The organism is Streptomyces sp. YKOK-I1 (genome assembly GCF_054660435.1).
Map to the genome: position 1 here is coordinate 4,587,375 of NZ_BAAGDR010000001.1, position 55,277 is coordinate 4,642,651.

Below are 55,277 nucleotides of genomic sequence, written 5' to 3' on the forward strand. Positions count from 1 at the left end.
GCCGCGTCCCTCGGCGAGGAGATCCCCTCCGCCTGCTCGTCCACGCCCTCGCCGCCCTTCTCGTCTCCCGGTGGTCCCGTGCACCCGCACCCGCACCGATCAGGCTCATTGTGCCGGAGCGTCCCGAGGCGGCCATGGGCCCGCGCTCGCGCGGCAGGGTCCGGACCTGCTTCACCGCGTCGCGGGCTGGGGGGGTGTGTTCCGCGCCGTCGACATCGAACTCCCGGAGCTCCTGAGGTGGTTCGCGGTGATACGGGTCCTGAGGCGGGTGGCCTTGGGCGGTGGGGTGGGTGGTGCGCGGCGTAGCCTGTGCGCCATGGTGCGCGGCTTACTGGGTCAGCCATGGGTGCGGCCGGCGTACGACGTCGCGCTCGCGGTGCTGGTGGTCTACACGACCGCCTCCTCCGACGACGACCTCCACCAGGTCGTCGGCTGGGCGATGGCGCTGGCGCTGCTGTGGCGTCGGCGCCGGCCGACGGCGGTGATGGGGGTGGTCACGGGGCTCGTGCTGCTCCAGTTCGCGCTGGGGTCCGGCCCCACCCCGTACGACGGCGCGCTGCTCATCGCGATGGTGTCCGTGGTCACGCACGCCCGCTCGATGCGGCACGTCTACGCGGCGGGCGCGATCGTGCTGGTGGGCGTGGTCGTGACGTTCGGCGGGCTGCTGCCGTTCGGCGAGGGGCAGGACGAGGGCCTCGGTGACATCGTCGCCATCGCCGGTGTCTGCGCGGCCGTGTGGCTGACCGCCCTGGTGCTGCGGACCCGGCGGCTGTACGTCGCGAGCCTGGAGGCCCGGGCCGCCACCGCCGAGCGGGAGCGGGAGCATCTCGTGCGGCTCGCGGCGGCCGAGGAGCGCGCGGAGATCGCCCGGGAGCTGCACGACGTGGTGGCCCACAGCCTGGCGGTGATGATCCTCCAGGCCGACGGCGCCGGGTACGCCCTCACGTCCGACCCCGACCGGGCCGGTACGGCGCTCAAGGCGATCGCCGACACGGGGCGGGACGCGCTGGAGGACATGCACCGGATCGTGCGGGTGCTGCGGGCCGGGCGCGCCTCCTCCGGCCCGGGCGGCGAGTCCGTCGACGCCGACGCCGGCCGTCGGCGCGTCTCCCTGGACGACCTGGAGACGGTCGCCGAACGCGCCCGCACGGCGGGGCTGAAGGTGGACCTGGACATCGAGGGCGACCGGGACAGGCTGTCCACGGCGGACGGGCTGACCGTGCTGCGGGTCGTCCAGGAGAGCCTCACCAATGTGCTGCGGCACGCCGGGCCGGGGGCCGAGGTGGCGATCTCGCTGCGGTGCGGCCGGGACGCCGTACGGATCGGCGTGGTCGACGACGGGGCCGGGCGGCTGGCCGGGGCGCGGGAGGCCGTGGGCCGGGGCAGCGGCGGGAACGGGCTCGTCGGCATGCGCGAGCGGGTGGAGGTGTCCGGCGGCACCTTCAGCGCGGGGCCGCGCCTCGGCACGGGATGGCGGGTGGACGCGGAACTTCCCCTGACGGGGCGCGTCGACAGGGCCGCGGAATGAGCGGAACGAACGGAACGAACAGAACGAAGGGAACGAACGAGATGAGCGGACGGGCGGGACGGGTGCGATGAGCGGTGCGATACGGGTGGTCGTCGTGGACGACCAGCCGCTGATCCGGGCGGGGTTCGCGATGGTGCTGGCCGCGCAGGACGACATCGAGGTCGTCGGCGAGGCGGAGAACGGCGCGGACGCGGTGGCGCTGCTGGCCCGCACCGAGGCCGATGTCGTCATCATGGACATCCGGATGCCGGTCATGGACGGCGTCGAGGCCACCGAGCGGCTGAGCCGGCTGCCCGGCGGGCCCCGGGTGCTGGTGCTCACCACCTTCGACACCGACGAGGACGCGTTCGCGGCGCTCCAGGCCGGGGCGAGCGGCTTCCTGCTGAAGAACACACCACCCGAGGAGGTCGTGTCGGCGATCCGGGTCGTGGCGGCCGGGGAGTCGGTGGTGGCGCCGCGCGTCACCCGTCAGCTCCTGGACCGGTTCGCGGGCCGGCTGGCGCCCTCGCCCCGGCACGACGAGCGGCTGGACCTGCTGACCGCCCGTGAGCGCGAGGTGCTCCGGCTGGTCGCGGAGGGGCTGTCCAACAGCGAGATCGCCGGGCGGCTGTTCATCGCGGAGGCGACCGTGAAAACCCATCTGGGCAAGATCGTGACCAAGCTGGACCTGCGGGACCGGGTGCAGGCCGTCATCTTCGCCTACGACGCCGGCCTGGTCAGCCCCGCCGGCTGACCCCGCGTCACCGCACGTCGACCCGCCGGTCTGCGACCGCAGTCGTAGTCCCGTCCTCTGACCGCGGTTGCATGTGCGCCGTCCGGACATCGCATCGGCGGCTGATGTGCCGGGACGCCGTTCCTTCGAGACTTTCCGCATGTTCTCCGGACTCCCCGGAGGACTTCCCGGACATCTCCCGGAGGTCGTCGTGTCCGCTGTCACCCCTGCCCGTCCCCGTCCCCGCCGTCGCACCAGGGCGATCGTCCTCGGTTCCGTCGCCCTCGCGTTCACCGCCGTACTGGCGGCCGGGGCCGGGCTCTGGTGGCAGGAGCACAACCGGCCCAGCCAGGCCTCCAAGGCCGACTGCGCGCTGGCGCAGCGGATCGTGGACGACGCCCAGCACCTCCCCACCGACAGGGCCGCCGTCGAGCGGTGGGAGCAGGACACCATGCGGATGCGCCGGGCGCAGATGAAGGACGGGTACCTCGGCTTCCGCGTCGCCCAGTACGAGGTGTGGGCGGCGGACAAGGCGAAGGGCGAGGGGACTCCCCCGTCGGACCGGAAGGTGCTGACGCTGTCGGACAAGGCCAATGAGCACTGCGCGGACGCCAAGGTCGCGATCTCCTTCCCGCCGCTGGCCTCCTGACACCGGGCCGGGAAGAGGAGAAGGGAGTGCGGCTCATGGTCATGGCGCGGGAAACGGGGGCGCCCCTCCCCGACGACCGGGACATCGCCGCCGCCGTGGATCTCGTGAAGACCTACCGGCAGGGCGAGACGGAGGTCCGGGCGCTGGACCGGGTGACCGTCGGTTTCGCCCGGGCCCGGTTCACGGCGATCACGGGGCCGTCCGGGTCGGGCAAGTCGACGCTGATGCACTGCCTCGCCGGTCTCGACACGGCCACCTCGGGCCGGGTGGTGCTGGACGGCACGGCCCTCACCGGGCTGTCCGAGCGGGCCCGGACGCGGGTGCGGCGGGAGAAGGCCGGCTTCGTCTTCCAGTCGTTCAACCTGCTGCCCCAGCTGACGGCGCTGGAGAACATCGCGCTGCCGGTCACCCTCACGGGCCGGCGCCCGGACCGGGACCTCCTCGACCATCTCGTCGGGGTGCTCGGCATCGGCGACCGGATGTCCCACCGGCCCGCCGAACTCTCCGGCGGGCAGCAGCAGCGGGTGGCGCTGGCGCGGGCCCTGGTGGCCCGGCCCGCCGTGGTCTTCGCCGACGAACCGACCGGCAATCTGGACTCGCGCTCGGGCACGGAGGTCCTGGAGTTCCTGCGCCGTTCCGTGCGCGACCTCGGGCAGACCGTCCTCATGGTGACGCACGACCCACGCGCCGCCGCCCACGCCGACCGGGTCCTCACCCTCACCGACGGCCGCCTCACCGACGACCGCCCCGCACCCGACCGCCTTGTAGAGCGCGGCAACTCCTCCTCAAGGAGGAGCGCATGACGTCGCCGTCCTGGCGGGCGACCGTCCTGGGGTCGCAGCTCGCCGAGCTGCTGCGCCGCCCCGGCCGTCTGTTCACCACCGGGCTGTCGGTCCTCGTCGCCGCCTTCGTCGTCTTCGCCGCCGTCATGGCCCAGCAGATCACGGTGCGCACCACCCTCGACCGCTTCCGCGGCACCCCGGAGGCCGTCACCCTGGTCGTGGCCCCCGGCGAGGACGCGGCGACCGGCTTCTCCACCGCCGCGCTGCGGCGGATCCGCGCGCTGCCCGGGGTCGCCGAGGCGGTCGGACGGGTGGACGCGGGCGCGCCGATCGCCGGTGGCTTCGACCGCTATCTGCCGCTGTACGCCGACCCCGGCACCGGACCGCTGTCACAGGTCCGGCTCGTCGAGGGCCGCTATCCCGACGCCGCCGGCGAGATCGCGGTCAACCGGCAGGCCGCCGAGGAACTCCTGCTCACCCCCGGCAGCCGGACCGCCCTGCTCCTCCCCGACCCCGCGCACCCGGAGCGGACCCGCGAGGTCGCCCTCACCGTCACCGCAGTGGTGCGGAGCTCCACGACGGCCGAGCAGCGGGCCGGCGGGTACGCCACCGACGCGCGCCTGCTGCCGTACGCCCAGTCGCCGGGATATCCGCGCATCGACATCCGGGCCGAGGAGGGGGTCGTACGGGGCGAGGTGGCCCGGCGGGTGCGGGCCCTGCTCGAGCGGGACGCGCCGGGCGCGTCCGTCACGACCGGGGCCGCCGTGCGGGCCCAGGAGGAACGGGACGCCGTGGGCGGGGATCTGCGGGAGATGTTCCGGCTGATCTCCGTGTTCCTGGCCGTCGCGGTGGGGGCGGCGGCCCTGGTGGCGACCTCGACGTTCCGGATCGTCTTCGCGCAGCGGCTGCGGCAGCTGGCGCTGCTGCGGGCCGTCGGCGCCGGGCGGCGCCGGCTGGTGACCGCGCTCGCCGTGGAGGGCGCGCTGGTGGGGGCGGTCGCGGGGGCGGCCGGGGTGCTCCTCGCGCTGGGCGCCGGACACCTCGCCCCGGCGGCCGCGCGGCTGCTCGCCGGCCGGGAGCTGTCGGCGCCGGGGTTCCCGGTGGCGTACGGCGCGCTGGTGGTCGTGGGGGCGGTGCTGGTGACCGTCGGCGCGGTGCTCGCACCGGCGCTGGCGGCGGCCGGTGTGTCACCGCTCCAGGCGCTGCGGACGGCCGGGACGGTCACCGGGGAACGGCGGATCGGTCCCGTCCGGCTGACCGCCGGGACCGTCCTCGCCGCCCTGGCCGTGGGGCTCGCCGCGCTGGTGGTGAACGAGCTGCCCGGGCCGGGGCAGCAGGACTACGACCGTGACCTCGGCATGCTGGGCACCGTCGGCTCGGCGGGTCTGGCCTTCCTGGCGCTGGTCGCGCTGGGGCCGCTGCTGGTGCGGCCGGTACTGGCCGTGGCCGGGTGGCCGCTGCGCCGGCTGGGCGCGACGGGGCGGCTGGCGGTCAGCGGGGTCGGCGGCACCCCGCGGCGGGCCGCGGCCGTCTCCGTGGTCGTCGCCCTCGGTGTCGCGCTGGTGTCGGGAGCCCTCGTCGCCGTGGCCTGTCTCGGGGGCTATCTGGACCGGGACGCGGCCGTCACCGCCCCCGCCGACTTCGAGGTCACGGCCGGTGCCGGGGGCTGGGACGCGGGCGCGGTCCGGGCGTTCGCGGCGGCGCCCGAGCTGGCCCGGGCCACCGCCTACCGCGTCCTGCCGGTGACCCTCGACGGCCAGGAGATCGAGGTGAGCGACCTGGATCCGGGCGCGCTGCCGACCGGAGCGGACCTCGGGACCGTCACCGGCTCCCTCGACGGCCTGGGTCCCGGCCGTGCGCTCGTCGCCGCCGGCCTGGCCAGGTCGCTCGGGGTGCGGGCGGGCGACCGCTTCACCCTGCCGTCCCGGCACGGGCGGATCCGGCTGACCGTCGCCGCCACCCTGCCCGGGCCGGGCCCGCTGAGGGCGGACGTGGTCGTCGCACCCGGCGACCTCGACCGGCTGGGCGCCCCCGCGCACGCGAGCGGCGTCCTCGCCGACGCCGCGCACCGGGGAGCGGCGGCGCGCGGGGAGGCGTACCGGGCGCTGGGGACCCTGGTCCGGGCGCACGCCGCCGACCCGGACGAGGCGGGCCTGCGCGTCCTGGCGGAGGTCCGGGACGACAACCGGGGCACCCTCGACGTGCTGCTGACCACCGCGCTGGGGCTCGTCGCCCTGACCGTCCTCATGGCGGTCGTCGGGGTCACCACGACCACCGGTCTGACGGCGGTCGAACGCACCCGGGAGTTCGGGCTGCTGCGCGCGCTGGGCCTGGGCGGCGGGGCCCTGCGCCGGACGATCGCCCTGGAGGCGGGGCTCTACGGCGTCCTGGGCGGTGTGCTCGGTCTGGCGCTCGGCGTCCCCTACGCCTGGCTGCTCGTCCGCAGCGCCGTCGGCACGGCCCCCCTGCTGCTGCCGCTGGGCCGGCTGGTGCTGGTGCTCACGGGTCTGACGCTCCTCACCGCCCTGGCGGGGCTCCTCCCGGCCCACCGCACGACGCGGGTCAGCCCGATGACGGCGCTGGGGGACGCCGAGTGAGGGCGGGTCGGGCGCCCGCGCACCAGCCGGGCCTCAGGCCCCCACGTACGCCGCCAGATGCTCCCCGGTGAGGGTCGGGCGGGCCGCGACCAGGTCGGCCGGGGTGCCCTCGTAGACGACGCGGCCGCCGTCGTGGCCCGCGCCGGGGCCGAGGTCGATGATCCAGTCGGCGTGGGCCATGACCGCCGGGTGGTGTTCGACGACGATGACGGACTTGCCGGCGTCGACCAGGCGGTCCAGCAGGCCGAGGAGTTGTTCGACGTCGGCGAGGTGGAGGCCCGCGGTGGGCTCGTCGAGGACGTAGACGCCGCCCTTGTCGGCCATGTGCGTGGCGAGCTTGAGGCGCTGGCGTTCGCCGCCGGAGAGGGTGGTGAGGGGCTGGCCGAGGGTGAGGTAGCCGAGGCCGACGTCGGCGAGCCGGCCGAGGATGCGCTGGGCGGCCGGGGTGTGCGCCTCGCCGCCGCCGAAGAACTCCTCGGCCTCGGCGACCGGCATCGCCAGCACCTCGGTGATGTCCCGGCCGCCGAGGTGGTGGTCGAGGACCGCCGCCTGGAAGCGCCGCCCCTCGCACTCCTCGCAGGTGGTGGCGACGCCGGCCATCATCGCGAGGTCGGTGTAGACGACCCCGGCGCCGTTGCAGGTGGGGCAGGCGCCCTCGGAGTTGGCGCTGAACAGCGCGGGCTTGACGCCGTTGGCCTTGGCGAAGGCCTTGCGGATCGGGTCGAGGAGTCCGGTGTACGTGGCCGGGTTGCTGCGGCGCGAGCCGCGGATCGGCGCCTGGTCGACCGAGATCACGCCCTCGCCGGCCGGGATGGAGCCGTGGATCAGCGAGCTCTTGCCGGAGCCGGCGACCCCGGTGACGACGGTCAGCACCCCGAGCGGGACGTCGACGTCGACCTCGCGCAGGTTGTGCGTGGTCGCGCCGCGGATCTCCAGCTTCCCGGTGGGGGTGCGCACGGTGTCCTTGACGGCGGCCCGGTCGTCGAGGTGCCGGCCGGTGACGGTGTCGCTGCCCCGCAGCCCGGCCACCCCGCCCTGGAAGCAGACGGCGCCGCCGGCGGTGCCCGCGCCGGGGCCGAGGTCGACGACATGGTCGGCGATCGCGATGACCTGCGGCTTGTGCTCCACGACGAGGACCGTGTTGCCCTTGTCCCGCAGGCGCAGCAGCAGGTCGTTCATGCGCTGGATGTCGTGCGGGTGCAGTCCGGTGGTGGGCTCGTCGAAGACGTAGGTGACGTCGGTGAGCGAGGAGCCGAGGTGGCGGATCATCTTCACCCGCTGGGCTTCGCCGCCCGAGAGGGTGCCGGCGGGCCGGTCGAGGGCGAGATAGCCGAGGCCGATCTCCGTGAAGGAGTCCAGGGTGTGCCGCAGCGCGTCGAGCAGGGGCGCCACCGTCGGCTCGGACAGTCCGCGCACCCAGTCGGCGAGGTCGCTGATCTGCATCGCGCAGACGTCGGCGATGCTCAGCCCCTCGATCTTCGAGGACCGGGCGCCCTCGCTGAGCCGGGTGCCGTCGCACTCGGGGCAGACGCTGAAGGTCATCGCCCGCTCCACGAAGGCCCGTACATGCGGCTGGAGCGCGTCGACGTCCTTGCTGAGCATCGACTTCTGGATCTTCGGGATCAGTCCCTCGTAGGTGAGGTTGATGCCCTCGACCTTGATCTTGGTGGGTTCCTTGTGGAGGAGGTCGTGCAGCTCGCGCTTGGTGTAGCGGCGGATCGGCTTGTCGGGGTCGAAGAAGCCGCAGCCGCGGAAGATCCGGCCGTACCAGCCGTCCATGCTGTAGCCGGGGATCGTGAGCGCGCCCTCGTTGAGGGACTTGGTGTCGTCGTAGAGCTGGGTCAGGTCCATCTCGGTGACCGAGCCGCGGCCCTCGCAGCGCGGGCACATCCCTCCGGTGCGGGTGTACGTCGCCTTCACGGCCCGCTGGGCGCCGCGCTCCACGGTGATCGCGCCGCTCGCGCGGACCGAGGCGGTGTTGAAGGAGTAGGCGCTGGGCGGGCCGATGTGCGGGGTGCCGAGCCGGCTGAAGAGGATGCGGAGCATCGCGTGGGCGTCGGTGGCGGTGCCGACGGTGGAGCGGGGGTCGGCGCCCATCCGCTGCTGGTCGACGATGATCGCGGTGGTCAGCCCGTCGAGCACGTCGACCTCGGGCCGGGCGAGGGTCGGCATGAAGCCCTGGACGAAGGCGCTGTACGTCTCGTTGATCAGCCGCTGCGACTCGGCGGCGATCGTCCCGAAGACGAGGGAGCTCTTGCCGGAGCCGGAGATGCCCGTGAACACCGTCAGCCGACGCTTGGGGATCTCGACGCTGACGTCCTTGAGGTTGTTCACGCGTGCTCCGTGCACACGGATCAGGTCGTGGCTGTCGGCGAGGTGCGGTGCGACGGTGTGGGCCATGCGGCTCACGCTACGGGCGGGGGCCCGCTTTCGCTTCTCCATTCCTGACCGGCTCCTGACCGGCCTTCCTGACCGGCCTGGTGTGGATCTTGGCGTAGCAGGCGGGGACGGCGGCGCCCTCGTCGTGCGCGCGGGCCCGGTAGGCGCTCGGGGTCTCACCGACGATCTCGGTGAACCGGGAGCTGAACGAGCCGAGCGAGGTGCAGCCGACCTCGAAGCAGACCTCGGTGACGCTGAGGTCGCCCCGCCGCAGCAGCGCCTTGGCGCGCTCGATCCTGCGGGTCATGAGGTAGCTGTACGGCGTCTCGCCGAAGGCCGCGCGGAAACTGCGGGAGAAGTGGCCGGGGGACATCAGGGCGACGCGCGCGAGGGCCGGGACGTCGAGCGGCTCGGCGTAGTGGCGGTCCATCGCGTCACGGGCCCGGCGCAGCCGGACGAGGTCCTCCAGGGTCACGGGACCACCATCCCACAGGGGTGGGGCGCCATGGGGGGGCTACGGCGTGGCAGCGGGCATCGCCGGACGATATGGATAACTTTGTCATGTTATGAGCGAAGACAAGAGCGGACGTCCGACGGGAAACCAGCCCTTGGAAGCCGATGTGCTGCGGACCATGCTGAACCGGCCGGAATACCGCAAGGCGCTGGTGTTCTGCGGGCTGATCGGCATCCCGGTGGCGCTGATCGCGTTCTGGTTCCTCGCGGCGGTCAACAAGCTGGAGCGCCTGATCTGGCAGGAGTGGCCGCAGGACCTGGGCTGGAAGCAGGCCCCCTGGTGGTGGGGGCTGCCGCTGCTGACGGTGGCGGGGCTCGTGGTCGGTCTGGTGGTGGCGCGGCTGCCCGGCCGCGGCGGACATCTGCCGGCCGGCGGCCTGCACGCGGGCGGGATCACCAAGGCGGCGCTGCCGGGCGTCGTGGTGGCCGCGATGGTCGGTCTGCCGCTCGGGGTCGTGCTGGGCCCCGAGGCGCCGCTGATCGCGCTGGGCGGCAGCCTCGCGCTGCTCTTCGCGAGCCTGGTGCGGGCGCCGCAGACCGAGGCGAGCACCGGGCTGCTGGCGGCGGCCGGGTCCGCGGCGTCCATCTCGACGCTGTTCGGGAACCCGGTGGTGGGCGCGGTGCTGCTGATGGAGGTGGCCGGGGTGGGCGGGCCGCAGCTGTTCGCGGTGATGCTGCCGGCCCTGCTGGCCAGCGGCGTCGGGGACATGATCTTCACCGGGTTCGTGCACTGGACGGGCTTCCAGACGGGCAGCCTGGACATCGGTCTTCCCGAGCCGCCGCCGCTGGACTGGCCGGATGTGCTGTGGGTGCTGGTGCTGGCGCCGGCCATCGCGTTCGTCGTCCACTGGATCTTCGTGGGCGGACGGTTCACCGCCGGGTTCGTGACGACCCACACGGTGCGCAACACCACGCTGTGCGGTGTCGGCGTCGCGGTCTGCGTCACCCTGTACGCCGTCTCCACCGGACGTTCGCCGGCCGAGGCCGCGCTGTCCGGGGAGGCGGCCCTGTCGGGGCTGGCGAAGGACCCGCACGCCTGGCCGGCGGGCGCCCTGGTCGCCGTCCTCGCGTTCAAGGGGCTCGCCTACGCGCTGTGTCTGGGCAGCATGCGCGGTGGCCCGATCTTCCCCTCGCTGTTCCTGGGCGGGGCGGCCGGCGCCCTGGTCGCGCCGCTGCCCGGGCTGGGCCTGGTGCCGGCGATGGCGGTCGGCATGGCGGCCTCCGTGACCGCGGCGCTCAAGGTGCCGGTGAGCAGTGTGGTGCTGGTCGTGCTGCTGCTGGGCAATGTGGACACGGTGGCGCTGGTGGTGCTGGCCGCCGTGCTCTCCTTCGTCGTGGTCGAGATGCTGCCGCAGGGTCCGGCGATCCCCCCGTTCAGCGCACCGGCATCCGGTCGAGCGCGTCGTCCAGGGCGTCGTCCAGGGTCGTCGCGGCCATGATCAGCGAGAGATGGGTGAAGGCCTGCGGGAAGTTGCCGAGCTGCTCCCCGCTCGGGCCGATCTCCTCGGCGAACAGGCCGACGTGGTTGGCGTACGTATGCATCTTCTCGAAGGTGTAGCGGGCCTGCGGGAGCCGGCCGGCACGGGCGAGGGCGTCGACGTACAGGAAGGTGCACAGGCTGAACGTGCCCTCCGAGCCGCGCAGTCCGTCGGGTGAGGCCGCCGGGTCGTAGCGGTAGACCAGGCTGTCGGAGACCAGCCGCTGGTCGATGGCGTCGAGGGTGGACAGCCAGCCGGGACTGCGCGGGGCGATGAAGCCGACGCGCGGGGCGAGCAGCAGCGAGGCGTCGAGGACGTCACCGCCGTAGTGCTGGACCAGCGCCTGTTCCTTCTGGCTCCAGCCGCGCTCCATGACCTGTTCCAGGATCTCGTCGCGGGCCCGGGTCCAGCGCTGGGTGTCGGCGGGCCGCCGGAACTCCTCGGCCATGCGCAGGCAGTTGTCGAAGGCGGCCCAGCACATCACCCGGCTGTAGGTGAAGTCCTTGCGGCCGCCGCGGGTCTCCCAGACGCCTTCGTCGGGCCGGTCCCAGTGGTCGCTCAGCCAGTCCATCAGCCGGGTCAGGCCCTTCCAGCCGTGGTAGCCGACCTGCTGGCCGATCTCGTCGATGCCCTCGGACATCGCGTAGAACAGCTCCCCGTAGATGTCGAGCTGGAGCTGGTCGGCGGCGGCGTTCCCGGCGCGTACGGGGCGGGAGCCGCGGTAGCCCTCGAAGTGGTCGAGGGTCTCCTCGGTCAGGACGGGGTCGCCGTCGACCCGGTACATGATCTGCAGGGGTTCGGTGCCGGAGCCGTCGCGGTCCCTCAGCCGGTCGCCGAGCCAGCGCACGAACTGGGCGGCCTCCTCGACGAAGCCCAGGTCGAGCAGGGCCCGCACGGACAGCGAACCGTCGCGCACCCAGGTGTAGCGGTAGTCCCAGTTGCGTTCCCCGCCGACCTGCTCGGGCAGTCCCGTGGTGGCGGCGGCGACGGGGGCGCCGCTCGGGCCGTAGGTGAGGAGTTTGAGGGTGATGGCCGAGCGGTTGACCATGTCCGGCCAGCGGCCCCGGTAGCGGGAGCTGCGCAGCCAGCGCTGCCAGAAGTCGATGACGTCCCACATGTCCGCCTCGGCCGAGTCGACGGTCGGCGGCGGCGGGGCCTCGCCGTCCGGGCCGCACACGGTGAACACGGCCGCCGCCGACTGGCCGGCGTTCAGCGTGACGGAGCCGCGGACGTCGGTCCCGTGCGGCTGCAGCGGGAACGTGGTCTGCAGATGTCCGGTCGCCCCGCGGGTGCGGAAGGCGGCGGACCCGTCGGCCAGGTCGAGGGTGTGGCTGGCCCGGCCGTAGTCGAAGCGGGGCCGGCAGTCCAGGTCGAAGCGCACGGTGCCGCGCACGGTCCGCACCACCCGCACCACGGAGTGCCGGTCGGACGGGGTGCGGTCGGCGATGACGGGCATGTGGTCGATGACCTCGCCGACCCCGTCCGGCGACAGGAACCGGGTCACCACGACGGCGCTGTCCGGGTAGTACAGCTGGCGGCGTGTCACCTCGGGGGTGGTGGGCGCGAACAGGAAGTGTCCGCCGCGGTCGTGGTCCAGCAGGGACGCGAAGACGCTGGGCGAGTCGAAGCGGGGCGCCGCGAGCCAGTCGACGACCCCCTCGGAGGTGACCAGCGCGGCGGTCTGGAGGTCCCCGATCAGTCCGTGATCGGCGATGGGCGGATAGCGGTCCATGACGGTCTCACCCCGCTCCTCAGGCCGACTCGGCGAGGACCCGGCCCGCCTTCACCGCGTCGAGGAGGGACTGGTGGTCCTTCTCGTTCTGGTCGGCGTACAGCTCGGCGAAGGTCGCCAGCGCACGGTCGAAGACATCGCCGCCGCCCAGGTAGGAGGCGATCGCGATACGGTCGCCCGAGCGGGCGTGGGCGCGGGCCAGCGTGGCGCCGCAGAGCTGCCCGAACAGCCGCATCCGCTTCGGCGACATGTTCTCGGCCACCGCGATGCCCTTCCAGTCCCGGAGCTGACGGACGTAGAAGTCGCGGCGGCGGCCGTCGATGCCGGTGGTGCGTTCCCAGCCGAGGAAGATGTCGCTGGTGGCCTGCATCAGCCGCTGTCCGGCGACGACCCGCTCGCCCTGGGTGCGGAACCCGGCGGAGCCGGCGTACGGCGCGAGGACCGAGTCGTCGGCCTCCTTCGCCTGGAGGAACAGCGGGTCCTCGTCGTCCTTGCCGAGCAGCAGCACGATCCAGCAGCGGGTGCCGACGCTGCCCACCCCGACGACCTTGCGGGCCACGTCGGCGACCCGGTAGCTCTCCAGCAGGAACCGGCGGTCGGACTGCACGGTCTGCCCGTACCGCTCGACGAGGCGGCCGATCTCCGTCTCCAGCGAGCGGCCCTCGTCGGACGGCAGCAGGTCCTGCAGCCGGACCACGAGCGGCGGGTCGTTGGCGATCAGCCGCTTTCCGTCGACGACCTGCGTGAGCTTGTCGAAGACCTGCAGCGTGTCGTGCCCCCGGGCGCGCTCCCGGGTCTGCGCCCAGCGGCTGCGGGTCTTGGCGCCGAGGTCCGGCGCGAACTGCTGCTGCAGCTCGTCGGCCTCGAAGCGGGTGTACCAGACCTCGAGGTTGCCCATGCCCGCGAACTCCCGCATCCGCAGCCGGTACGACTCCACGGCGCCCCGCACCACGGCCGCCCGTTCCTTGGCGCTGAAGCCGTTCGCGCGGCCCGCGATGACCAGGCTGGCCGACAGCCGTTTGACGTCCCACTCCCAGGGGCCCGGCAGGGTCTCGTCGAAGTCGTTGATGTCGAACATCAGCCGGCGCTCCGGCGAGGCCAGCAGCCGGAAGTTCAGCATGTGGGCGTCCCCGCAGAGCTGCACCCGGATACCCGTGCGGGGTGTCTCGGCGAGGTCGGCGGCCATGATGGCGGCGGCGCCCCGGTAGAAGCGGAAGGGCGACTCGCTCATCCTGCCGTAGCGGATCGGCACGAGTTCGGCGACCCGTCGCGCCGACTGCCCCTCGATGATGTCCACCGGGTCGGTGCGCTTGGGCGGCGGGGTGAACTCGGCGTGCACGGACCTCGGTACGGCGCTGCGGGCGGCCTTGCCGCGCTCGGCGCGCTCCTTCGGGGTGCGGTGGCGGATCTCGTGAACAGTGGGGTTGCTCTCGCTCATTGCAGACGCTCCACGATGTGGTCGCCGACGCGCAGGGCGTTGGCGATGGCCGTCAGCGACGGATTGACCGCGCCGATGCTCGGGAAGAAGCTCGTGTCGACGACGTAGAGGTTGTCGAGGTCATGGGCCTTGCAGGTGACGTCGAGCGCGGAACTCGCCGGGTCGTCGCCGAAGCGGACCGTGCCGGCCTGGTGGGCGGTGGCGCCGATGGGCATGCCCTTGTGCAGGTAGATGCTGTGCGGCAGCAGCCGGTGGTCGTGCATCCCGAGGTGTCCGAGCAGGTGCTGGAGCTTGTGCCGCAGCCGGTCGAGCCCGGCGGTGTTGTTCTTCTCGTCCAGGGCCAGATGGACGGCTCCGTCATGGTCGAGGGTGACCCGGTTGCCCGGGGCGGGCAGGTCCTCGCCGCACAGCCAGAAGTCGACGGCGTGGTGGGCGAGCACCTCGAAGGGCATGTCCGGGGAGACGGCGCCCGCCCAGCGCGGCGCCTCCCCGTGGATCTGGTCGGCGTCCGACTTGCCGAGCATCTGGATGCCGCCGAGGGGGAAGTCCCAGTCGTCGGCGCCCAGGTACCAGTCGTGCAGGGCGAGCGTCTTCTGGAACCGGGTGTCGTTCGGCTCCTTGGAGACGGCCATCAGCGCGAGGTTGTTGTGCCGCATGTAGTACCGGCCGACCACGCCCGAGCTGTTGGCCAGCCCGTCGGGGTGCCGGTCACTGGCCGACCGCAGCAGCAGGACGGCGGAGTTGACCGCGCCGCAGGCCACGACGACGACATCGGCGCCGAACCGCTCGGTCGAACCGTCCGGCAGCACCGCCTCGACCGCGGTGACGGCACGCCCCGCCGGGTCGGTGACCAGCCGGCGGACCTCGGCGCCGGTGAGCAGCTCCACGTTGTCGTGGCGCAGCGCCGGGTCGACGCACACGACCTGGGCGTCGGACTTGGCGCCCAGCAGACAGGGGAAGCCGTCGACGCGGTCGCAGCGGATGCACACGCTGTCGTGGGTGGCCCGGCCCCGCTCGTCCTGGGTGAGGTCGACGCCGATCGGCAGATGGAAGGGATGCAGTCCCTGCTTCTCCAGGTCGTCGCTCAACTGCTGGATGCGCGGCTCGTGCTGGACCGGCTCATGGGCGTACTGCGCGCTGGTGGGCCCCTCCGTGGGGTCCTCGCCGTGCCGGCCGTGCACCCGGTAGAGGTGCTCGGCCTGGGTGTAGTACGGCTCCAGGTCCTCGTACGACAGCGGCCAGGCCGGGGAGAGCCCGTCGTGGTGGCGCAGCTCGCCGAAGTCCTCGGGGCGCAGCCGGAACAGGGCGGCACCGTAGAACTTGGTGTTCCCGCCGACGTAGTAGTTGACCTCGGGCGGGAAGGCGTGGCCGTGTTTGTCGTACCAGAACTCGGGGGCGCGGTACTTGCCGCGGACGAAGACCGCCGTGGAGTCCCAGTTGTCGCGTTCACGGGGGAGGTAGTCACCCCGTTCGAGCATCAGGACGCGCTTCCCGCTGGGCGCGAGCCGGTGGGCGAGGGTGCCGCCGCCCGCACCGGTGCCGATGACGATGACGTCGTAGTGCCGCGCTTCGGACATACGGACCGCCGTCCTCGGAAGGAGCAGGGATGGTTCTCATGGTGAGGAGGTGAAGGTGGTGAAGGTGGTGAATCGTTCGGCCGCGGTCCGTCTTCCAACGTATCCCCGGACGGGGGGCCCGGCGAGTCGGCCGGCCGGGTGTCGGGGTGCGGGGGCGGGGGTGGGCGGTGACCATGGGGCCATGGGTGAGAGCGGTCGGGTGGTGGGGGCCGTGCAGGGGGCGCGATGGTGCTCGACCTGGTGCTGATCGGTGTGGCGATCGCCGTGTTCCCGTTGTCGGTGACGGCGTTCGTGCTGGTGCTGTCGGCGCGCGGCGGCACCTGGAAGGGCGTCGCCTTCATCGCCTCCTGGCTCGCCTGCTTCGTGGCCGTCCTGGCCGCCGTCCTGCTCACCACCGGCGGGGAGCCCCCGGCGCCCCGGTCGCCGCCGTCCACCGCCGCCTCCGCCGTCAAGCTCGCCATCGGCGTGGGGCTGCTCTGGTACGGCCGCCACCGGCACCGGCGCGGGCCGCGGCACCGCACGTCCTCCGGTGGCGGCATGATGGCCCGGCTCGACCGGATCTCCGGATGGACGGCGGCGGGGCTGGCGCCGTTGCTCCAGCCGTGGGGGCTCGTGGCGGCCGGGGCGGCGACCGTGGTGGGCGCCGATCTGTCCCACACCTCGTCCTCTGTGGCCCTCGTCGCGTACTGCGTCATCGCCACCAGCAGCCTGCTGGCGATGGAGATCTACACGATGCTCGCCCCCGACTCGGCCCGCACCCGCCTGGGCGGGCTGCGCACCTGGCTGGAGGGCCACCAGGAACGGGCACTGGTCGCCGTGTCGCTGGTGGCGGGGCTGTTCCTGGTGGGCCGGAGCATCCACCAGCTCACGTCCTGAGCCCCGCCTCAGAGCACCGCGATCGGGTTGACCGGCGCCCCGGTCGCCGCCGGCAGCCGCAGCGGCGCGATCACGCACAGGAACGAGAAGCGCCCCTCGGCCGCGCACAGCGGCAGCACCTCCTCCAGCCGCAGATAGTCCAGCAGATGCAGCCCCATGGCGTGTACGGCGAGGACGTGCACGGGGAAGTCCACCCCGCGCACCGGGCTGGGCGCGGTGTCGTTGTTGCCGTCACCGCCGAGCACCGCCACCTGCCGCTCGGCCAGGAACTCCAGCGCCGCAGGATCCAGTCCGGCCCGCGCGGCGGAGGCGTCCCAGGGCCCGAGTTCCGCACGGCGGCGCCGGTGGCCCACCCGGACCAGCAGCAGGTCGCCGGGGCCGGTCCGCACACCCTGGCGGACCTCCGCGGCCTCCAGGTCCTCGGCGGTGACGCTCGTCCCGGGTTCGAGCCAGGGCAGTCCGTGCAGCCCCGGGATGTCCAGCAGCACGGCACGCCCCACGACACCGTCGCGGACGAGGTCGACGGAGAGGGTCCGCGCCCCCTCGGGGGTGAGGGCGTCGGCGGCCGGGAGCCCGCCGTGCACGGTGTCGTCGTAGAGGACGTGGCACAGGGCGTCGAGGTGGGTGTTGACGTCACCGTGGACGTCCATGGCGAACCGGTCCCGGGCGAACTCCAGTCCCCCGCCGGGTGCCGGGACCCCGCCCGGCGGTGCGGTGAGCCGGTGCTCGGCGGGCCGCGGGTCGTCCGGCGCGGCGACGGTGTTGACCGGGGAGGCCAGCGACACCGTACGGCCCGAACGCACCTCGCGTACGGCGGCCAGCACCCGGTCGGGGGTGAGGGTCTCCAGGGCGCCGCGCGGGGAGGCGGCGCCGGGTGCCGTGCTCAGCAGCCGCCGGTACAGCGACCGGAAGCCCGACTCGCCGAGCGGGTGGGAGGTCAGCATGCTCCCACCATGGGCCGCCGGCCGGCCGCGCGCACCCAGAGCCGTACGGTCACGTCAGGCCGTCCTCGGTTCGCCCTCCGGGCCGCCGCCCCCGGAGTCTCCGGTCCTGCCCGTGTCTCCGGTCTCCCCGGCGTCCCCGGTGTCGAGGAACTCGCGGATGCCGAACGCGGCCAGCACGATCACGGCCGTCCAGATCACCACCGCCGTGGTCGGATAGCTCCAGGTGAACAGGACGATCGCGGCCACCGCGAGGATCACCACCCCGATCCACATCTTGAAGCGGTGCACGAACCGGCCCACCGGGCCGAGCCGCAGCCCCGCCGAGACGGCCACGTCCCGGCCCGCGCCGATGCCCTTGGTGAAGAAGTGCCGGGTGAAGACGGCCGGCCGGGACGGGCCGACGAAGAACGCGCCGATGGCCGTGACCAGGGCCAGCGCCCCGACCGCCCGCACGCTGGAGCGCAGGAACCGCACCAGCGCGTCGTAGATCGCGCCCGCCGCGCCCTCGTTCGTGCCCGCCGGCAGATGGTCGAGGTACACCGCGCGGAAGACGGTGAGGGCGACGCCGAGCAGCACCATGGCGAGGAAGAAGCCGATCGCGGCCCCGATCAGCGCCCGTCGCCGGTGGGCGGCCACGAACACGCCCGCGGCGGCGACCAGCACCGCGATGATCGGCAGCCAGTTGCCGACGACCTCCAGGATCCGCATGTACGTCTTGATCTTGCCGATGTCCTTGCCCTGGACCACCACGAAGTCCGTGTGGACGGCCGGGATCTTCGACGCCACGGTCAGTCCCGACTCGACCAGCCGGTCCTTCACCTGGGCGACGATGGGACCGACGTCGATGGCGACCTGATCGTCCTTCAGCTGGACGACGCTGTCGGAGCTGCCCGTGAGCGCCTTGTCGACGGCGGAGTGGGCCCGGCGGTTGGCGTTCGTCCAGGCCGTCTCGAAGGCGGAGCTGGAGACCACCCGCATCACGGTGGTGCTGATCAGCTGCTTCAGTCCGTTGGTGATGGGTCCGTCGAGGTTGTTGACGAGATCGGCGACCTTGGGCGGCACGCCCTGCTCCGCCGCCGCGTCGCTGAGCTGCTTGACCAGCCCGTCCACGTCGATCTGCTGGATCACGGCGTCGGTGACGCGGGTGGTGACGGCCTTCTGGATGTCCGGGTTCGAGGCGAGCGGCGCCACCGTCGCGACATAGCGGTCGGTGTCGCGCACGATGCTGTTCGCCCAGACCGCGACCACGGCGAGCAGGGCCAGCAGGGACGCCAGGATGATCAGCAGGGTGGAGCCGAGCGCGCGCAGCCGGTGCTTCGGCTCGTGGCGGGCGCTCTCCAGCTCCCGCACCCGGCGGTGCAGTTCCTCGAGCTCACGCTCCTGAGCGCGGTCCGGCTGCCGCTCCGGCGGCGGTGTGTCGCTGCCTGTCATGCCTCCGAGGAGATCCCGGCGGGGTCCGGCGGGCGAGCCGGGAGGGGCCGGTGGGGTGAGGGGCGGGCCGGGAGGCGGCCGGCCGGGTGACCCGGGCAGCGGGTGCGACGGTCCGGGTCCGGTGTTGCAATGGCTGTCGGGGGACCCCCGAGCACCAGAGGTGACCGCCGTGAGCGAGCAAATCGAGGAGATGGGACCCATCGACTACCTGGTCGTGGAGTTCCCCGGCAACCGTATGACGGGTGAGGCCTTCCCGCTGCTGGTCGATCTGGTGGACCGCGGCGTCGTCCGCATCCTGGACCTGATGTTCATCAGGAAGGACGAGGACGGCTCGGTGACCGCCCTGGAGATCGCGGATCTCACCGGTGACGGGGAACTGGACCTCACCGTCTTCGAGGGCGTCCACTCCGGTGTGCTGGGCCAGGACGACCTGGAGGAGGCGGCCGCGGCGGTGGAGCCGGGCAACTCCGCCGGGCTGCTGGTCTACGAGAACCTGTGGGCGGCGCCGTTCGCCTCGGCCCTCAGGCGCGGCGGCGCCCAACTGGTCGCCTCCGGACGTCTGAACGTCCAGGCCGTCCTCGCGTCCCTCGAAGCCGCCGAGGCCACGACCTGATTCCGGGTGCGCCGGCTCAGCCGCCCCCGCCGACCACGGAGTAGCTCAGCCACGGGGACTGGCCGGGCGTGTACTCGACGGACATCTGGGTGCCGAGGTAGAAGGCGTCGCCGCCGATCCGGCCGCTCTGGTCGTTCCCGGCCGTGGTCAGCACACAGTCCGTGTTGGCGTACAGCCGGATGTCGTCGTCCGTGTGGTTGGCGACGTGGTGGGCGCCGCCGGGCAGCGGGTGACAGCCGTCGCGGGAGGGGCTCTGGATCTGCACCACCCGCTTCTCGGGGGTCGTGTACTCGATCGTGCCCACGGCCGAGTGCCCCGTGCAGCCCGCGACGGCGAGCAGGAGGACGACGGCTGCGGCCCGCCGGCCGGCGCGGCTGTGACAGATCATGGCGACGGGTCCTCGTCTGTGCGGGAAGCCCTGCGGAAGGTCGTCGGGCTCTCTTCCGCCCAGGCTGCATCGACCCGCGGTCCGCGTCATCCGGGACAGACCCAGTCGTATGAATCCCGGCGCCGGCGGCGCCGCTCACGCGGGCCCCTCCGGGCCGTCGCCGCCCGGGGCCGCCCGGCGCAGGTCGGCGTCGGTGAGGGGCTGGAGGGCGCCCTTGGTGTCGAGGCGGTAGAGCAGCACCAGGGGCGGCCCGACGAGCACCACCGCGATCAGCGTGACCAGGGCGAGCCAGTGCAGGGTGGTCGAGACGCCGGCCCCCTCGGAGACGGTCAGCGAGGTGGGGATGAGGTACGGCCGCTGGGCGGTCCCCCAGGCGAAGACGACGAGGGCGACCGAGGCGGCGGCGGTGAGCCGGGCCCAGCCGGTGGCCGTGACGTACAGCAGTACGGCGGTGGCGAGCGCGCAGCAGGCCGCGAGGACCACCAGGAGCAGCCCCGTCCCGCTGGTGAGCCCGTCGTACACGTACCGGGCGTCGTCGTGGGTGATGCCGAGGCCGACGCACGCCAGGACGGCGATCACGCCGAGGCTCGCCCAGGCCCGCAGCCGGAAGTAGCGGACCAGCGGGGTCTGTCCGAAGCGGCGGGCGTCGGCGGTGAGGTTGACCGCGCCGAGGTACGCGGTCGCGGCGACGGTGAGCAGGCCCGCGATCACGGACGTCTTGTTGGACCAGGCGTCGGCCGAGGCCGGGGTCCCCGGGGCGACCCGGCCGGTGGCGAGGCCGCCGACGACCGCGCCGAGGAAGAACGGCGTGAGCAGGGAGGCGACGGCGAACACGGCGCCGTAGACCCGGCGTCCGGCGAGCCGCCGGGTCGGTTTGCGCAGGGCGAACCCGGCGCCGCGCAGGACCAGGCCCACCGCGGCGAGGGCCAGCGGGAGCCACATCGCGGAGAAGACGGTCTGGAACAGGACCGGGAAGCCGGTCCACATGACGACCAGGATGAAGATCAGCCAGACGTTGTTGGCCTCCCAGACCGGCGCCATCGCATGGTCGACGAGCCACCGGGGCCGTCTCCCGCGCTCGGCGCCCCCGGCCGTCAGGTCCCAGAACCCGGCGCCGTAGTCGGTGCCCCCGGCGCAGGCGTAGGCGGCGACCAGGACCAGCAGCACCCAGGCGATGACACTCGCGATGCTCATGTCCGGTCCCCGTCCCCGTGCGCGGCACCCGCTGCGCTCTCCCCGGCGCCCGACATCGCCCGCGGCCCGTAGGGGATCTCGCTCTCCGGTCCCTCCGGTACGGCCTCCCCGGCCGCGTCGGCCGCCTGCCAGCGGGCGCTCATCCGGCGGACGACGGTCAGGAACGCGGCGAAGGCGCAGACGTAGACGACGACCACGATCCCGAACATCGTCCACAGCCCGTAGGCGTGCGTGCCGGTGACCGCCTCCGACACCCGCATGTGCTCGTACACGATCCACGGCTGGCGGCCCACCTCCGTGGTGATCCAGCCGCACTCCACGCACACCAGGCAGGCCGCGCCGGCGACGGCCGCGCACCGGAAGAACCAGCGCGAGCGGGGCAGGTCGCGGCGGCGCAGCCAGATCCAGCCGTACCAGAGGGCGAGCAGGACCAGCAGGCTGCCGAGGGTCACCATGATGTCGAACGTCCAGTGCACGAGGGTGGCCTGAGCGGTCGTCGGGCGGGTGTCGGCGGCGACCGCGGTGAGACCCTGCACCTCGGTGGAGGGGCTGAAACCGGCCAGGATCGAGTCCAGTTGGGGGATCTTGATACCGCCGGAGACGGTCCCGTCGGAGTGCAGGATCCCGAACATGTACTCGGGCACATGGGTGCCGGTCGTCCAGACGATCTCCATGGCGGAGAACTTCACCGGCTGCTGGTGGAAGACCGCCCGGGCCAGCGAGTCGCCCAGCATGAACTGGACCGGGGTGAGGATCGCGGCGACCGTGAACGGCACGGTGAAACCGAGGCGGTGGTAGCGGTCCCGGCGGCCGCGCAGCCAGCCGGCCGCGTAGACTCCGGCCACGCAGTAGGAGGCGGTCATGTAGGCGGCGCCCAGGAAGTGCCAGTACTCGGGGCCGAAGATGGGGGTGAAGATCGCCTGCCGTACGTCGACGGAGACGGGGTCGCCGGACGCGCCGAGGGTGAAGCCGCGGGGGGTGTTCATCCAGGAGTTCGCGGCGATGATCCCGAACGCCCCGAGCAGGGCGGACGCGCACAGCGGGACCCCGACCCAGAAGTGCGGCCAGGGGCGCAGCGTGCGCCAGCCGTACAGGTAGACGGCGATCAGGATGGCCTCCAGGAAGAAGGCCCAGCCCTCGATGCCGAAGGCCAGCCCGAAGACGTCTCCCCAGCGGCCCATCATGCCGGGCCACAGCAGCCCGAACTCGAAGGACAGCACGGTGCCGGTGACGATGCCGATGGCGAACTGCACGGCCATCACCGCCGACCAGCGGCGGGCCAGGCGCAGCGCGGCCTCGTCGCCCCTGCGCAGCCCGCGGTGGTGCATGAGCAGGGTGAGGAAGGGCAGAGCGACGCCGAAGGGCACGAGCAGGATGTGGGTGGCCAGGGTGAAGGCCATCAGCTCGCGCGCGGGCAGCAGCTGCGGCGGGGTCGCGGCGAGGACCCCGGCGGCGTGGACGGCGTCGATGTCAGCCGCCGGTGGCGAAGCCGGGGAACAGCGTCATGCCGCCATCGACGTAGATCGTGGTGCCGACGACGTAGTCGAGCAGGTCGGAGGCGAGGACGGCGACCGTGTTGGCGATGTCGTCGGGGTCGCCGACCCGCCGGTAGGGGATGAGCCGCAGCAGGGCCTCCTCGGCCTCCGGGGTGTCCCAGGCGCTGCGGTTGATGGGGGTGCGGATCGCGCCGGGGGCGACGGCGTTGACCCGGATCCGGTAGGGGGCGAGTTCCTGCGAGAGGGTCGCCATCAGCATCAGCACCCCGCCCTTGGACGAGGCGTAGTTCACATGCCCGGCCCAGGGGATGAGCTGGTGCACCGAACTCATGCAGATGATCTTCCCGGCGGAGCGGGAGACCTCCGGGACGACACCGCGCCGCAGGAACTCCTTGGTGGCCTCGCGGGCGCACAGGAACTGGCCGGTGAGGTTGACGTCCAGCACCTTGTGCCACTGGTCCAGGGTCATGTCGGTGACGGGGGCGTCCCGTTGCAGGCCCGCGTTGGCCACCATGACGTCGATGGTCCCGAACTCCCTGACCATCGCGGCGACCATGTCGACGACCTGGTCCTCCTGGGAGACGTCCGCCTCGTGCGCGTACGCGCGGACCCCGAAGCCCTCGATCTCGCGGACGACCTCCTCGGCGGCGTCCCGGCCGGAGACGTAGTTCACGACGACGTCGGCGCCCACCCGCCCGAGCGCCACGGCGGTCGCCCGGCCGATCCCGGAATTCGCACCCGTGACGAGTGCTTTCTGGCCTTTCAGCAAGGGAAAGGCGATCGGCTGAATTCCCGGGCTGCCGCTGCTGGTCTCCACTGATGTCTCCCTACGGGTGCGCCCCCGTGGCCGGGGAATTCCACACCCCACGAAAACACCGGCGCGCTCTCGGGGCCCGGTGACGCGGGCCCCGGCGGCACGTGTGGGTGACCGCCGGGGCCGAACGGCGCAATGCCGTGTGGGGACGGGGAGAGGGGGATCGGCGGCTCAGGTCGTCCGGGTGTCCCTGGTGGGCCCGACGCACAGCGCCCACAGCACGAAGCCGTCGATGACGATCAGCATGATCGCCCAGAACGGGTACCAGGGCAGCCAGGCGAAGTTGGCGATCATGGACAGGCCCGCCAGCACGATACCGACGAAGCGGGCCCACGTGGCTCCGCTGAACAGGGCGATGCCCGCCAGCGTGACCACGATGCCGAGCACGAGGTGCATCCAGCCCCACCCGGTGAGGCTCCATTGGAAGGTGTAGTTCCGCGTCGAGACGAACACGTCGTCCTCGGCTATGGCGGCTATTCCCTCGAATATCGCCATGACGCCGCCGAACACCATCATGATCGCGGCGAACAGAATCCAGCCGGACACGGCCATTCCCCCGCGAGCCGTGGTGTCCGTCATTCCCCTGCCTTGCGTGGCCATGTCGAGCTCCTTCGCTTCGGCGAACACACAGACTCAGGCTGCCACGGATTGCGGCACCCGGCAGATCAAGGGGAAGCGTGCTGCAATGGAGGGACCGTCCCGGACGAGAAGAGGATCGCCATGCCTGGTCTTCTGCGCGGAGTCGCCCGCACCGCGGTGGTGGCGGGAACGGCGACCGCGGTCTCCAACCGAGTGTCACGCCGTCAGCAGGGCCGCTGGGCCGCCCAGGCCGAGGAGCAGCAGCCCCAGAGCTACCAGCAGCCCCCGCCGCCCCCCGCGCCCGCGCCCGCGGCTCCCCCTTCCACGGACGACGAGATGACCAACAAGATCGACCAGCTCAAGCAGCTCGGCGATCTGAAGACCCAGGGCATCCTCAGCGAGGCCGAGTTCGAGGAGCAGAAGCGCCGGCTGCTCGCCTGAGGGCACGGCGTACGATCGCCCGATGCCACCCCTCCCGGTCGTCCTCCGCGCCGCCGCCCTCACCCTGCGCCCCTGGCGCCCGACGGACGCCCCCGCACTGGTCGAGGCGCTGCGGGACCCCGTGCTGCGCCGCTGGACCAGCCACCGGGTGGACGACGAGACCGAAGCGGCGCGCTGGATCGCCGTCCAACAGGAGAGCTGGCAGTCCGGCACCCGCTTCTGCTTCGCCGTGACCGAGCAGAGCACCGGCCCGGAGGATGACGGCCATGCGGGTGAGCTGGTGGTTGGGCAGGTGGTCCTGAAGACGGCCGGGTCCGGTGCTCCCACCGCCGAGGTGGGCTACTGGACCGCCGCCGCCGCGCGCGGCCGGGGCGTGGCGCCCCGCGCGCTGCGCGTCCTCTCCGACTGGGCCTGCGCCACCTTCGCGCCGACCGGCCTGCGCCGCCTCGAACTCCTCCATCAGGTGGACAACGACGCGTCCTGCCGGGTCGCCGAGAAGACGGGGTACGTCCTCGACGGCATCCTGCCCGCCGGACCGCCCGCCTTCCCGCTGGAGGGCCATCGCCACGTACGGATCGTCACCGAAGGGTCACGGTTCGTCACATCGCCGAACCCCGCGCCCCGCCCCGCCGTCTGAGTTCCGTGCGGGCCGGTACGGACCGGCCCCGGAGCGACGGGCACAGGGGGACGGTATGCGCTACGGCATGCGCGGGACGGCGTGGGCGGTGATCGCGGCCTCGGCCGCACTACTGGCGGTGAGCGGGTGCCGGACCGGCGAGGAGGACGCGGAGAACGCCCCGCTCACCACGGCCCCGCTCACCACGGCTCCCGGGACGGGCACCGTGGGCGCCTGTCCCGCCGAGAGCCTGGAGGTGACCGCCCGGCAGGCCGCCGAACGCCCGGCCGGCACCGGGACCGGCGCGGCGGTCGTCGCGTTCACCAACGTCTCCACAGCCCCCTGCGCCCTCCAGGGCCACCCGACGGTCGCGGGCGCGGGCAACGGCTCCCCCGACCGCAACCGCCCGCTGAAGGCGACCCCGAGCGGCAGCGCCCGGCCGGTGACCGTGGGGCCGGGCGGCACGGCATGGGTGAAGCTGACCTTCGTCCAGGTGCAGGGCGAGGCCGACGGCTTCTGCACGTCCGGCGCGGACCCGGTGACGTACCCGACGCTGGTCGTCGGTCTGCCGGGCTCGGGCAGGCACCAGGTCGCGCTGGACGACGGGATGTTCGCCGAGTGCGACGACACGGTGACCGTCACCCCCGTGTCACGGACCGAGCCCGCCTGACCGGGTTCCCGGCCCCCTCGGCCCGGCCGCCCGCCAGGGCCAGCCCCACCGTCACCGCCAGCGACATCAGCGCCGTCACCGTCATCGCGGTGGCCGCGGAGGTGAGCTGGGCGACCGTCCCCGCCACCGCCGCGCCGACCCCCTGCATGGTCCCCATCCCGGCGGAGTGCAGCCCCAGCGCCTGCCCGCCGAGCTCGGCCGGGGTGAGGGCCATCAGTCGCTCCTGCTGGACCAGGCTCGCCCCGAAGCCGGCCGAGGCGAGGGCCGCGCAGACGGCGGCGACGGGCAGGGCGGGCCGCAGGACGAAGAAGAGATAGGGGGTGGCCAGCAGGAGCAGCAGAGGCGTGGCGAGCCGGGCCCGCACCGCCGCAGGGACGAACCGGCCGATCGTCACATCGCCCACCAGCATGCCCAGCGCCGCGCACGCGAACAGCGTGCCCGCCGCGTCCGGGGCGTACGGCACGAACAGGGCCTCGCAGCCGACGACCAGGCCGTTGGGGACCCACAGGCCGAGGTAGGTGAGACGGCGGGGCCGGGAGGACCACAGGACGGCGTTGGTGCGCAGGGTCGCGGCGGCCGAGGGACGGCCCGTGGCGCGCGGCGGCCGGGCAGTCAGGCCGAACCGGGCGACGGCCGCGGCGACGGCGTGGAGCAGGGCGGCGAGCAGCAGCACGGGACGGGGGGCGAGGGCGGTGACCAGGGCGCCGCCGGCGGCGTACCCGGTGACCTGCGTCAGCCCGCTCATGACGTTGAAGAGCGCACGCCCCGGCAGATACGTCCCGTCGCCGCCGAGGATCTCGTTCAGCAGGCCCCAGCGGACGCCCCCGCCGAGCGAGGCGATGACGCCCGCGAGGAGGACGACCGTGAGGACGGCCCCGACCGGGAGGCCGGGCAGGGCGACGGCGGCCGTGGTGGCGGCGAAGGCGAGGGACAGGCCGGTCAGGGTGGCCCTCGGGGGCAGCCGGTCGGCGCCGGAGAGCAGCAGGGTCGCGCCGGCCGCCTGGGCGAGCGAGGGGCCGAACATGCTCACCGCCGACAGCAGCGGCGAGTCGGTGGCCTGGAAGACGAGGGTGCCCAGGGCGAGTCCGCTCACCGTCTGGGCGGCGGTGTGGGCGGCGGAGGAGAGGAAGAGAGGGGTGAACTCCGGGGTGCGGAAGAGCTGTCGGTAGCCGGTCATGGCGGGAGTCTCGGGCGGCCCGGAGGAGGGTGGTTACTGTTTCGCGGTCGCGCGAAACGTCCGTGCTCGAAACGTCGGCGCCCGAAACGGCGGCGCGCGAAACGGCGTACGCCACAAGGAGGTTGACGGTGGGCTGGTGGCAGGTGAACGCGGACACGCTGGCCCGCAGCCGGTTCGTGCTCTCGCCGCTCGCCGAGACCTTCGCGAGCGTGAAGCTTCTCCAGTGGGGAGTCGGCGCCCATCCCGGCGAGCAGGACTGGCTGCGGGCCCATCTGCCCGCCTACCGGGCGGTGTTGGCGGCGGACCCGGTCACCGCGCTGCTGATCCGCGCGGGGCTCGGGCGGACCTGGATCGCCGACTTCCTCACCCCGACCCCGCGCGACGGCGAGAGCTTCGAGGAGGGGGTGGCACGGGTGCGGGCGGCGGATCCCGCCGAGGCCCGCGCGCATCTGCGGCTCTCCGTCGGCGGTCCGCCGCCCGCCGCCCTGGACCGCGACGATCTGCCGGAGCGGGCGGCGGCGCTGCTGGAGTACGTGTGGGAGGCGGCGGTACGGCCGTCCTGGGAGCGTCGGCGGCATGTGCTGGAGGCGGATGTGGTCGCGCGGACCGCACAGGTCAGCCGGGGCGGCTGGGCGGCGGTGCTGGACTCGCTGCGGCCGGGGACGCGGTGGCTCGGAGAGAGCAGGTTCCAGGTGAACGCGCATGCGTACCCGCCCCGGGAGATCTCCGGTGCGGAGCTGGTGTTCGTGCCGGTCACGCCGAGGGCCGGGTGGGTGTCGTGGGAGGGGCGGGAGCGGTACGCGGTGGTGTACCCGTGCGCGGGGCCGCTGGCCGGGGACCACCGGGAGCGGGCGGTGCCGGCGGCGCTCGGCGCGCTGCTGGGGCCGGGGCGGGCCGCGGTGCTGGTGCTGCTCGGGCAGGGGGCGCTGAGCACGACCCAGCTGGTCGCGCTGACCGGGCAGGGGCTGGGCTCAGTGGGCCGGCATCTGCGGGTGCTGCTGGACGCGGGGCTGGTGGAGCGGAGGCGGGCGGGGCGGTCGGTGCTGTACTCGCGGACGGCGGCGGGGGAGGTACTGGCCGGGGCGGCCAAGGAGACGGAAGGGGAGAGCGCCCCCGGTTGAGGAAGGGTTCACCGGGCGGGGCTAGCATCCGCTGCATGACTACTGATGCCGTTTCCTCCCCCCTCGATGTCGAGATCGGCGCCCTCAAGGGTGGGTCCGCGCAGCTCTCGGAGTACTCGGGGCAGGTCGTCCTGATCGTGAACGTGGCCTCCAAGTGTGGTCTGACCCCGCAGTACAACGGGCTGGAGAAGCTCCAGGAGCGGTACGCCGCGCAGGGCTTCACCGTGCTCGGCGTGCCCTGCAACCAGTTCCTCGGGCAGGAGCCCGGCAGCGCCGAGGAGATCGCGGAGTTCTGCTCGGCGACGTACGGCGTGACCTTCCCGCTGACCGAGAAGGTCGAGGTGAACGGCGAGGGCCGGCACCCCCTGTACGAGCGGCTGGTCGGCTTCGCGGACGCGGAGGGCCACACGGGTGACATCCGCTGGAACTTCGAGAAGTTCCTCGTCGGCCGGGACGGGGCGGTCGTGGCCCGCTTCCCGCCGCAGACCGAGCCGGAGTCCGACGAGATCGTCACCGCGATCGAGGCGCGGCTCGGCTGACCGGGACCGCTTGACCTTGCCCCTGGGGCAAGGCGGAGTCTCCTCGTCGCCGGGCGGAGCAGACCGCCCGGTGACGGAGGATGACCAGGTGAACGTACGCGACGACGACGAACTGCTGACCATCGGCGCGTTCGCCGCGCGGGCCCGCCTCACGGCCAAGGCGCTGCGCCTCTACGACCGGCTGGGCCTGCTGGCCCCCGCGCGGGTCGACGAGACCAGCGGCTACCGCTACTACCGGGCCGGTCAGGCGGACCGGGCCCGGCTGGTGGCGATGCTGCGGCAGCTCGACATGCCGCTGGCCCGGATCGCCGAGGTGGTCGAGACCGGTGGCGCCGAGGGCGCGGAGCTGCTCGCCGCCTACTGGGCCGAGGCCGAGGAGCGGTTCGCCGCCCGGCGCACGCTCGCCGAGTACCTCCGTGGACGACTGTCGGGGAGGAGCTCCGAGATGTACGAGAAGTTCGAGGTCGAGATGGTCGACCAGCCCGAGCGGGTGATCATCACCGAGACCCGTCATGTGCTGGCCGACGAGCTGCCCACCTGGATCCCCGCCGCCCTGGGCCGGCTGGAGGAGGCGGCCGGAGCGTGCGGCGGCAGCACCGGCGCGCCGTTCGTGGCGTACCACGCCGAGGTGTCCATGGAGAGCGACGGACCCGCGGAGTCCTGTGTGCCGGTCGCCGACGAGGCGGCGGCCCGGGAGTGGGCGGCCGCCCAGGGGCGGGCCCGGCGGATCGAGGTGAAGGTGGAGCCGGCCCGGCGGCTGGCGTTCACCCGGATCAGCAAGGCGCAGGTCGCCCATCCGCAGATCGTCGCCGCGTTCGAGGCGGTGGAGGCATGGATGCGGCGAGGGGGCTGGGAGTACGACGGCCCGTGCCGGGAGATCTACTTCGCCGACTGGGAGGCCGCGGGCCCCGAGGACCCGGTGTGCGACGTGGCGTTCCCGGTCCGGCGGGGTTAGGGCCCTTCTGATGGATCTCCGTGGGAGTAGGAGCGGCGTTCGGTGCGTGCTCTCGGCGTGCCGGGCGGAAGCCCTCGTAGCGGAGCTACTAGGGCTTTTGTCCGGTGCGGCGAGAGTGCGTGCCGGGCGTCGCGACGCCGCGGAGATCCATCAGAAGGGCCCTAGGGCCCGTCCGGGACAGGCCGAGCCCCCTCGGCAAGGACGGCGATCTTGTCGAGAGGGCTCTGTCGGTGGCTGTGCGATGGTCGAGGTGGAAAGGGTGCTTGGTGCGGGGGACGTTCCTCGCCCTACTCCTTCACCGACGCCACGAAGGCGTTCCACGCGCCGGCCGGGAAGGCCAGCTTGGGGCCCTCGGGGATCTTGGTGTCCCCGAGCTCCAGCGTCTCGATGACGGTCGACCTGACCATCACGCAGGCGCCGTTGCCGTTGGTGTAGGAGGACGTCGTCCACGTTTCCGTGGCGCCCAGACGAATTGCCATTGGTTGCTCCGTTAAGCCAGTTGGCGAGTCACGGTTTTGCGCCAACGTCGGTGATCGTTGGCGTGATCGACGCTACTCGCCAACCCCGCTAATCGGAGGAGTCATTCACTCGGTCGAATGGCATATTCCAGGTGAGTCTTCCAGTTGAGCGTGTCAGCGGTGTATCATCCGCCGCCGCACCCCGGAAAGCCCGTCCCGGGAGGTTTTTCAGCGCGCGTAATCCTTCGCCAGGTCGTCGATGACACGGCGCGAGTGCTCCACGTTCAGCGCCTGCGCCCGCAGGTGCTCGTACATCACCGAGTACTGCTGGACGTCGTACGCCTTCTCCAGGTAGAGGTCGCTCGTCACGCCCTCGATGTAGACCACGCTGGAGTCGGAGGCGTCGGCGAACTCCAGGATCGTGTACTGGCCGTTGAGGCCGGGATGCGCGCCGACCTCGAACGGCAGCACCTGCACGGTGACATGCGGAAGCCTCGACAACTCGGCGAGGTGCTCCAGCTGCTCGCGCATCACCAGCCGGCTGCCGACGACCCGGCGCAGCGCCGCCTCGTCCAGCACCACCCACAGCCGCAACGGCCCGTCCTCGGTGGTGATTCGTTCCTGCCGTCGCAGCCGCACCTGCACCCGTTTGTCGACCTCGGCCTCCGGCCGCTCCGGCAACGCGCCGCGGATGATGGCCTCGGCGTACGCACGGGTCTGCAACAGGCCGGTGACGGTCTGGGGTTCGTACACCCGCAGCGACTCCGCGTCCGTCTCCAGACCGATGTACACGCTGTACGGAATGTCCCCGAAGGCATGCCACCAGCCCTGCTGGCGGGAGTCCTTCGCCATTTCCATCAGCGATTCCACCATGCGCTGGTCCTCGACCTCGTAGACTCCACAGAGGTCGCGCACATCACGCTGGCTGATGCTGCGCCGTCCGTTCTCCAGACGACTGATCTTCGACTGGGACACGAGCAGGCGCTCGGCGACCTGTTCGGCCGTCATGCCCTTCTCTTCACGGAGTCGGCGCAGCTCCTGGCCCAACCGGCGCCGCCTGACCGTGGGATTGACATTGGACGTCACGGGACGCGCACCTCCGGCTGCATGCCTGTCATTGACACTTTGCGTATCTGCTGTTCAGCAGACTGCCACCAAGGTGCTTCTTACCGCTGGAAAACGGTGGATATGCGGCCGCTACACGCCAGTTCGGATCACGCCCCGCACAACACGCCCACCACGCCCCGGACATGCGTCCGCGCGGGGCGGCGGTGCCGTGCGTCGCGACGGACGTACGGCCTCACCACCCCGCGCGGGCCGCGGCGGCTCCCGAACGGGTCATACGGGTCATACAGGTCACACAGGTGGTGCTGTCGTGGAACTGCGGCTCAGTGGGCCACGACACGCGCCATGGGACCGCGGCGCGGCTGTGCCGGAACTCCACGGGCGGGTTCCGGTACGGGCCGGCCGCCCGGAGCCGCCGGGTTGCGGCGCGGCTGGGCCGCCGCGCCGTTCTGGACGTCCATCACGGCGTGCGCGACGAGACCGCCCATGGGGTCGTGCCTGATCAGGTCCCGCAGCCGGGAGCGGGACGAGCGCCCCTCGTTCCCCGGGTACAGGTGCTTGCCGAGGCCGACCGCGTGCGCCAGCGCGGCGAGCGCCGCGGTCCGCGGGTCCGGCGGTACGCCGGTGCGGATCGCGGAGTCCAGCCGGGCCCTGATCTCCCGGCTGATCTCGGTGTCCGTCGCCTGGTAGCGAGTGGTCGGCAGCACCCCGCACATCTGACCCGCCACGGCATGCACCATGCCGCACCGCTCCAGATGCGAGAGGTAGGTCTGGCGCAGCCCGAGTCGCGGCCCGCCGATCCAGTGGACGGCCCGTACCGGAGCGCCACGCCTTCGCAGCAACTCCAACGCGCAGTCCAGGGTTGGATCTCCTGTCGGCCGTGGGGACACCACGGCGATACGATCCCCGTCAGGGGCTATCCGCCCGGCCAGCGCCAGCTCCACTAGCTGTGCTCCGGCCAGACCAAGGTCGAGCGACTGCGGCTGTGCGGTGGTACCCGTGGTCGGGTCCAACGCCAGCAGAAGAAGCTCTTCCGGAATCGTTCTGCGGCTCCTGCCCATCCATGCCTCCCCGCGTGGATGAATGACAGGGTGACCCCTCTCACATTGGTCTGTCGAGGGTGCGTGACCTGTTTGTAGTGGAACCAGTAGGTATGTCGTTCTCGTCTACCGCAGGAGCCAAGCCCTCTACACAGGACACTGGTACATGGTTCGGACAACGCCCCGAGGCGGGTCCGGGGCGGGCGTTCACGGTTCGACAGGCACAAGGAGGCATCGGTGGCGGGCGAGTCCCCCGACAGGTCGAAGCAGCGCGAGTCGTCGGCGGAACCGACGTCGGGGAGCGCGGGTACGGTTCCCGAGGCACGCGATCCGCGGGTGGCGGTGGCCCGGGAGAACGGGTCCCAGGCGGCCTCGACGGCCTCGCGGGGCGGCGTCGACACGGCGACACGGGTTCTCTCCGTACGCGAACTGGAGATCGAGGAGCCCGAACGGACCGAGGAGCCCGAGGAGCCGGAGGACGCTCGCCCGGAGCCCGAGGACGCCCGTCCCGAGCCCGAGGACGCCCGCCCGCAGACCCCGGAGGCACCCGAGGAGCCGGAGGACGCTCGCCCGGAGGCCCACGAGGAGCCGGAGGACGCGCCCGCGGAGGCCGACGGGGCCGAAGACGCCGACGACGCCGAGGGAAGCGCTGAGAGCCCTTCTGAGGGCTCCGGGGACACCGGGACCCACTCGGACGCCGCCGAGGGGCACGAGGACGCGGAGGATGCCGCCGAGGGGCACGAGGACGCGGACGACGCCTCGGAGAGCCCCGAGGACGCCGAGGACGCCGGGGAGGGCAGCGAGGAGGGTCCGAAGGACTCGACTGCGGTGACCTCCGGGGCAGACTTGCCGGAGGACGACGACGAGCCCGCCGCCTCCGTCAAGCCCGTGCCCAAGTGGGCGTCCGGGGGCGAAAAGAAAGCCGAAGGCAAGAAAGACAAGGAAGACAAGGCAGGCGAGGAAGACGGGGAGGGCGACGGCGACAAGGCGGACGCATCCCCCGTCGACCAGCCCACCGCCGTCTTCAAGGCCCCCCGGCCCAAGCCCACCGTCGACCAGCCGACCACCATGCTCAAGCTGGGCGGGGCCCTCAAGCCCAAGGCGGACGAGCCCAGGGCGGACGAACCGAAGGCGGACGAGCCCGAGAAGGGCGACCGGACCCCGCCGCCCGCCGAGCGGACCAGCAGGTTCGTCGCGCTGAAGCCGCTCGACGAGCCCCGCCCCGCGAAGGCGGCCGGTGACATCACCGCCGTCACCGCGCTGGTGCCCCAGATCGGCCCCGAGCGGACGACCCAGCAGCCGCTGCCGCCGAAGCCGCCGATCGACCTGCTGGCGGAGCTGACCAACACCCCGCCGCCCCCGCCGACCCCCCTGCGCACCCTCGGCCGGCGGGTCAAGATCTGGACTCCGCTGGTCATCCTGCTGGTGATCGTGTTTGCGGTCGTACAGGCCTTCCGCCCGCTGCCGGCCACCGCGCTGGCGCTCACCGCGAAGGACTCGTACACCTTCGAGGGCGGCAAGCTCTCCCTGCCCTGGCCGGACGAGGGCCAGGGCTGGATGGACGTCGGCGGCGTCGGCACGATGGACAGCTTCGGCAAGCAGACGCCCGTCGCCATCGGCTCGGTGGCCAAGACGATGACCGCGTACGTCGTCCTCAAGGACCACCCCCTGAAGACGGGCGAGGACGGCCCGAGCATCACCGTCGACGCCACCGCCGAGAAGGAGGGCGGCTACGACCAGAGCGGCGAGTCCACCCTCAACAGCGTCAAGGCCGGCGACAAGCTCACCCTCCAGCAGGCCCTCTCGGCGGTCATGATCCCGTCCGCGAACAACATCGCCCGGCTGCTGGCCCGCTGGGACGGGGGCACGGAGGCCGCGTTCGTCAAGAAGATGAACGCCGCCGCCAAGGAACTCGGGATGACGAACACGACGTACACCGACCCCTCCGGACTGAAGGAGACCACCGTCTCCACGGCCGAGGACCAGGTGAAGCTCGGCAACGCGGTCGTGAAGATCCCGGCGCTCGTGGCGATCACCAGCGCGGCCAGCTGGACGGACCCCTACGGGACCAACTGGCCGAACTACAACGAGCTCCCCTACCGGATGGGCGCGATCGGCATCAAGACCGGCTCCACCACCGCGGCCGGCGGCAACCTCCTGTTCGCCGCCCGCAAGGAGGTCGGCGGTGAGACGGTCACCGTCGTCGGCGCGATCCTCGGCCAGCACAAGCCGACCATCCTCAAGACGGTCAACGAGGTCAGCAAGACGGCCCTGTCCGCCGCGGAGGACGCGCTGAAGTCGGCGAAGATCGTGAAGAAGGGCGATGTCGTCGGATACGTCGACGACCGGCTCGGCGGCCACACCCCGGTCGTCGTCACCAAGGACGTCACGGCGGTCGGCTGGGCCGGTCTGACGGTGAAGCTGAAGTTCGCCGCCGACGAGGTGCCGCACACCGCGAAGGCCGGCACCCAGGTGGGCACGCTCACCGTCGGGGACGGCACCAGCGGCGCGGTGAAGGTCCCCGTGGCCCTGGAGAGCGACCTCGTCGAGCCGGGCTTCCAGGACAAGCTGACGCGAGTCGGCTGACCCGCCCCGGCCGACCCGTCGGCCGCGTCCGTCCCTCTCGCCACCCCGTCGGGCAGCCGCCCGGCGGGGTGCGTGCTAGCGTCGCGAAACGGGACAGGTCGCCGGTCGCCACGACGCCGCCGTGAAGCGGACGCGAACAGGGCGCGGCCGAGAACAGAAGACGGGACACGGGGAGTGCCTTCAGGTGGCCACTGCGGAGCCGACACGCGCCGACGACACCGGTCCGGGCCCGGACACCGGCCCGCGCATCACGCTGCCCGCACCGCAGTCCGGTGACCACGACCATGACCCGGACCACGACCGGCACGACCATGCCCCGCACGACCATGCCCCGCACGGCGCCATGACGGCCCCGGCGAACGCCTCGGCCGAGGCCACCGCGGCGCAGGACCCGGCGAAGGCCGGTCCGCGCGCCGTGCTCGACCGGCTCGGCGGCTTCCTCCGCCAGCACCTGGTGCTCTCCGTCACCGCGCTGTCCGGGATCCTGCACCTCATCTGGTTCTTCACGTTCGCGAACAGCGGTGGCGATCTCGCGGCGCAGGACGCCTGGGCTGAGTTCGTCGGCCGGCACCCCGACTCCGCGTACAACCTCGCCTGGTACGGCGGGATGCACCCGGTGTCGTACAGCGTCATCTCGCCGTATCTGATGTCGGTCCTCGGCGTCCGTACGACGATGATGATCGCCGGGACGCTGTCGGCCGGCCTCCTCACCCTGATCCTGCTGCGGTGCAGGCCGGTGAAGAACCCGGTGTGGCCCGCCCTCGCCGGGGTCTTCGCGCTGCTGTGCAACGCCGCGTCCGGCCGGGTGACCTACGGCCTCGGCAACCTGTTCGCGCTGGCCGCCGTGGCCGTCGTGTTCTGCTGGCCGTACCGGTGGCGCTACAAACGCTGGGCGAAGGCCCTGTGCGCCGCCCCGCTCGCCGCGCTCGCCACGATGGGCTCGCCGGTGGCGGGGCTGTTCGTGGGCATCGTCGCCGTGGCGTTGTTCCTGCAGAAGCGGCGGCCGGGCGCCTGGGCCCTCGGGCTCGCGCCGACCGCCGTCGTCGCCGTCTCCGCCTGGCTGTTCCCCTTCTCCGGCACCCAGCCGATGTCCTTCGGCTCGGCCTCGCTGCCCCTGCTGTACTCGGTGATCGTCTTCGCGGTCGTCCCGCGCGACTGGAAGACCGTGCGGATCACTGCGGGGGTGTACGGCCTGGGGGTGCTGGGGGTGTGGCTGATCAGCTCCCAGATCGGGTCGAACATCACCCGGCTCGCGATGCTGTTCTCGGGTGTGGTGCTGGCGGCCGCGCTGCCGTTCGCGGTGCCGCGCAGCCGCAAGTGGTACGTCATCGTCGTCGCGTCGCTCGGGTTCGCCGGCTGGATCGGCTTCAAGTCGGTCGACGACGTCATCCGGACGACTCCGGCGGCCTCCTGGGCGCGCGAGCTGGCGCCGCTCGTCAACGAGCTGCAGGGTGTCGGCGCGGAGAAGGGGCGGGTGGAGGTCGTGCCCGCCCGCTCCCACCGCGAGGCCTCCGCGCTCGCGCCGTACGTCAACCTGGCCCGGGGCTGGAACCGGCAGGCCGACATGGAGCGCAACCCCCTCTTCTACGACGACACGCTCAACTCCGCGAACTACCACGAGTGGCTCCAGCGGTGGGCCGTGCACTACGTCGTCGTCCCCAAGGAGGCGCTGGACGGGGCCGGCGGTGAGCGGGAGCGGGAGCTGGTGCAGCGGGGGCTGCCGTATCTGGAGCAGATCTGGGGCGACGCCAACTGGCAGCTGTTCAAGGTCACCGATCCGGCGCCGATGGCCGAGCCCGACGCGGTGGTGGAGCGGGCCGAGCAGGGCGAGATGACGATCGACGTGGAGAAGGCGGGCCGGGTGCTGATCCGGATCCCGTACTCGCCGTGGCTGAGCGTCGTCGACGCGGAGGGCAAGAGCCTCAAGCCGCCGCAGGAGACGGAGGCGTCCAAGAACCGGGCCGAGGGCGAGCCGAAGTCCTACACGAACGTGAACGGCTGCCTGTACGAGACGGAGGAGGACGCGCAGGGCGACAAGTGGACGGTGCTGCTGGCCCCCAAGGCCGGTGTCTACCGGCTTGCCGCGCCTTACCAGCTGCCGCGCGGCACGCCGTGCCCTGAGGAGCTGAAGGAGCCCTGATCAACGCAGCCGGTCGACGTACCGGTCGGTGCCGGGCACCGTCGGTATGAACGGGGCCAGGAGTTCCAGCCTCCCCAGGCCCGAGTCGGTGATCTGTGCCTCCAGCCCCGTGAAGTGGTTCTCCCAGCAGTCCCTCGGGTCGCTCTCCAGGAACCACAGCAGGGTCAGACGGGTGGCGACACCCTCGACCTGTTTGACGTAGGTCATGCGGTCGCCGGGGAGAGGGGTCGGACGGAAGACGGCGACCATGGCCGCCGGGGAGCCGGCCAGGAGCCGGGGCAGGTGACGGGCGCGCAGCCACTCCAGGAGTGCGGTGCGCTGTTCGGGGGTGTCGGTGTCGATCACCTCGAGGACCAGGCCGGCGTAGGGGTGGTCGAGGGCGTGGTGGTCGCGGGGGCCCGCCGCGCCGTCCCGGTAGACCGTCGCCTCGTGGTCCTGGAAGGCCGTGAAGACGTGCGTGCGGTCCTGGTAGACGCGGGCGTCCCGGTTGAGGCGTTTGTTGATGGCGACGGTCCACTTCATGTGGTCGTCGTAGCGGCCGGCGGTGATCCAGTAGGTGGAGAGGTAGCAGCCCGCGGTGACGGGCTGGGCGATCGCGGACTTCTCCGGGGCGCGCAGCAGTTGCAGATCCCGGGTCGCCACCCAGCGGCGGCCCGCGTACATCCAGGGCATGGCCATCGCACCGGCGTAGTAGTGGTCGTCCTCGTACCAGCGGTTGTAGGCGTACTCGTGGCCCGGGTGCGGTTCGACCATGGTGATCAGGGCGTGGCCGGGGCGGACCCCGTACGGTCCCACGGCGGCCAGCTCGGCGTACGTCTCGCTGCGGGTCTCCTCGCTCATGGGTGCTCCCCTTCCGTTCTCCTGCTTGCGTTCTCCTGCTTCCGTCCTCCTGCACCGGCCCCTACTCTGACGCCCCGTCAGAAAAGACACCAGAGCCCGGGAGGTCCCCGATGTCCACGACACCACTGCTCGCCGGCAAGACCGTCGTCGTCTCCGGAGTCGGCGCCGGGCTCGGCCGTCAGGTCGCCGCGGCGGTCGTCCGCGACGGCGGCAACGCGGTGCTGGGCGCCCGTACCGAGGCGAGCCTCGCCAAGAGCGCGGCCGAGATCGACCCGGACGGCGCGCACACCGCGTGGCGGGCGACCGACATCACCGACGAGGGGAGCTGTGCGGCGCTGGCGGGGCTGGCGCGGGAGCGGTTCGGGGGGATCGACGCGGTGGTACAGGTGGCGGCCTGGGACTCGTACTTCGGCGGCGTCGAGGACGCGGACTTCGCGACCTGGCAGTCGGTCATCGACGTGAACCTGCTGGGGACGCTGCGGATGACCCGGGCGTGCCTCGGGGCGCTGAAGGAGCGGGGCGGGTCGGTCGTGTTCATCGGCACGCAGTCGGCGGTGGCGGCCCCGTCCCAGGTGCGGCAGGCGGCGTACGCGGCCTCGAAGGGGGCGCTGACCAGTGCGATGTACTCGCTGGCGCGGGAGCTCGGGCCGTACCGGATCCGGGTCAACACCGTGCTGCCGGGCTGGATGTGGGGGCCGCCGGTGCAGGCGTACGTGCAGTTCACGGCGCACACGGAGGGGGTGCCCGAGGCGGAGGTGCTGGGCCGGCTGACGGAGCGGATGGCGTTGCCGGAGCTGGCCACGGACGGGGACGTGGCGGACGCGGCGGTGTTTCTGGCCTCGGACCGGGCGCGGGCGATCACGGGGCAGTCGCTGCTGGTCAACGCCGGGGAGCTGATGCGGTGACACCATGACCGTCAGTTCATGTAGATGAACGCAGAACACCATGCCGAATAGCTTTACCTCCCTTTGACCTTACGGTTACTTGTCGTGTTCATGCGACAGCGCCCACGATGAGCGCCGGGCCGAACCCTGGGAGGACGCACATGAACGGGCTCGACTGGGCCGTGCTCATCGGCTATTTCGGCGTGATGGTCGCCATCGGCGTCTGGTCGCACAAACGCGTCGACGACGTCAGCGACTTCTTCACCGCGGGCGGCAAGATGCCCTGGTGGCTGTCCGGGATCTCGCACCACATGTCGGGCTACAGCGCGGTGATGTTCACCGGGTACGCGGGCATCGCCTACACCTACGGCATCACCTCCTTCGTCACCTGGTCCTTCCCCATCGCCCTCGGCATCGCGATCGGCTCCAAGCTGTTCGCGCCGCGCATCAACCGGCTGCGCTCGCGCCTGCACGTCGCTTCCCCGCTCGAGTACCTGAAGAACCGCTACGACCTGAAGACCCAGCAGGCGCTCGCCTGGTCCGGGATGCTGCTGAAGATCGTGGACGTGGGCGCCAAGTGGGCCGCCATCGCGACCCTGCTCTCCGTCTTCACCGGAGTCTCCCTCAACCAGGGCATCCTCATCACCGGCGCCATCACGGCCGTGTACTGCACGATCGGCGGTCTGTGGGCCGACGCGCTCACCGAACTCGGCCAGTTCGTCATCCAGTTGCTGGCCGGCATCGCGATGTTCGTGGCCGTCGTGCTGAAGCTGAACGACAAGGGCATCGGGTTCCTCGACGTCTGGGACGAGCCGGCGCTCCAGGGCCACGGCAAACCGCTGGTCGGCCCGTACGGCACGGTCTTCCTGCTCGCGTTCCTCTTCATCAAGCTCTTCGAGTACAACGGCGGCATGCTCAACCAGGCCCAGCGGTACATGGCCACGGCCACCCCGCGCGAGGCCGAGCGCTCCGCACGGCTGTCGGCGGCGCTCTGGCTGGTCTGGCCGGTGGTGCTGTTCTTCCCGATGTGGATGTCCCCGCTGCTGGTCACCGCGCAGAAGCCGGACGGCTCCGACTCCTACGGCCTGATGACCGAACAGCTCCTGCCGCACGGTCTGCTGGGCCTCGTCGTCGTCGGCTTCTTCTCCCACACGATGGCGATGTGCTCCTCCGACGCCAACGCCATCGCCTCCGTCTTCACCCGGGACTGCGCACCGGTGATCTCGCGCCGCGCACGGGAGTGGAACGCGCGGTCGGGCCTGATCGCGGCCCGGGTGACGACGGTCGTCTTCCTCGGTCTGTCCATGGCGGCGGCCACCCAGGTCAACTCCCCCACCTTCAAGGACATCATCACCGTCGTCATCAAGTGGGTCGCCGGGCTGATGGGCCCGATGGCCATCCCGATGATGCTGGGCCTGCTGCGCCCCTTCCGCCGCTCCGGCCCGACCGCCGCGCTGACCAGCTGGTCGATGGGTCTGCTCGCCTTCTGGCTGGTCAACTACCCCATCGACTGGAACGTCGACGGCGGCGTCCCGCTCCAGTACCAGGTGTCGATCCCGCTGGCCGTCTCGCTCGTCCTCTACATCCTGGTCGGCTTCCTCCGGCCGGAGGACACCCCGGAGCGGCTCGCCCTCATCGAGAAGATCAACACGGACGACGACTCGTCGGGCGCCGCGGCGGCCGTCCCCGGACCGCGGGACACCGTACCGGCACCCGCGAGGGACTAGTGCCGCGACAGGCAACGGCCGCCGCTCGCAGACGGCAGACCGGTCAGGTCCCCCGCGGATACCTGGCCAGCCAGCCCGGTGACGCGCCCGCCGGGTTGTGCAGGGCCGGGCCCTGGGTCATCTCCATCGCGAAGTCGTCGGCGAGCTCCAGGATCGTGGGACGGCCCTCCAGCTCGGCCAGCCAGGCCGGCGGGAGGGCCGTCTCGCCGTGCAGGGCGCCGAGCAGTCCGCCGGTGAGGGCGGCGGTCGCGGCGGCGGGGCCGCCCTGGTTGACCGCGAGGCGCAGCCCGTGTCTGACGTCCTCCGCGACGAGGGCGCAGTACACGGCGGCGGACAGCACGCCCGGCGCCCGCCCCTCCCCCGCCAGTTCCGCCACCCGCGCCGGCCCCGGCAGCCCCTGCCGTACGGCGCCCAGCGCGCGCTGCAACGCCTCCGAGACCGGCTCGTGCCCCGGCCGCGGCGCCAGCAGCGCGAGCGCCCGCTGCACCGCGCCGTCCAGCTCCTCGCCCCGGGCCAGGGCGTGCACGGTGACGGCGTACGCGCCCGCCGACAGACACGCCGCCGGGTGGCCGTGGGTCTGGGCCGCGCACTCCACGGCGAGCTGGGCGACGAGCTGCGGCTCCCAGCCGACGAGCAGCCCGAACGGCGCGGAGCGCGCGACGGGTTCGGGCCCGTCGGCCGCAGGGTTCTTGGGGTCCTCGAGCGTGCCCATCCGCTCGTCCCCGAGCCCCATGAGCAGCGGGCGGGTCGGCTCCCGGCGGGCGTACAGCCACTCCTCGCGGGCCAGCCAGCCGTCGTCCTTGCGGCGCAGGTCGGGGCCCCAGTCACGCTGGGTGGCCGCCCATCTCAGGTACGCCCGGTGCAGATCGGTCGGCGGATGCCAGGCGCCGGTGTCGCGCCGCACCTGGGCCCGGACCAGCCCGTCCACGGTGAACAGGGTGAGCTGGGTGTGGTGGGTGACGGCACCGCGCCGCCCGAAGGCGGGGACCAGGTCGACGACCCCGTCCGGCCCGAGGACCTGCCGTATCTCCTCGCCCCCGTGCCCGTCGACGGGCGCCCCGAGCGCGTCCCCGACGGCCGCCCCCAGCAGCGTGCCCCGCACCCGGCTGCGGAAGTCCTGCTGCTCGGCACGGCCCCAGACGGCCCCAGATGCCGTACTCACCAAGTCCTCCCAAGGCCTCCGGGCACCGTCCGTACGTACGACGTCCGTCACTGTAATCGAACGGGGTCAGGGGCAGGCCGTGGGTGGACGGGTGGTGCAGGCCCGGTGGAGGTCTACGCAGGCCCTGCGGACGGCGCGGACGGTGGCGCGTACCGCGCCCGTACGGCGTCGCGGGCCTCGGTGACGCGGGCGAGGCGGTGCGCGAGGCGGGAGCGGTCGGCGCCCGGGCTGTGCAGGAGGTCGGTGAGGGCGTCGGCGAGGTCGGCCAGGTCGTCCCAGTCCTGGTCGGCGGCGAGGACCTCGGCGAGCCGGCGGTCGGCCTCGGGCCAGTCTCCGAGGGCGCATCCGGCGATGCAGTGGGCCAGGCAGAGTTCCTCGGCCGTCAGCCTCCCGTCCTGCCGGAACAGTTCTGCGAACTCCCGCCAGAGCGGTTCGGCCGCCCGCAGCCCCTCCGTCCTGCCGACCGTCAGCGCCAGCACATAGGCGCCGTTGAGGGGATCCGTCCCGCGCACCCGCTCGGCCGCTTCGCGGGCCGCCGTCCACTCCCCCCTCCGCAGGTGCAGCTCGGCGCGGATCAGGGTCACGTCGTCGTCCGGCAGCGCGGCCCCGTCCGGGCCGGACAGCCGGGCGGCCGCCTCCTCCCACCGTCCGCGGCGGATCAGCAGTTCCACGGCGGTACGGCGGGCCCAGTCCGTCTCCTCGCCGAGGGCGGCACACCGGTCCAGATCGGCCAGCGCCTGCTCGGCCCTCCCGGCGGCCAGGGCGACCTGGGCCCGGCGGGCGAGCGCCCACGGGTAGTCGGGGGTGAGTTCCAGTGCCCGGTCCAGACAGCGCAGGGCCTGCGCGCGGTCCTTCAGGGCGTGGTACGCCGCTCCCAGGGAGGCCAGCGCGTAGTCGTACTCGGGGTCCTGCTCCAGGGCTCGGCGCAGGGCGGTCACGGCCTCCTCGGGCCGGTCCGCGAGCCGGTAGGCCTCGCCCAGTTCGGCGGCGGCCCAGCCGTCCTCGCCGTCCAGCGTCTCCACCCGCCTCAGGTCCTCGAACATGCCCTCCGGATCGTCCAGCCGGCGCCGGGTCTGGGCGCGGCGCATCAGCGCCCAGATGTAGTCGGGGGACAGCTCGACGGCACGGTCCAGATCGGCCAGGGCCTCCTCGGCGCGGCCCAGTTCGAGCAGGGACGCGCCCCGGCTCGCCAACGCGGAGGCGTAGTCGGGTTCGAGGACGAGGGCGCGGCCGAGTTCGGCGACGGCCTCCTCGTGGCGGCCCGCCAGCCGGTAGGCGTCACCGCGCTCGGAGGCCACCCAGGCGTCGTCGGGCGCGAGGTCCACCGCACGGTTCAGGTCGGCGAAGGCCTCGTCCCACTCCTCCCGGGCGCGCCGCAGCCGTGCCCTGCGCACCCGTGCCCACAGATAGGTCTCGTCGAGGCGGACCGCGCGGTCGAAGTCGGCGAGGGCCTCGTCGTACCGCCCCAGGGCGTGCCGGCACACCGCGCGGCCGGCCAGGGCGATGTCGTAGTCCGGGCTGAGGGCGAGGGCCCGGTCGTAGTCGGCGACCGCGTCCTCGAACCGGCTGGCCAGCCGATGGATCTCGGCGCGCTCGGCGAGGATCCAGTAGGTGCCGGGGGCCAGCCGGTCCGCCCGGCCGAGGGCCGCCAGGGCCTCCGTGAGGTCGGGTGTCAGCAGCAGGGTGACCGCCCGGCCGAAGTGGGCCCGCACCAGGGTCGGATCGATCTCGATCGCCCGGTCGTAGGCGGCCAGGGCGGCTTCGATCCGGTTCTCGCCCCGCAGTTCCCGGCCCCGCAGCGCGTACGCCATCGCCCGGCCGCGGTCGTCGAGGCCGGGGCGGTCGAGCAGCAGCCGTACCGCCTCCAGCACCCCGGCGGTGTCGTCGGCGAGCGCCTCGCGCAGGCCGCGGCCCCAGTCCCGGACGGCCGGGGCGTCCGCCGAGCCGCCCGCCTCCTCCATCATGCGGGCCCAGTGGCGGCCGATCACCGGGCTCTCCCGGATGGCCGCGACGGCGTCGCGCAGGGCCTCGGGCAACGCGGCGCGCGGGCGGGCGCACAAGCGGTGGTACGTCTCCTCCAGGCGTAGTTCACGCCAGGGTTCGTGCTCCCACTCGTCCTCGGCGGCCAGGTCGGCGGCCGTCTCCTCGCGCCGGCGCCCGAAGGCCTCCGCCAGCCGGTCGTGCCGCTCGGTCCAGCCGCGCGGGGAGCGGCGCCGCTGGAGCCGTAGCATCGGCTCCCGGACCAGGTCGTGATAGCGCAGCTGAGCGCCCCGGTCGTCCACGAAGGGCAGCCCGCGCAGCCAGCCGAAGAGCGCGTCGGCCCTCTCCTCGGGGCAGTCGGCGGCCGTCCGGAACACCTCCGCGTCCAGGCGCCGGGGCAGCGCGCAGGTCAGGGCCGCCGCCCGGCGCACCGGGTCCTGCTCCCACTTCAGGAACCTCTCCACGGCGGTGGCACTGGGGTCCCCGATGTCGTCCGGGTCGGCGGGCCGCTGTCCGGCCAGGGTCGACACCAGCAGGGGCAGTCCGCCGGTGAGCCGCAGCACCTCCTCCACGACGGGCTCGGCCACCACTCCCTTGCCGGCGAGCAGTCCGCGCGCCTCCGTCTCGGTGAACGGCCCGAGCGGGACCTGCGCGACGAAGTCCGCGAAGCCTCCCCAGCGCGCCGGGGGGAGGGGGAGCTGTCCGGCGGTGAGCACGACCGTGTTCTCGGGCAGGGAGCCGCCGTACCGGACGGTGGTCATCATCTCGTGCAGCCAGCCGTCGAGGACCGGTCCGGTCCGTTCGTAGGTGTCGAAGACCAGGACGATCCGGGGGACTTCGGCCGCGACCTCGGCCAGTTCCCGCAACAGCACGGGGGTGAGGACGCGTTCGGGCGTCAGCAGGAGCTGGAGATCCTCCTGGTTGCGCAGGCGGGAGCCGATTCCTGCGCGCAACCGGTCTGCCCCCTGGGCGAGTTGGGCCGGGTCGAGGGCGCCCGCGAAGGCGCCGATCCCCGGTACCAGGCCGAGCCCCACCAGGGTCGCGCGGGCCGCCGCCATGCTCGCGGCGGACGGCTCGCCCGGCTCCGCCCCCGCCTCCACGGCCGCCGCCGCCTCGTGCCGCCGCTCCCGGTGGGTGGCCAGCAGCCGCTCCAGTTCCCTGAACCGGTGGCCCTGCCGGGCGAACTGCTCCGCCAGCTCCGCCATCGCCTCCGGGACGCTGCCGACCGTCTCGTCGACGTACGCGGTCGGCGCGCCGCGCTCCCGGGCCAGTTGCTCCAGCTCCCGTACCAGGAAGGTCTTTCCGACGCCGGCGTTGCCGTGTACATGGAACAGGAAGCGGTGCCGCTCGTCGTCCGGCGGCAGTTCCAGGTTCTCCCGGAAGGCGGCCCGCTCGGCGCCCCGGCCGACGAAGCCCTGCCGTCTGCGCCGGGCGATCAGCTCCTGCATCGACCGCTGGGTCCGTGCCATCGGTGCACCCCTTCCCCCGGCCGTCCCCCGACGCCGGGCGCCCCCATTCTGACCCAACACGGAGGGGACACAGGAGACTTGACGGGGTAGGGGACCGTCATGACCACGTCCACCTCACGCACCACACAGACCTCACGCGTCCTCCCCCTGACGGCCACGCTCCTCACCGGCACGGTGGCCCTCTACATCGCCCTCGTGGCGTTCGGGAACATCACCGACTTCGGGACGAACCAGCAGTTCGTACGGCATGTGCTCGCGATGGACGACACGTTCAAGGACGACGACCTGATGTGGCGGGCGGTGACGAGCAAGGGGCTGCAGGACGCCGCGTACGTGGCGATCATCGCGTGGGAGACCGTGGCCGCCGTGGTGCTGGCCGCCGGGACCTGGTTCTGGGCGCGCCGCGACCTCGCACGGGCGCACGCCTTCTCGACGTACGGCCTGCTGATGCTGATGCTGCTGTTCGGCGCCGGGTTCATCGCGATCGGCGGCGAGTGGTTCTCGATGTGGCAGTCGAAGACCTGGAACGGGCTGGAGGCGGCGACACGGGTGTTCGTGCTCAGCGGGGTCGTGCTGCTCGTCGATCTGCTGGCCTACCGGGAGGCGCGCCGGGACACCGCCGCCTGAGCGTTACTCGACGACCCTGACCTTCGTCCCGAGGTCGCCGAACGCCCACAGGGCCGCCCCGTCCGCCTTCGGCATCCGGATGCCGCCGGTCTTCGCGTCGGCGGCGGCCGGGGGCGGGGAAGCCCCGTCGACGGCGTTGGAGAAGGCGATGTTGACGCCGGAGACGACCGAGAAGTAGATGACGTGCTCGATGGCGACGCCGTCGGAACCGGTCGTCGCGTCCTTGCGGACGGAGATCGTGTAGGTGCCGGGCACGGGTGCGACCGTGCCCGGCCAGACCGTGAAGGTACGGCGGGACGTGTCGTCCGCGTCGACCAGCCAGACCCGGTGGTCGGAGAGGTCGTAGACGATCCGGCGGCCGGTGCCGGAGGACTCGGGCACCCCGGTCGCGGCCGGGGAGGCCGAGGCCTTCGGCGTGGCGGACGCCTTCGCGCCCGGAGCCGCGGACGCCGACGCGCTCGGGCGGACCGCGGCGGCCGTGGGATGCGGGCCCCGCTCGGCCTGCACCGTCAGGGCGCCGACCGCGGCGATGGCGCCGACCGTCAGACCGGTGACCCAGATCCACGAGGGAAGTCGGGCAGGCACGGGCACGCATCTCCTCGGCTACAGAGCCCCTTCGATAGGGGTCGGATCATCGTACTCACTCCAGCACGGGCAGGAGTTCCGGCAGATGCCCGTCCGAGGCCCGGGCGGCGCGCTGCCGTTCCTCCGGCACCTCGCCGTACAGGGTGGTCCGCGGGCGGGCCGGGCGGCCGGCGGCCTCGGCGACCGCGATCAGGTCCCTGACCGACTTGTAGGAGCCGTAGGAGGAGCCCGCCATACGGGAGATGGTCTCCTCCATGAGGGTCCCGCCGAGGTCGTTCGCGCCGGAGCGCAGCATCTCGGCCGCGCCCTCGGTGCCGAGCTTGACCCAGCTGGTCTGGATGTTCGGAATGTGCGGGTGCAGCAGGAGTCGGGCCATCGCGGTGACCGCCCGGTTGTCGCGCATCGTCGGGCCGGGGCGGGCGATGCCGGCCAGGTAGACGGGCGCGTTGGTGTGGATGAAGGGGAGCGTCACGAACTCGGTGATGCCACCGGTCCGCTGCTGGATCCCGGCCAGGGTGCGCAGATGCCCGAGCCAGTGCCGGGGCTGGTCGACATGGCCGTACATCATCGTGGAGGTCGACGGGATGCCGACCTCGTGGGCGGTGGTGATCACCTCGATCCAGGTGGCGGCGGGCAGCTTGCCCTTGGTGAGGATCCAGCGGACCTCGTCGTCGAGGATCTCGGCGGCGGTGCCGGGGACGGAGTCCAGTCCGGCCTCCTTGGCGGCGATCAGCCACTCGCGGATCGACAGACCGGTGCGGGTCGCGCCGTTGACGACCTCCATCGGCGAGAAGGCGTGCACATGCATCCCGGGGACCTTCTCCTTCACCGCCTTCGCGATGTCGAAGTACGCCGTGCCGGGCAGGTCGGGGTGGATGCCGCCCTGCATGCACACCTCCACCGCGCCCACGTCCCAGGCCTGCCGGGCGCGGTCCGCCACCTGGTCGAGGGAGAGCGTGTAGGCGTCGGCGTCGGTGCGGCGCTGGGCGAAGGCGCAGAACCGGCAGCCGGTGTAGCAGACGTTGGTGAAGTTGATGTTCCGGGTGACGATGTAGGTGACGTCGTCGCCGACCGCGGCCCGCCGGACGTCGTCGGCGATCCGGGTCAGCGCGTCCAGCGCCGGACCGTCCGCGTGCAGCAGGGCGAGGGCCTCGGCGTCCGTGAGGCGGGTCGGGTCGTCGGCGGCCGTGGCCAGCGCCTGCCGTACGTCCGTGTCGATGCGCTCGGGCGCCATGCCGGGGGCGGCCGCCTCCCGCAGGGCGGACCAGTCGCCGTACACCTCGTCGAAGTCCGCGCGCCGGTCGGAGGTCCGGCCCTCCGTGTCGATCGAGGCATGGAGGTCGGTGCGGCCGGAGGCGGTGAAGACCTCCTCCGGCTCCTGCCACGGCCGGCCCTCGACGACCGCGTCCGGCACCGCGAGACCGGTGGCCGGGTCGGCGAGCGCGCGCACGTGCGGCAGCAGGCGGGGGTCCAGCCAGGGCTCTCCGCGCGTGACGAACTCGGGGTACACGCAGAGCCGTTCCCGCAGCGCGAACCCGGCCGCCGCGGACCGGGCGGCCAGCTCCTCGATCTGCGGCCAGGGGCGCTCGGGGTTGACGTGGTCGATGGTCAGCGGGGAGACCCCGCCCCAGTCGTCGATGCCCGCGCCGATCAGCCGCTCGTACTCGCCGGCGACCAGGTTGGGCGGGGCCTGGAGGTTGGCGGACGGACCCAGGAGGAGGCGGGCGACGGCCACCGTCGCGACCAGCTCGTCGAGTTCGGCGTCCGGCATGCCGCGCATGGCCGTGTCCGGCTTGGCGCGGAAGTTCTGGATGATCAGTTCCTGGATGCCGTGATGGGCGCGGGAGATCCTGCGGAGGGCGAAGAGGGAGTCGGCGCGCTCCTCGTACGTCTCGCCGATCCCGATCAGGATCCCGGAGGTGAAGGGGACGGAGGAGCGGCCCGCGTCCTCCAGGACCCGCAGCCGTACGGCGGGTTCCTTGTCCGGGGAGCCGTGGTGCGGGCCGCCGGGCTCCGACCACAGCCGGGTGGCGGTCGTCTCCAGCATCATGCCCATGCTGGGCGCGACCGGCTTCAGCCGCTGGAAGTCGGTCCAGGACATCACCCCGGGGTTGAGGTGCGGGAGCAGTCCCGTCTCCTCCAGGATGCGCACCGAGATCGCCCGGACGTAGGCGATGGTGTCGTCGTAGCCGTGCGCGTCGAGCCACTCGCGCGCCTCGGGCCAGCGGTCCTCGGGCTTGTCGCCGAGGGTGATGAGGGCTTCCTTGCAGCCGAGGGCCGCGCCCTTGCGGGCGATGTCGAGGACCTCGTCCGGGGACATGAACATCCCGTGCCCGGCGCGCCGCAGCTTGCCGGGGACGGTGACGAAGGTGCAGTAGTGGCACTTGTCCCGGCACAGCCGGGTGAGGGGGATGAAGACGCTCTTCGAGTACGTGATGACGCCGGGCCGGCCGGCCGCGGCCAGGCCCGCGTCACGCACCCGGGCGGCGGACGCGGCGAGGTCGTCGAGGGCCTCGCCGCGCGCCTGGAGCAGGACGGCCGTCTCGCTCACATCGAGCGCGACACCGTCCCGGGCACGTTTGAGAGCGCGACGCATGGAGTTCTCGGTGGGGCCGGGAAGAGGGCCGGGGCCGGTTCCGGAGGTCGCGGAGGTCGTCATCTCTTGAGCATACGTTCGGGCAGATCAGGGCCGGTGGGGGAGGCCGATTCGTCACGCATCGCAGGTCGTTACAGGGTGTCACTGGAAGCCGCGGTGTACGGGCCGTACACGTCGAGGAGCTTGAGGATCTCGCTCTCGCCGGCCGGCGGCAGCTGGAGCACGACCTCCTCGATGCCGAGGTCGGCGTAGTACGCGAGCTTGCCCGGGGAGGGGTGGACGGCGTACGGCACGATCTGCAGCGCCTCCGGCTCGCGCCCGGCGTCCGCCCACGCGGCGCGCAGCACCGGCAGGGTCTCGGACAGCCCGCGCCCGCCGATCGGCAGCCAGCCGTCGGCGTACTCGCAGATGTGGGCGAACAGCTTGGGCCCGGCGGCCCCGCCGATCAGCGTGCGGGGTCCGACGACCGGGCCGCGCGGCTGCTGCACGGGCTTGGGGTAGGCGCTGCTGGCGCGGACCGAGTCGTACACGCCCTCGTACGCGGTCGGTTCCTCGCTCCACAGGGCGCGCATCAGCGCCATCCGGTCGCGCACCAGCTCCCGTCGCGTCCGCCACTCGACGCCGTGGTCGGCGGCCTCCTCCACGTTCCAGCCGAAGCCGAGGCCGAGGGTGAGGCGGCCGCCGGAGAGATGGTCGACGGTGGCGATCTGCTTGGCGAGGTCGATCGGGTCGTGCTGGGCGACGAGCGTGATGCCGGTGCCGAGGCCGAGGCGCTCGGTCACGGCGGCGGCCTGGCCGAGGGCGACGAACGGGTCGAGGGTGCGGCCGTACTCGCGGGGCAGTTCGCCGCCGGCCGGGTACGGGGTGGTCCGCTCGACGGGGATGTGCGTGTGCTCGGGCACGTAGAGCCCGGCGAACCCGCGCTGTTCCAGCTCACGTGCGAGGCGGGTCGGGGTGATCGTCTCGTCGGTGAGGAAGATCGTTACGGCGATGCGCATGGCGGGCCTTTCGGTGCCGGTTCCTCTGTGTTCATGTGGGCGTGTTCATGTGGGCGTGTTCATGTGGGCCGGTTCATCTGTACCGGGAGAAGAGGTCGGTGTCCATACCGACCGGTCGGCATTGATGGGCGCTGTGAGGAGGGTGGCGCCGGCCGCGTTCACGAATCCGGTGTTCCTGGGGTGAGGGGGGCAGAGCCGGGCCGGTGCTGGAACTGCCGGAACCCGGAAAGAAGACACGGCTCTTGACTGCCTGACGCTCGCCTTTTCTGCCTGGTCATGACGGGAGAAGCTACGACGACGGGGGCCGGGCGCCGGGCGACCGGGTACGGGGGCCGAGCACGGGCGGCCGGCGCCCGGGCGGACCGGCGCGGGCGAACGGGGGGCGTCGGACGTGGCGGACAGGGACACTGGCGGGAGCACCGGCACCGGCACCGGCAGGAGCAGCATCACGCACAGACGGGGCAGGCGCCCCGGGCAACACTCCGCGGCGCGGACGCGGGCGTGGGGCGCGCTGCTGCTGACGCTGTCCCTGATCCCGGCCCTGGCCTGCTACTTCGCCTTCGCCCTCTGGCTCCCCGACGACATCGACCGCTACCGGGACTACAGCGGGGCCGAGCCCTGTGCCGCGGGCACCGCACCGCGGGAGTACGAGGACTGCCTCCGCACGGTCGCCTTCACGGTGGAGGGGACGAGGATCAAGGGCGGCAGGAGCGGCGTCTACGAGGCCACGCTCTCGGGGGCGCCCTTCTGGAACGGCGTCCTGGGCTTCGGCGACTCGGGCCCGCTGCTGCACGAGCTGGAACGGGGCGACCGGGTCACCGGCACGGTCTGGCGCGGCGAGATCATGTCGGTCAGCCGCGACGGCGTCCGCCAGGAGTCCTCCGACGAGCCCCGCGACGAGCCCCAGATGGCCGCCGCGCTCGGCACCTGCGCGGGCCTCCTGGCGGCCATGGCCCTCACCGTCGGCACGGCCCGGCTGACCAGGCCGCGCCCGCCTCAGCCGTTCCCCTGGCGCGGCTGGGGCAAGCCGATGCTGATCGTCCTCTCCGTCGGCTGCCCCCTCCTGGGCCTTGTGGGGGTGTGGTGGGACATCCCCTGGTGGCTGTTCCCCCCGGTCCTCGTCCCCCTCATGGGGTACACGGCGTGGGAGCTGCACCGCTATCCGCGGCGCCGCCCGAGGTCGGCAGCGGATTCCGGCAGCGTGACATGACGTGCACGCGCCGGCCGTGGCCGGGTACGTGTGTGGTGCGGTCGAGGGTCATGCCGAGTTTGGTCATCACGCGGGCCGAGGCGTGGTTGTCGACGTGGCAGATGCTGACGACGCGGTCGAGCCCCGCCTCCTCGAAGGCGAACGCCAGGACCACTCGGGCCGCTTCGGTGGCATAGCCCCGCCCCCAGGAGCGGCGTCTCAGCCGCCAGCCGATCTCCACCGCGGGCAGGACCTCGGGGAGGAAGGCCGGAACGGCGAGGCCCACCCAGCCGATCAGTTCGCCGCTCTCCGTCTCCTCGGCGGCGAACAGACCGTAGCCGCGCTCGTCCCAGCCCGCGCGCATCCGGGCCAGCGCCGCCGCGCTCCGCTCACGGGTGCCGGGGGAGCCGTCGCCGATGTAGCGCATGACCTCGGGATCCGCCTCCATCTCCGCGAGGGCGTCCAGGTCGGCGTCCCGCCACTGTCGCAGCAACAGCCGTTCGGTGGGGAGCTCGGGGTGGGGTCGTCGCACGGAGTTCTTCCCTTCCGGTTGTCCGTGTTGTTCGCGTTGTCCGTGGTTCAGAAGGCGCAGCGCCACCAGCGAGGGGGCGGATCGGAGGAGGGGACGGCTTCGGGGTGTTCGAGGATTCTCAGGTCGAGGGGGGTGACCAGGGCGCGGAGTTCGCGGGAGCTCTTCCTGGGGAGGGCGTGGATCGCCAGTTCCAGCAGGCCTCGTTCGTCGGAGAGCCGGCCGGGCCTCGAGTGACGGTGGTGGGCGGCGAAGCGCCTGCTGTCCGCTCTGAGGCGGGAAGGGCGCCTACGCGGCACGGCCCTTTCGGTGGCGGGTCATGGGCGGAAGTCTGGCACACGGGCCCGCGACACGCTCCGCGTTTCGCTCGCCGGAGCCCCCGCCCCGGCATCTAGTCTCAGCCCGTGGAACAGCCCGAGCAGCGCGCCGAGGGCGCGGGACCGTTCACGACCCGGCTCACCTGGCGGCCTCCCGGTGGCGGCACCGCCGTCTGGGAGTCACGGCCGGCCCGGCGGCAGGGGATCATCGCCGTCCGCGCGCCCGGCGCGGCCGTCGGCCGGCACACCAGCGCCGACGCGGTCGCCGTCCGCCGGCTGCGCCTGCTCAACGCCGTCGCCGCGACCGCCTTCGTCATCGGCGGGGCGCTCTTCGCGGCGGGCGCGGCTGTCGCCCAGTTCGGCTCGGGGGACGCCACCACGTGCGCGTCGATCTACTTCGCCGGGGGCCTCTTCTTCAACACGGGTGGTTTCGTCTCCCTCCTCCAGGTCGTCAACGCGCCCCGCCACGTCCCCGGCGGCGAGGGCCGGCTGGTCACGCCCCCGTGGCGCTGGTGGAGTTACGAGCCCACGCGCATCGACTGGCTGAGCGTGTTCGTCCTCTTCGTCGGCACCCTGGTCTTCGGCGTCAACCTGCTGGACTCCTTCCTTCAGGGGCTGAGCGTGCAGCAGGTCAACCGGCTGATCTGGGTGCCGGACGTGATCGGCTGCATGCTCTTCCTGATCTCCGGCCACCTCGGCTTCTCCGAGATCTGCCACGGCCACCGGCCCTGTCTGCGCTGCCGCAGCCTCGGCTGGTGGATCGTCGCCGTGAACCAGTTCGGTTCCGTCCTCTTCATGGTCTCGGCGATCGCCGCCTACACCCGCCCCGCGACGGACAGCCTCGTCAACGCGGACATCGCCAACTGGGGCACGCTGCTGGGCGCGGCCTGCTTCTCGGTCGGCGGGGTGCTCCAGCTCTTCGAGCGCCCCTGACACCGGCGTGGGGGTTCTTCGGACGGCGGCCGCCAGCCGGGGATCGCTCGGCCCACCGCGGGGTCTCGTCCGATCGTCAGGCTACTTCGTGAGCGGCGCCGTGCCGACTCTCGACACAGCCCTGTTGGACCAGTCCCACGGCCCGGTTTTTATCGACTCCGAAGCTCAACTGGCGCAGTACCGGCTGCTTCTGGACCGGTTGGAAGCCACGGCGCTCGACCCCTCCGAATCACGGAACCTCATCCGAGACCTGACGGAAAGCCTGTGAAGGAACCAGACATGCAAACCGACACCTGGCAGAAGTCCTCGTACTGTGCCCAAGGCGAAGCCTGCGTCCACATATCCACAGCCCCCCACCCCCGCCGCCTTCGCCGCCCTCCTCCACGCCCTTGGCGGGAACCCGGACGGCCGTCGTCCGCGTCCTCGCCTCTGATCGGATCCGATACGGAGGGGGCTGCACATGAACGCGGGGCAGCAGACGGAGTTCCATGCCTCGTGCGGGCACTTGATCTCGGCTCCGGCCGACCGGGCCGGGCAGGACGTGCGCTGCCCCCACTGCCACCAGGTGGTCGGTGTCCCGCGGCCCGACGTGCCGTACGCCTCGGCCGTCCCCGTGCCCGCCAGTGCCGTCGAGCCGGTCGGGCTGACCGCCGTCTATGTGATCGCGCTGCTCGGCGGCCTCGCCGCAGCCGGTTACGTCTACCTGGTCGCGTTCGACGACTTCTCGGAGTCCGAGCTGGTCTCGGTCACCCCGCTGTGGTTCTTCCCGATCGTCCTCGGGCTGTACGGCTTCGTCTCCCAGCGGCTGCTTCGCCGGATCGCGACGGGCCGTGCGAGAACCCTGAACGAGGCCGCCCGGGTGTCGATCGACGTGGCCGGGCACTGGGCGGCCCTGGTCCTCTTCCCCTTCCTGGTGCTGAGGTGGCGCAGCTCGCTGCTCGTGTCGCTGGCGGCGGCGGTCTTCTGGGCCGTGCTGCTCCGGCTCTTCTTCGCGCTCGTCTTCCCGAGCCTCTAGGACGATGTCCCGGTGAACAGGAGGCCGGGGCCCACCTCCTGAAGCGTGAGCCCCGCCACGCGTCGGGTCACGGATGGAACCGCCACCGGCCTTCAGAAATCACATCCACCTTGCCGTCCCTGACGCGAACAGCCGTCTCGTCGTCGATGAAGTAGATCGGGAAGTCCGCCCGCGCGGCAATACGATCGGCCCAGGCGTCGTCCCGTTCGGGGAAGTCCGGCGAGTACAGATGGGGCTTGAGATACCAGTCGAAGAGGCCGAACGGTGGCTCCACGGTCGTCGCGCCGAGCACGTGGAGGTCCGCGGCGTCCCCGATGACGTCGGCGGAGTGCCCGGTGAGATTCCGGCTGAGGATCATTGATCCGGCGCTGACCCCCACATAGACCCGGCTCTCCAGCGCCTCCAGGAAGCCGTCGGCCAGGCCGTTGCCGGTGATGCTGCGCGCGAGGTGGTAGTGGCTGCCGCCCTCGACATAGATGACGTCGGCGTGGAGCAGCCGGTCGAGCACCATCTGCCGGGGCAGGCCGTTCAGCTCCAGGACGTCGAACTCACGCCAGCCGAGGCCGTGCAGCCGGTTCATGTCCGTGACGAACCACCCGTGGTCCCCGGGCTCGGCGACTGATGCCGTGGGAACGTAGACGACGTTCGCCGATCCGAACGGCTTTCCCAGCATGTCCCGCAGCGCATCCCGCAGCGTCTCGTTGCGCAAGCCACTCGCCGTCAGCAGAAAGTTCATCGAGCGAGCCAAGCACGGCTGACGGGCGCGCGCAACGAACCCAGGTTTTCCCCCCAGACCGTCATGGCATGGCACATCAGGAACAGGCGCTCAGCCGCCCTCCGCCAGGTCCGCCACCACCGCCGCATGGTCCGACGGCCACACCCCGTCCACCGGGGCCAGCCCCGCACGGCGTACGCCGAGCACATGGCCCTCGCCGACCGGCCCGGGTGGGCCCACGTGGATGTAGTCGATGCGGGCAGGGGGTTCCAGTACACGGGCGGCGTACGGGTTCTCGGGGGTCCAGGTCACGGACGGGGCGGACGGGTCGGCGTAGTCCCAGGCGTCGTGGAGGATCTGGCCGGGGACGGCCGGAGCGGTGCGGATGCCGCCGAAGAGACGGAGTTCGTCGGAGTCGGGGCGGGCGTTGAAGTCGCCGGTGACGACGGGCGGATGAGGGGTGCCGCCCGCTGTCGAGGACACGAACTCCGCCAGCGCCCCGACCTGTTCGCAGCGGACGGCGGACGTGCCCGGCGCCGAGGTCAGGTGGACCGTGAAGAACGGGATGTCGTACGACGGGGTCGCCAGGCGGGCGTAGAGCGCCGCCCGGCCGTCCGCCACCTCGGCGGGGGCCGGGAGGAGCAGCGTCCGCTGCTCGGTCACCGGCCAGCGGCTGAGGACCGCGTTGCCGATGTCCACGCCCTCGGAGTCCGCGATGCGGCGGCGCCAGCGTTCGGGGGAAGGGGAAGGGGCCCACGCGCAGTGCAGGCCCAGGTCGGCGGCGAGCCACTCCGCGAGGTTCTCGCCGTCCGCCGCCGCCCACACCTCCTGGAGACCGACCACGTCGGGCCGCAGGTCCCGCAGGACGGCGAGGATCGCCTTCTGCCGCTCGCGCCACGGCCCGAAGCGCCACCAGAGGTTCCAGGTCACCACTCGCACGACAGGCACCCGCTCTCGTCACGACGACGGCATGGGCGACCATTGAAGCAAGCGAAGCAAGTGACGCAGCAGAGCCTCACGTGAAGGAGTCCACCGGCCGATGTCCCGCCCCCACGACCTCCGCTTCCGCGCGACCACCGCCTTCCAGCGGCATGTCGCCAATCCGCTCATGCGCCGACTGCCGTTCCACACGCTCCTGGAGACCACCGGCCGCGTCTCCGGCCGGCCCCGGCGCACCCCGCTG

At 72.5% G+C, this 55,277-nt stretch carries 51 protein-coding genes (2 of these 51 cut by a window edge); 24 read left to right on the forward strand and 27 right to left on the reverse strand.

Going from position 1 to position 55,277, the window contains the following annotated elements:
• Positions 1–44: the 5' end (the start) of a MarR family winged helix-turn-helix transcriptional regulator gene (locus ACYQ8Q_RS20035; protein ID WP_460066684.1), read on the reverse strand. Its footprint begins 454 nt before the window's first position; 44 of the gene's 498 nt are visible here — the first part of the coding sequence; its start codon is at positions 42–44; the stop codon falls past the left edge of the window.
• Positions 45–316: 272 nt separating this feature from the next.
• On the opposite strand from ACYQ8Q_RS20035, the gene ACYQ8Q_RS20040 reads away from it, so the two are divergent.
• From ACYQ8Q_RS20040 to ACYQ8Q_RS20060, 5 genes are all read left to right on the forward strand, one after another.
• A complete protein-coding gene (locus tag ACYQ8Q_RS20040) occupies positions 317–1,528 on the forward strand; it encodes a sensor histidine kinase (RefSeq protein WP_460066686.1) in 1,212 nt (403 codons plus the stop codon).
• Positions 1,529–1,595: 67 nt separating this feature from the next.
• A complete protein-coding gene (locus tag ACYQ8Q_RS20045) occupies positions 1,596–2,261 on the forward strand; it encodes a response regulator (RefSeq protein ID WP_460066688.1) in 666 nt (221 codons plus the stop codon).
• A 190-nt stretch (positions 2,262–2,451) separates the two neighbouring features.
• Positions 2,452–2,889: a hypothetical protein gene (locus ACYQ8Q_RS20050; RefSeq protein WP_460066690.1), complete on the forward strand. Its 438-nt coding sequence runs from the start codon at positions 2,452–2,454 to the stop codon at positions 2,887–2,889.
• A 41-nt stretch (positions 2,890–2,930) separates the two neighbouring features.
• Positions 2,931–3,692 (forward strand): ABC transporter ATP-binding protein, encoded by a 762-nt coding sequence (locus ACYQ8Q_RS20055; protein WP_460073412.1) that lies wholly within the window; start codon positions 2,931–2,933, stop codon positions 3,690–3,692.
• A complete protein-coding gene (locus ACYQ8Q_RS20060; RefSeq protein WP_460066693.1) occupies positions 3,689–6,268 on the forward strand; it encodes an FtsX-like permease family protein in 2,580 nt (859 codons plus the stop codon). The genes ACYQ8Q_RS20055 and ACYQ8Q_RS20060 overlap by 4 nt, the downstream gene beginning before the upstream one ends.
• A gap of 33 nt (positions 6,269–6,301) precedes the next feature.
• Here ACYQ8Q_RS20060 and ACYQ8Q_RS20065 read toward each other — a convergent pair whose 3' ends face one another.
• Together ACYQ8Q_RS20065 and ACYQ8Q_RS20070 are read right to left on the reverse strand one after the other, a co-directional pair.
• Entirely contained in the window at positions 6,302–8,668 is a 2,367-nt protein-coding gene (locus tag ACYQ8Q_RS20065; protein WP_460066694.1) for an ATP-binding cassette domain-containing protein, read from the reverse strand.
• A 10-nt stretch (positions 8,669–8,678) separates the two neighbouring features.
• Positions 8,679–9,122 (reverse strand): helix-turn-helix domain-containing protein, encoded by a 444-nt coding sequence (locus ACYQ8Q_RS20070; RefSeq protein ID WP_460066695.1) that lies wholly within the window; start codon positions 9,120–9,122, stop codon positions 8,679–8,681.
• Between the two features lie 157 nt (positions 9,123–9,279).
• Between ACYQ8Q_RS20070 and ACYQ8Q_RS20075 the strand changes: the two genes are divergently transcribed.
• Entirely contained in the window at positions 9,280–10,599 is a 1,320-nt protein-coding gene (locus ACYQ8Q_RS20075; protein WP_460073413.1) for a chloride channel protein, read from the forward strand.
• Here ACYQ8Q_RS20075 and ACYQ8Q_RS20080 read toward each other — a convergent pair.
• From ACYQ8Q_RS20080 to ACYQ8Q_RS20090, 3 genes are read right to left on the reverse strand one after another with little or no spacing between them, the layout of a single operon-like run.
• Entirely contained in the window at positions 10,535–12,370 is a 1,836-nt protein-coding gene (locus ACYQ8Q_RS20080) for a glycoside hydrolase family 15 protein (protein ID WP_460066697.1), read from the reverse strand. The genes ACYQ8Q_RS20075 and ACYQ8Q_RS20080 overlap by 65 nt on opposite strands.
• A gap of 19 nt (positions 12,371–12,389) precedes the next feature.
• Positions 12,390–13,808: a DUF2252 domain-containing protein gene (locus ACYQ8Q_RS20085; RefSeq protein ID WP_460066699.1), complete on the reverse strand. Its 1,419-nt coding sequence runs from the start codon at positions 13,806–13,808 to the stop codon at positions 12,390–12,392.
• A complete protein-coding gene (locus tag ACYQ8Q_RS20090) occupies positions 13,805–15,385 on the reverse strand; it encodes a GMC oxidoreductase (RefSeq protein WP_460066700.1) in 1,581 nt (526 codons plus the stop codon). Before ACYQ8Q_RS20090 ends, ACYQ8Q_RS20085 begins: the two co-directional genes overlap by 4 nt.
• Positions 15,386–15,610: 225 nt before the next feature.
• Between ACYQ8Q_RS20090 and ACYQ8Q_RS20095 the strand changes: the two genes are divergently transcribed.
• A complete protein-coding gene (locus ACYQ8Q_RS20095) occupies positions 15,611–16,261 on the forward strand; it encodes a GAP family protein (RefSeq protein ID WP_460066702.1) in 651 nt (216 codons plus the stop codon).
• 8 nt (positions 16,262–16,269) lie between these two features.
• Here the strand turns inward: ACYQ8Q_RS20095 and ACYQ8Q_RS20100 are convergent, their stop codons facing one another.
• Both ACYQ8Q_RS20100 and ACYQ8Q_RS20105 read right to left on the reverse strand, forming a co-directional pair.
• On the reverse strand, positions 16,270–17,205 hold the full coding sequence (locus ACYQ8Q_RS20100) for a cyclase family protein (RefSeq protein WP_460066704.1): 936 nt from the start codon (positions 17,203–17,205) through the stop codon (positions 16,270–16,272).
• 54 nt (positions 17,206–17,259) lie between these two features.
• Positions 17,260–18,636 carry a hypothetical protein gene (locus tag ACYQ8Q_RS20105; protein WP_460066705.1) on the reverse strand — a complete coding sequence of 459 codons (1,377 nt, stop codon included), beginning with the start codon at positions 18,634–18,636 and terminating at the stop codon, positions 17,260–17,262.
• Positions 18,637–18,826: 190 nt separating this feature from the next.
• Between ACYQ8Q_RS20105 and ACYQ8Q_RS20110 the strand changes: the two genes are divergently transcribed.
• A complete protein-coding gene (locus ACYQ8Q_RS20110; protein WP_460073415.1) occupies positions 18,827–19,249 on the forward strand; it encodes a DUF6325 family protein in 423 nt (140 codons plus the stop codon).
• 16 nt (positions 19,250–19,265) lie between these two features.
• Here ACYQ8Q_RS20110 and ACYQ8Q_RS20115 read toward each other — a convergent pair whose 3' ends face one another.
• From ACYQ8Q_RS20115 to ACYQ8Q_RS20135, 5 genes are all read right to left on the reverse strand, one after another.
• Positions 19,266–19,637, reverse strand: coding sequence for a hypothetical protein (locus ACYQ8Q_RS20115; RefSeq protein ID WP_460066708.1), 372 nt, complete (start codon positions 19,635–19,637; stop codon positions 19,266–19,268).
• A gap of 135 nt (positions 19,638–19,772) precedes the next feature.
• Positions 19,773–20,831 (reverse strand): cytochrome d ubiquinol oxidase subunit II, encoded by a 1,059-nt coding sequence (locus tag ACYQ8Q_RS20120; protein WP_460066710.1) that lies wholly within the window; start codon positions 20,829–20,831, stop codon positions 19,773–19,775.
• Positions 20,828–22,231 carry a cytochrome ubiquinol oxidase subunit I gene (locus ACYQ8Q_RS20125; RefSeq protein WP_460066712.1) on the reverse strand — a complete coding sequence of 468 codons (1,404 nt, stop codon included), beginning with the start codon at positions 22,229–22,231 and terminating at the stop codon, positions 20,828–20,830. The genes ACYQ8Q_RS20120 and ACYQ8Q_RS20125 overlap by 4 nt, the downstream gene beginning before the upstream one ends.
• 70 nt (positions 22,232–22,301) lie before the next feature.
• A complete protein-coding gene (locus tag ACYQ8Q_RS20130; protein ID WP_460073417.1) occupies positions 22,302–23,096 on the reverse strand; it encodes an SDR family oxidoreductase in 795 nt (264 codons plus the stop codon).
• A gap of 216 nt (positions 23,097–23,312) precedes the next feature.
• Complete coding sequence (locus tag ACYQ8Q_RS20135; protein WP_460066714.1) at positions 23,313–23,741, reverse strand: DUF7144 family membrane protein; 429 nt, start codon at positions 23,739–23,741, stop codon at positions 23,313–23,315.
• 120 nt (positions 23,742–23,861) lie between these two features.
• Between ACYQ8Q_RS20135 and ACYQ8Q_RS20140 the strand changes: the two genes are divergently transcribed.
• The 3 genes from ACYQ8Q_RS20140 to ACYQ8Q_RS20150 are packed head-to-tail and all read left to right on the forward strand — an operon-like array spanning position 23,862 to position 25,447.
• On the forward strand, positions 23,862–24,161 hold the full coding sequence (locus ACYQ8Q_RS20140) for an SHOCT domain-containing protein (RefSeq protein ID WP_460066715.1): 300 nt from the start codon (positions 23,862–23,864) through the stop codon (positions 24,159–24,161).
• A gap of 22 nt (positions 24,162–24,183) precedes the next feature.
• A complete protein-coding gene (locus ACYQ8Q_RS20145) occupies positions 24,184–24,798 on the forward strand; it encodes a GNAT family N-acetyltransferase (protein WP_460066716.1) in 615 nt (204 codons plus the stop codon).
• A gap of 55 nt (positions 24,799–24,853) precedes the next feature.
• The gene (locus ACYQ8Q_RS20150; RefSeq protein WP_460066718.1) at positions 24,854–25,447 is read left to right on the forward strand and encodes a DUF4232 domain-containing protein; all 594 of its coding nucleotides are present in this window, start codon (positions 24,854–24,856) and stop codon (positions 25,445–25,447) included.
• On the opposite strand, the gene ACYQ8Q_RS20155 is transcribed toward ACYQ8Q_RS20150, so the two are convergent.
• Positions 25,416–26,624 carry an MFS transporter gene (locus ACYQ8Q_RS20155; RefSeq protein ID WP_460066720.1) on the reverse strand — a complete coding sequence of 403 codons (1,209 nt, stop codon included), beginning with the start codon at positions 26,622–26,624 and terminating at the stop codon, positions 25,416–25,418. The genes ACYQ8Q_RS20150 and ACYQ8Q_RS20155 overlap by 32 nt on opposite strands.
• 128 nt (positions 26,625–26,752) lie before the next feature.
• Between ACYQ8Q_RS20155 and ACYQ8Q_RS20160 the strand changes: the two genes are divergently transcribed.
• The 3 genes from ACYQ8Q_RS20160 to ACYQ8Q_RS20170 all read left to right on the forward strand — a co-directional run bounded on the left by ACYQ8Q_RS20160 (position 26,753) and on the right by ACYQ8Q_RS20170 (position 29,239).
• Positions 26,753–27,745: an ArsR/SmtB family transcription factor gene (locus ACYQ8Q_RS20160; protein WP_460066721.1), complete on the forward strand. Its 993-nt coding sequence runs from the start codon at positions 26,753–26,755 to the stop codon at positions 27,743–27,745.
• Positions 27,746–27,780: 35 nt separating this feature from the next.
• Positions 27,781–28,284, forward strand: a complete 504-nt coding sequence (locus tag ACYQ8Q_RS20165; protein WP_460066722.1) for a glutathione peroxidase — start codon at positions 27,781–27,783, stop codon at positions 28,282–28,284.
• 70 nt (positions 28,285–28,354) lie between these two features.
• On the forward strand, positions 28,355–29,239 hold the full coding sequence (locus tag ACYQ8Q_RS20170) for a MerR family transcriptional regulator (protein WP_460066723.1): 885 nt from the start codon (positions 28,355–28,357) through the stop codon (positions 29,237–29,239).
• Between the two features lie 287 nt (positions 29,240–29,526).
• Here ACYQ8Q_RS20170 and ACYQ8Q_RS20175 read toward each other — a convergent pair whose 3' ends face one another.
• The 3 genes from ACYQ8Q_RS20175 to ACYQ8Q_RS20185 all read right to left on the reverse strand — a co-directional run bounded on the left by ACYQ8Q_RS20175 (position 29,527) and on the right by ACYQ8Q_RS20185 (position 31,823).
• On the reverse strand, positions 29,527–29,718 hold the full coding sequence (locus tag ACYQ8Q_RS20175; RefSeq protein ID WP_460066724.1) for a DUF397 domain-containing protein: 192 nt from the start codon (positions 29,716–29,718) through the stop codon (positions 29,527–29,529).
• Between the two features lie 207 nt (positions 29,719–29,925).
• Positions 29,926–30,783 carry a helix-turn-helix domain-containing protein gene (locus ACYQ8Q_RS20180; RefSeq protein ID WP_055633127.1) on the reverse strand — a complete coding sequence of 286 codons (858 nt, stop codon included), beginning with the start codon at positions 30,781–30,783 and terminating at the stop codon, positions 29,926–29,928.
• A 302-nt stretch (positions 30,784–31,085) separates the two neighbouring features.
• Positions 31,086–31,823 carry a GOLPH3/VPS74 family protein gene (locus ACYQ8Q_RS20185; RefSeq protein ID WP_460066726.1) on the reverse strand — a complete coding sequence of 246 codons (738 nt, stop codon included), beginning with the start codon at positions 31,821–31,823 and terminating at the stop codon, positions 31,086–31,088.
• 216 nt (positions 31,824–32,039) lie between these two features.
• On the opposite strand from ACYQ8Q_RS20185, the gene ACYQ8Q_RS20190 reads away from it, so the two are divergent.
• Both ACYQ8Q_RS20190 and ACYQ8Q_RS20195 read left to right on the forward strand, forming a co-directional pair.
• A complete protein-coding gene (locus ACYQ8Q_RS20190; RefSeq protein WP_460066728.1) occupies positions 32,040–34,388 on the forward strand; it encodes a serine hydrolase in 2,349 nt (782 codons plus the stop codon).
• A gap of 184 nt (positions 34,389–34,572) precedes the next feature.
• The gene (locus ACYQ8Q_RS20195) at positions 34,573–36,528 is read left to right on the forward strand and encodes an MFS transporter (protein ID WP_460066729.1); all 1,956 of its coding nucleotides are present in this window, start codon (positions 34,573–34,575) and stop codon (positions 36,526–36,528) included.
• Here ACYQ8Q_RS20195 and ACYQ8Q_RS20200 read toward each other — a convergent pair whose 3' ends face one another.
• Positions 36,529–37,368, reverse strand: a complete 840-nt coding sequence (locus ACYQ8Q_RS20200) for a hypothetical protein (protein ID WP_460066731.1) — start codon at positions 37,366–37,368, stop codon at positions 36,529–36,531.
• Positions 37,369–37,478: 110 nt separating this feature from the next.
• On the opposite strand from ACYQ8Q_RS20200, the gene ACYQ8Q_RS20205 reads away from it, so the two are divergent.
• Positions 37,479–38,273 (forward strand): SDR family oxidoreductase, encoded by a 795-nt coding sequence (locus tag ACYQ8Q_RS20205; RefSeq protein ID WP_460066733.1) that lies wholly within the window; start codon positions 37,479–37,481, stop codon positions 38,271–38,273.
• A gap of 140 nt (positions 38,274–38,413) precedes the next feature.
• Positions 38,414–39,979 carry a sodium:solute symporter family protein gene (locus ACYQ8Q_RS20210; protein ID WP_460066734.1) on the forward strand — a complete coding sequence of 522 codons (1,566 nt, stop codon included), beginning with the start codon at positions 38,414–38,416 and terminating at the stop codon, positions 39,977–39,979.
• Between the two features lie 43 nt (positions 39,980–40,022).
• Here the strand turns inward: ACYQ8Q_RS20210 and ACYQ8Q_RS20215 are convergent, their stop codons facing one another.
• Both ACYQ8Q_RS20215 and ACYQ8Q_RS20220 read right to left on the reverse strand, forming a co-directional pair.
• Complete coding sequence (locus ACYQ8Q_RS20215; RefSeq protein WP_460066737.1) at positions 40,023–41,141, reverse strand: ADP-ribosylglycohydrolase family protein; 1,119 nt, start codon at positions 41,139–41,141, stop codon at positions 40,023–40,025.
• A gap of 113 nt (positions 41,142–41,254) precedes the next feature.
• On the reverse strand, positions 41,255–44,590 hold the full coding sequence (locus tag ACYQ8Q_RS20220) for a tetratricopeptide repeat protein (protein ID WP_460066738.1): 3,336 nt from the start codon (positions 44,588–44,590) through the stop codon (positions 41,255–41,257).
• A gap of 99 nt (positions 44,591–44,689) precedes the next feature.
• Between ACYQ8Q_RS20220 and ACYQ8Q_RS20225 the strand changes: the two genes are divergently transcribed.
• Positions 44,690–45,217 (forward strand): DUF2165 domain-containing protein, encoded by a 528-nt coding sequence (locus ACYQ8Q_RS20225; protein ID WP_460066739.1) that lies wholly within the window; start codon positions 44,690–44,692, stop codon positions 45,215–45,217.
• A 3-nt stretch (positions 45,218–45,220) separates the two neighbouring features.
• Here the strand turns inward: ACYQ8Q_RS20225 and ACYQ8Q_RS20230 are convergent, their stop codons facing one another.
• The 3 genes from ACYQ8Q_RS20230 to ACYQ8Q_RS20240 form a co-directional block, all read right to left on the reverse strand.
• Complete coding sequence (locus ACYQ8Q_RS20230; RefSeq protein ID WP_460066740.1) at positions 45,221–45,808, reverse strand: hypothetical protein; 588 nt, start codon at positions 45,806–45,808, stop codon at positions 45,221–45,223.
• A gap of 49 nt (positions 45,809–45,857) precedes the next feature.
• Positions 45,858–48,461, reverse strand: a complete 2,604-nt coding sequence (locus ACYQ8Q_RS20235; RefSeq protein ID WP_460066743.1) for a bifunctional FO biosynthesis protein CofGH — start codon at positions 48,459–48,461, stop codon at positions 45,858–45,860.
• 68 nt (positions 48,462–48,529) lie between these two features.
• Positions 48,530–49,396 (reverse strand): LLM class F420-dependent oxidoreductase, encoded by an 867-nt coding sequence (locus ACYQ8Q_RS20240; protein ID WP_460066745.1) that lies wholly within the window; start codon positions 49,394–49,396, stop codon positions 48,530–48,532.
• A gap of 391 nt (positions 49,397–49,787) precedes the next feature.
• Here ACYQ8Q_RS20240 and ACYQ8Q_RS20245 point away from each other — a divergent pair, with 391 nt between their 5' ends.
• Positions 49,788–50,606, forward strand: a complete 819-nt coding sequence (locus tag ACYQ8Q_RS20245) for a hypothetical protein (RefSeq protein ID WP_460066748.1) — start codon at positions 49,788–49,790, stop codon at positions 50,604–50,606.
• Here ACYQ8Q_RS20245 and ACYQ8Q_RS20250 read toward each other — a convergent pair.
• Both ACYQ8Q_RS20250 and ACYQ8Q_RS20255 read right to left on the reverse strand, forming a co-directional pair.
• Positions 50,524–51,117 carry a GNAT family N-acetyltransferase gene (locus ACYQ8Q_RS20250; RefSeq protein ID WP_460066749.1) on the reverse strand — a complete coding sequence of 198 codons (594 nt, stop codon included), beginning with the start codon at positions 51,115–51,117 and terminating at the stop codon, positions 50,524–50,526. The two genes, ACYQ8Q_RS20245 and ACYQ8Q_RS20250, sit on opposite strands and share 83 nt — an antisense overlap.
• Before the next feature lie 47 nt (positions 51,118–51,164).
• Entirely contained in the window at positions 51,165–51,413 is a 249-nt protein-coding gene (locus tag ACYQ8Q_RS20255; protein WP_460066752.1) for a hypothetical protein, read from the reverse strand.
• Positions 51,414–51,518: 105 nt separating this feature from the next.
• On the opposite strand from ACYQ8Q_RS20255, the gene ACYQ8Q_RS20260 reads away from it, so the two are divergent.
• The 3 genes from ACYQ8Q_RS20260 to ACYQ8Q_RS20270 all read left to right on the forward strand — a co-directional run bounded on the left by ACYQ8Q_RS20260 (position 51,519) and on the right by ACYQ8Q_RS20270 (position 53,379).
• Entirely contained in the window at positions 51,519–52,364 is an 846-nt protein-coding gene (locus ACYQ8Q_RS20260) for a hypothetical protein (RefSeq protein WP_460066754.1), read from the forward strand.
• 7 nt (positions 52,365–52,371) lie between these two features.
• Entirely contained in the window at positions 52,372–52,632 is a 261-nt protein-coding gene (locus ACYQ8Q_RS20265; protein ID WP_460066756.1) for a Scr1 family TA system antitoxin-like transcriptional regulator, read from the forward strand.
• Between the two features lie 192 nt (positions 52,633–52,824).
• Positions 52,825–53,379, forward strand: a complete 555-nt coding sequence (locus ACYQ8Q_RS20270) for a hypothetical protein (protein ID WP_460066759.1) — start codon at positions 52,825–52,827, stop codon at positions 53,377–53,379.
• 67 nt (positions 53,380–53,446) lie between these two features.
• Here the strand turns inward: ACYQ8Q_RS20270 and ACYQ8Q_RS20275 are convergent, their stop codons facing one another.
• Together ACYQ8Q_RS20275 and ACYQ8Q_RS20280 are read right to left on the reverse strand one after the other, a co-directional pair.
• A complete protein-coding gene (locus tag ACYQ8Q_RS20275) occupies positions 53,447–54,115 on the reverse strand; it encodes a Type 1 glutamine amidotransferase-like domain-containing protein (RefSeq protein WP_460066761.1) in 669 nt (222 codons plus the stop codon).
• A gap of 90 nt (positions 54,116–54,205) precedes the next feature.
• Positions 54,206–55,033 carry an endonuclease/exonuclease/phosphatase family protein gene (locus ACYQ8Q_RS20280; protein WP_460073419.1) on the reverse strand — a complete coding sequence of 276 codons (828 nt, stop codon included), beginning with the start codon at positions 55,031–55,033 and terminating at the stop codon, positions 54,206–54,208.
• 100 nt (positions 55,034–55,133) lie between these two features.
• Between ACYQ8Q_RS20280 and ACYQ8Q_RS20285 the strand changes: the two genes are divergently transcribed.
• A protein-coding gene (locus ACYQ8Q_RS20285; RefSeq protein ID WP_460066763.1) for a nitroreductase/quinone reductase family protein crosses the window boundary here: on the forward strand, positions 55,134–55,277 show its 5' end (the start). The gene runs 252 nt beyond the window's last position; only the first 144 of its 396 coding nucleotides appear in the window; its start codon is at positions 55,134–55,136; its stop codon lies beyond the right edge, outside the window.

What these genes read in the sequence shown, in the direction of transcription:
- ACYQ8Q_RS20140 (WP_460066715.1), top strand. Translation starts at nt 23,862, where the DNA reads ATGCCTGGTCTTCTGCGCGGAGTCGCCCGCACCGCGGTGGTGGCGGGA.
- ACYQ8Q_RS20225 (WP_460066739.1), top strand. Translation starts at nt 44,690, where the DNA reads ATGACCACGTCCACCTCACGCACCACACAGACCTCACGCGTCCTCCCC.
- ACYQ8Q_RS20125 (WP_460066712.1), bottom strand. Translation starts at nt 22,231, where the DNA reads ATGGCCTTCACCCTGGCCACCCACATCCTGCTCGTGCCCTTCGGCGTC.
- ACYQ8Q_RS20095 (WP_460066702.1), top strand. Translation starts at nt 15,611, where the DNA reads ATGGTGCTCGACCTGGTGCTGATCGGTGTGGCGATCGCCGTGTTCCCG.
- ACYQ8Q_RS20270 (WP_460066759.1), top strand. Translation starts at nt 52,825, where the DNA reads ATGAACGCGGGGCAGCAGACGGAGTTCCATGCCTCGTGCGGGCACTTG.
- ACYQ8Q_RS20080 (WP_460066697.1), bottom strand. Translation starts at nt 12,370, where the DNA reads ATGGACCGCTATCCGCCCATCGCCGATCACGGACTGATCGGGGACCTC.
- ACYQ8Q_RS20100 (WP_460066704.1), bottom strand. Translation starts at nt 17,205, where the DNA reads ATGCTGACCTCCCACCCGCTCGGCGAGTCGGGCTTCCGGTCGCTGTAC.
- ACYQ8Q_RS20105 (WP_460066705.1), bottom strand. Translation starts at nt 18,636, where the DNA reads ATGACAGGCAGCGACACACCGCCGCCGGAGCGGCAGCCGGACCGCGCT.
- ACYQ8Q_RS20210 (WP_460066734.1), top strand. Translation starts at nt 38,414, where the DNA reads ATGAACGGGCTCGACTGGGCCGTGCTCATCGGCTATTTCGGCGTGATG.
- ACYQ8Q_RS20240 (WP_460066745.1), bottom strand. Translation starts at nt 49,396, where the DNA reads ATGCGCATCGCCGTAACGATCTTCCTCACCGACGAGACGATCACCCCG.
- ACYQ8Q_RS20150 (WP_460066718.1), top strand. Translation starts at nt 24,854, where the DNA reads ATGCGCTACGGCATGCGCGGGACGGCGTGGGCGGTGATCGCGGCCTCG.
- ACYQ8Q_RS20115 (WP_460066708.1), bottom strand. Translation starts at nt 19,637, where the DNA reads ATGATCTGTCACAGCCGCGCCGGCCGGCGGGCCGCAGCCGTCGTCCTC.
- ACYQ8Q_RS20200 (WP_460066731.1), bottom strand. Translation starts at nt 37,368, where the DNA reads ATGAGCGAGGAGACCCGCAGCGAGACGTACGCCGAGCTGGCCGCCGTG.
- ACYQ8Q_RS20085 (WP_460066699.1), bottom strand. Translation starts at nt 13,808, where the DNA reads ATGAGCGAGAGCAACCCCACTGTTCACGAGATCCGCCACCGCACCCCG.
- ACYQ8Q_RS20055 (WP_460073412.1), top strand. Translation starts at nt 2,931, where the DNA reads ATGGCGCGGGAAACGGGGGCGCCCCTCCCCGACGACCGGGACATCGCC.
- ACYQ8Q_RS20235 (WP_460066743.1), bottom strand. Translation starts at nt 48,461, where the DNA reads ATGACGACCTCCGCGACCTCCGGAACCGGCCCCGGCCCTCTTCCCGGC.
- ACYQ8Q_RS20090 (WP_460066700.1), bottom strand. Translation starts at nt 15,385, where the DNA reads ATGTCCGAAGCGCGGCACTACGACGTCATCGTCATCGGCACCGGTGCG.
- ACYQ8Q_RS20175 (WP_460066724.1), bottom strand. Translation starts at nt 29,718, where the DNA reads ATGGCAATTCGTCTGGGCGCCACGGAAACGTGGACGACGTCCTCCTAC.
- ACYQ8Q_RS20120 (WP_460066710.1), bottom strand. Translation starts at nt 20,831, where the DNA reads ATGAGCATCGCGAGTGTCATCGCCTGGGTGCTGCTGGTCCTGGTCGCC.
- ACYQ8Q_RS20165 (WP_460066722.1), top strand. Translation starts at nt 27,781, where the DNA reads ATGACTACTGATGCCGTTTCCTCCCCCCTCGATGTCGAGATCGGCGCC.
- ACYQ8Q_RS20040 (WP_460066686.1), top strand. Translation starts at nt 317, where the DNA reads ATGGTGCGCGGCTTACTGGGTCAGCCATGGGTGCGGCCGGCGTACGAC.
- ACYQ8Q_RS20185 (WP_460066726.1), bottom strand. Translation starts at nt 31,823, where the DNA reads ATGGGCAGGAGCCGCAGAACGATTCCGGAAGAGCTTCTTCTGCTGGCG.
- ACYQ8Q_RS20220 (WP_460066738.1), bottom strand. Translation starts at nt 44,590, where the DNA reads ATGGCACGGACCCAGCGGTCGATGCAGGAGCTGATCGCCCGGCGCAGA.
- ACYQ8Q_RS20045 (WP_460066688.1), top strand. Translation starts at nt 1,596, where the DNA reads ATGAGCGGTGCGATACGGGTGGTCGTCGTGGACGACCAGCCGCTGATC.
- ACYQ8Q_RS20065 (WP_460066694.1), bottom strand. Translation starts at nt 8,668, where the DNA reads ATGGCCCACACCGTCGCACCGCACCTCGCCGACAGCCACGACCTGATC.
- ACYQ8Q_RS20135 (WP_460066714.1), bottom strand. Translation starts at nt 23,741, where the DNA reads ATGGCCACGCAAGGCAGGGGAATGACGGACACCACGGCTCGCGGGGGA.
- ACYQ8Q_RS20155 (WP_460066720.1), bottom strand. Translation starts at nt 26,624, where the DNA reads ATGACCGGCTACCGACAGCTCTTCCGCACCCCGGAGTTCACCCCTCTC.
- ACYQ8Q_RS20060 (WP_460066693.1), top strand. Translation starts at nt 3,689, where the DNA reads ATGACGTCGCCGTCCTGGCGGGCGACCGTCCTGGGGTCGCAGCTCGCC.
- ACYQ8Q_RS20075 (WP_460073413.1), top strand. Translation starts at nt 9,280, where the DNA reads ATGCTGAACCGGCCGGAATACCGCAAGGCGCTGGTGTTCTGCGGGCTG.
- ACYQ8Q_RS20110 (WP_460073415.1), top strand. Translation starts at nt 18,827, where the DNA reads ATGGGACCCATCGACTACCTGGTCGTGGAGTTCCCCGGCAACCGTATG.
- ACYQ8Q_RS20205 (WP_460066733.1), top strand. Translation starts at nt 37,479, where the DNA reads ATGTCCACGACACCACTGCTCGCCGGCAAGACCGTCGTCGTCTCCGGA.
- ACYQ8Q_RS20145 (WP_460066716.1), top strand. Translation starts at nt 24,184, where the DNA reads ATGCCACCCCTCCCGGTCGTCCTCCGCGCCGCCGCCCTCACCCTGCGC.
- ACYQ8Q_RS20275 (WP_460066761.1), bottom strand. Translation starts at nt 54,115, where the DNA reads ATGAACTTTCTGCTGACGGCGAGTGGCTTGCGCAACGAGACGCTGCGG.